Raw genomic sequence first — 56107 nt, forward strand, 5'->3', positions numbered from 1 at the left:
GTATATTTGCACTCGCAATCACAAACGATAGCAACCTAGTAAAATAGGGCGATTAGCTCAGCTGGTTCAGAGCACCTCGTTTACACCGAGGGGGTCGGGGGTTCGAACCCCTCATCGCCCACAAAAATATCCTTAAGAAATTAAGGATTTTTTTTTGAATTTCCTGAATGCAATAAATTGTAATTAGCAATCAGATTTTGGGGAGATACTCAAGCGGCCAACGAGGGCAGACTGTAAATCTGCTGTGTGAACTTCGCAGGTTCGAATCCTGCTCTCCCCACAAAGAAACAAAAATCCTGTAAATCTTTTGATTTACAGGATTTTTCTTTTTTAGCAGCTTACTTTATTTCTATATTTCCGCACAGAATTTCTTTATCTCTTATTTTATAAAAAAGATTTTGTCCCTTTAAACTAAGTTCTGTTCGCAAGACACCATATTGATCTCCTCCAATCAAACGAAACACTACAACATAAAATGCAGTTGATTCTTTTGGTTTAATAATCCTATTTAATGAAGACGGTTTATCAATATTCTTATCAAAAAAAGGTTCTAAGTTTGTCAAACCATAATTAAAAAAAGGTATTTTCTGAATTGTCATCGTGTCAGATGGAATCAATGTTTTATAATATTTCCCTCGTAGGGTGGGAATCTCATAAGAATCTATGGGAAAGTTAATTTTCAATTCAATAGAATCATCTGTTTCATTGATAATTCGAGTCCAAAATATAGCATAAATGTATTCTTTTCCTTTAGGATCAGTATATTTTATTCCGCCTTTGGGCAGGCTATTTTGTACTATTAGACTTTTGTCTTTAGAGTTAGTATATACATATTTAGTATAAATGCTCTTATCGATATTTCTATTAGATTTTTTATCCTTTTCTGTATTTTTTACTAAATCAGTTTGTTTATCAACAGCATCAAACCTTGAATTATTATCTTTTTTACAGGAAAAAAGCACTGTTACTAGTATCAGTAGTATGGTTATTTTATTCATTTTCTGTAAATAATAAATTGATTTCTATTTCAAGCAATTTAAAAAATATTTTAGGCTAATGCATTAACCTTTTTTAAATATACAAAAGCCTCTATAGCAAGAATAGTTAGAAATGTTAGGTTTTATGATTTTGAAGAAAATTGGAATTATATAAAAAAAGACCTATTTTGATACTTTAAAGTCTTAAAAGGTAAAAAGATACATTCAATTCATCTTTAATTTTGCAACTCCAAAAATTAAAAATTTGATGTTATGACTGAATTAAATATACCTGACTCTTTATTGATAAAAAAATACGTAGAAGGTAACGAAGAAGCGCTCTCAAAATTAATTAACAGACATAAATCTAGAATATATGGTTTTATATACTCGAAGATTAAGGATACAGACATTGCAAATGATATTTTTCAAGATACGTTTGTTAAAGTAATTAAGACACTTAAAAGCAATTCTTATAAGGAAGAAGATAAATTCGTTTCTTGGGTTATGAGAATTTCTCATAATTTGATTATGGATCATTACCGTAAAATAAAACGAATGCCAATACAAAGAGATACTGATGAATTTTCCATTTTTTCTATTCTATCTGATAATTCTCCAAATATTGAAAATAGAATAATTACAAACCAGATTCAAATTGATTTAAAAAAACTCATAGAACAACTCAATGACGATCAAAAAGAAATAGTTGAAATGCGATTATATCGCAATATGAGTTTTAAAGAAATATCTGAAGAGAAAGAAATTAGTATAAATACAGCGTTAGGAAGAATGCGTTACGCAATAAACAATTTAAGAGTAATTATTACGAAAAATAAGATTACACTAACATAAAAAACTATTCTACATTAGAATAAATGGCGTTGCACTAAGATTATCGAATTAACCGAGAAAGGCAATTAAATTCTAAATTTTAGTTGTTTGTGTTTTAGTATTTGTAACAAATTATACAAAATACTACTTATACTAAATCAATATATTTTTAGTATAAAAAGACAAACAATTAAACCCTCAAAAATATGAATTTATCGCAATGGCTTATTTTTATCTTAATCGTTCAAATTATCCATGGATTATCTACTTGGAAACTTTACATAAAAGCAAGCAGAAAACCGATAGAGTCATTTATACCCATTTATAATTTAGTTGTAATGATGAAAATTATAAAACGTCCTCTTTGGTGGGTTTTATTACTTTTTATTCCGATAATTAATCTTTTGATGATTCCTGTAGTTTGGATCGGATTCATTAGAAGCTTTGGAAAAGAGTCCGCAAAAGATACGCTATTGGTTTTGGTAACATTTGGCCTCTATATTGCATTTTTAAACTACGCTTCAAAAGATGTATCCTATATCGAAAATAGAGATTTACGCCCAGAATCCAAAACGGAGGACACAATAGGATCTCTTGTATTTGCTATTATTGTCGCGACATTGGTTCACACCTATATTATTCAGCCCTTTACAATTCCGTCTTCATCTCTAGAAAAAACATTGTATACGGGGGATTTTTTGTTTGTCAGTAAAATTAATTTTGGCGCACGAGCACCAATGACTTCGGTTGCATTGCCGATGGTTCATGATTCGATTCCTATTTTGGGCTTGAAATCTTATTTATTTAATGATGATTTTACCAAAAAGGAAACCTCATTATTGAATAAGTTTCAGTTGCCGTATTTTAGATTTCCGGCATTAGAAGAAATCAAACGTAATGAAATTGTGGTTTTTAATCAACCTGCAGATACTTTGCGAAATATGGATAATTTTAATCCAGATCGAAACTATTACAAACCTATTGACAAGAAAACAAATTTAGTTAAACGATGTGTTGGAATACCTGGTGACACTCTAGAAATTCGTGACGGAGATATTTATATTGATGGAAAAATATCAGTATTGCCAAAAAGTGCAAAACCTCAATATAATTTTCTAATTGACACAAAAGGGCAAGCCATAAGCCAGGATGAGCTTATGTCTTACGGAGCAAGAGAAGGTTTAAGATATGACAACGGCTATTTTGCGTTAACCAATGCTGGAGCATATTTTTTGACTTTAACAGATAACGAAGCTAAGTTAATGGCAAGCAATCCTGTTGTAAAAAGCGTTAAAAAACAATTGGCGCCAAAAGGCGAAGATGGAAACGTATTTCCTCATATCCGATCATTGGGTTGGAATATAGATAATTATGGTCCGATTTATATTCCGAAGAAAGGAAAAACCGTAAAATTAAATAAAGAAACGTTGCCTTTTTACAAACGAATAATCGAAGAGTACGAACACAATAGTTTAAATATTAAAGGCAACCAGATTGTAATAAACGGAAAACCAAGCGATACTTATACTTTTAAACAAGATTACTATTGGATGATGGGAGATAATCGCCAAAATTCTCTAGATGCAAGATTCTGGGGTTTTGTTCCTTTTGATCACGTAATTGGAAAACCTGTTTTTATTTGGTTTAGCTGGGAGAAAAATGCCTCTGGTATAAATAAAATAAGATGGAATCGTGTTTTTTCTGTAACAAATGGAAACGATGAGCCTAAATCTTATTTAATTCATTTTTTAGTCGTTCTAGGTCTTTTTATGATAGGAAACAAATTGATAAAAAGTAGAAAAAAGCAATAGGTTTAAAACATAAAAAGAAACTCCTTAAGAAATTAAGGAGTTTCTTTTTATGCTAAATTTTTAAGCTTTATACTTCTATTTGTTTTGAAAAGAAATCATCTATCGTTACTTTATGTTTTGGCAAAGCATAATCGATTATTTCTCCTCTAATCTTATTATATTTTTCAATATGATTTCTCAATATTTCCTCGTCATCATACATTTTTGAATACTTCTGTTTTGCCATTTGCGTAATTTTAGAAATATCGTTTAGCTTTAAATAAATGATTTCAGAAAGTGTATAGTTATTAATCTCTAGGCACTCTTCAAATTCTTTAAATTGATTAAGATCTCCTATTCCTGCTATAAAAACATTCATTTTCCCCTTATAAATCATAGATAACCAAAATGGTTGCCATAATGCTGTCGGAATCAATTCTCCGTTGTCTAATATAGCTATTAATTTTAGTTGCGATAGCATGATCACTCTTTAAGAAATCATTTTTAATTCGGTCTACTGAAATAATATTTAACTCTTTTTCAGAATGTAGGATTTTGTCAACTGGAGGACATACAACTTCAGATATATTAAAACGAAAAATTATTTTTATTTCGGTCATTTTACTTTTGCTTTCATCTTAGCGAAAATAGGGATTAAAAAGTTCATTTGCGCAAATTGTCCGTTATAGAATAGTTCCTATATTAGCAATAAAATGATTTACATTTATCTCACTTTTCAACTTAAATCTCAGATATAAATTTTACACTTAAAAATTGGCGAAAAAATCAAACCGAAATTGGTATTTTATATTTATAGGAATTCTGATGTTGTATTTTGGGTTATCTAATAATGTGACATCCAAAAGAACAGAATTGCAAAAAATTACGGTAGAACTGGAAAACGACATCGCCAGTGCAAAGGGTAGAAGCACTGCCGATTATAAATTTTGGACAAAAACCTTTAAGAACCGATTTAATATTTTGAATGCAAGTGTTTCCAAAGACAAACAGGATGCTGTAGCAAATTTAAAAAAGGGCCAAAAGGTCGATTTATTAATCAAATCATCAGATTTTCAAAGTCTCTCTGAAGGCAAGAATGAAATTACGGTAATCGGTCTTAGTTTAAACGGAAATTCTTTAATGACACCAGATGAATTTTACCATAATCGAGAGTGGTATAAAATTCGACAAGGCCTATTTGCGCTCTTTTTAGGTTTTATGCTACTATTAAATGGTTTGGCAAAAATTCCGCAGAAGATCAATTATATTCTTATTGGAATTTTTATTGCAGCCATAGCCATTATGCGATTTTTTGAGATAGGTTTATATTAATTTTATTTTAGTTTAAAGAGAATAATAGTGCTTTGTTAGAGTTTCGTTATTTAAAAAACGCATCAAAACTTTCTTTTTTAGATTTTTGATACTTTTCGATATAAGTATCTAGAAAACCGCTTTGCTGCAAGAATAGCAATGGATCTTTTATATTCAGAATTTCGTCAATTGCTTTCTGCTTGTCTTTTTGTTTATTGAAATAAGATTCTATTATTTTATAGCCCATCCAATATCCTAAATCATTTGGTCTATCATCTTTTTTGGTAGTTCCGTACAGCCAATCTAGATAGTCTGATTTTTTTAACCTTGATACAAATTCTTCACACAATTTATCTTTATGCTGCGCTCCATATTTATAAGAAAACGAATTAATTGATTCTCCTGAAATAAGTTCACCAATAAAATCTGCGCCACCTTCCATCAGGCACCATTTCAAAAGCATATCTTTACCGGTTATATTTTGCTGATAATGTATGAGTTCGTGAGCAATTAAGCCAGAAATTCCATCTAGATTTTGAAGCATTTCGGTTCCAACAATAACTCCCTCTGGAGCAGAAGTTCCACCTGAATTAAATCTTCCATACACAAAATAAATAGGAGGGAATTTTGCCTTTGGATACCAATATTTTAATGCGCTATAAATGGCTCTTACGCGCTTTTCTTTAGAAGCAAGATCATTTAAAACATTTCTTGTGAGTATATAATCTGCTTTCCTTTTTTTAACCACTCTAAAAAGAGAATCGGCATTAATTATTCTATTTTCAGTAAAAGCTTTAACACCATGAGAACCTTTCTCTATATATTCAATAAATGGATTTTCTTTTGATTTGTTCATTTTATCGAAAGCGATCCAGAAATTTTCTGAATCTCTTGTTTCAAAAACAGCATCTAAAGGATTGTCTGAAAAGTTATTTTGTCCAAAAACGGGATTTTGGATATAAATCAAAGCAAATAGAAGAATAAACTTTAGTTTCATATGTTTCTTTAAGGTTGGTTTATATTTTTCTAAAATTAAACACGTTAGAATAATATTCTTTCTTTTTATCTTCTACAATCAGCAAGCTATTAAAATATGTTATTTCAAATCGGCTGCTTTCTAAAAATAAATGCTTAAGTCTATAATTGTAGTTCAGTTCTTTTTTAATGACATTAATTATATTCAGAAATTCTTCTTTTTCAATTTTAAAGCATTCGTCAATATCAATTGGTTTTACAATGCTATAAATCACTTCAATACTATCATTTTGTCTTTTGAACAAATCCAAACAAAAGTGATAAACAGCTTCTTTTGGTATTAAAATCGTTTTTTCGTTGAAACGAAGATTATAAGTAATTCTAAAATTGGCTTCATCTTCAGGCTGAACTTTAATTTTATTCATTTCATTTACCAAAATGACTGAGTTTGTAAAAGTGTCAAATTTGTGTTTGAAATTCTCCGATAAAATTTTTAAGTTTTCTATAATAGTTTCGGCCATTAAAACAGATTTAATTTCTCTTAATTTTCAATGCTAATATATAAATAAAACCTCGTTAATTTAATTTTTACACTTTAAACGATTGCAGATCTTTAGAAAAAGCAATACATTACATCAATATAAAAACCTACAATAGACAATACAAATGAAAGAGCAAAAAGACTGGTCAATAGATGAAATTCAGAATGTTTGGAAGCTGGTTTCAAAACTTCATAACGGACAAAAGTATGGCGGATTTAATGAGGACGAACAAGTTGAATATCTCAATCATATCGGAGGTGTTGTTTTTGAGATTATAAATGCTGCGCGATTCACAGAAAACATGAATGTTGATCTGGCAATCAAATGCGCTATGCTTCATGATACTATAGAAGATACCGAAATGAAATATGAAAAAGTGATTGACTTATTTGGCGCTCAGGTCGCATCTGGAGTTCTTGCTTTAACTAAAGATGATAAAATCGAAGATTCTTCAGAAAAAATGATTGACAGCTTAAGAAGAATCAAACAACAGCCTATAGAAGTTTGGGCAGTTAAAATGGCCGACAGAATTTCAAATCTATACGAACCTCCTTTTTATTGGAATGATGATAAAAAGCTAAAATACATTGCCGAAGCCGAAATTTTGCACCATGAGCTAAAAGACGGAAACGAATATTTGGCAAACCGATTGAAAATTAAAATAAATGAATATCATCGGTTTCTGAGTTCAAATCAATTCGTATAATAAAAAAAACTCCTCAATTTCTTGAGGAGTTTTTTATTATTCCTTACTCAATCTATCCAATTCTTTCAGCAAAGTTGGAAATCTATATTCTCCTGCCATACTTTCCACTTTTTTGTAGGCTTCATCCAAATCAATTCCGATAGAAGTTATGTATAGTGGTTTCTTGCTTTCGCCTCTATATAGTGCTTTTTTATTCTTTTCTATAGAAGCAAAATTCGTTTTGGCAACACCAATAATCGGAATTTGTTTATTCAGTTTCTCGTATAAATAACCGCCTAGACCGTATTTGTTTTCATCGTTTAAATAAACAAAACCATCAACTACTATAACATCAATAGTCGACAAATCTATTTGTTTTAATAAGCTCAGGATACAAGGTAATTCTCTTTTGTAGAATTCTCCGGGTATATATTCTTCTACGTTATCTATTATTTCTGAGTGAACTTTGAAGTTCTTATCTTCATTCCATTCTGCGAATTCCAGGCAGATTGTTTTTGCTTTTTGGTCAAAATAATAGGTGTCAAAGGCTAAGATCATATGGGTATGGTATGTTTATTTTGAATTAATTTTCTGCAATTCGGCGTACATTTCATTTAAAAAAGACTGCTGTCTGGAATTGTCTTTAAAATAACGCTGATAAATGACACTGCAACTTTGTACATCAGCTATATTTTCTTTATTAAAAGACCAATCATCAGTGTTTTTAATTGTTATTCCTAAACCGTCATTGCAGCTTTGCCAAAGTTCTGAGAATTTAGTTTTTTAATCCTCACTCAATTTACTGAAATCGGCAGTAACAGTGTAACCATGCATTTCTGAATTAAAGAACTTATAAATCGATTTTATAGGAACACCGCCCCAAATTAGTTCTTTTCCTTCAGGGAATTCTATCGTAGTCAGTTTGTCCTCTTTGAGTTTATGATCTTGCTTCCCTTCTTTAAAAAACTGCTCTTCGTAAACCAACTTTGATCCTATTGGAACTGGAACTTTTTTTACAATTAAAGGTTCAGTAGTAATGAAATAGGGATAGTTTGGAGTTGAATTTCCGCCTGTCGGATTCATGTTTCCAACGCATCCTGTAATTATCAAAGCAAATAATGAGCTAAATGGTCTTAAGAGTTTCATATTCAATAATTTTACTAGTGCCCTAAGTAAGGAGCTGCCATCATTTCTGTCTTAATATACTTTTCAGAAACAGTATCTGTATCTATAGGTTTCATTTCACTTTTAACCTCTCTTAACCAGCCTTTTTTATCTGGAACATAACTTTCAATTACTGCGCCACCATGATAGGGATCGTAATAGTTAACCGTAAGAATTAAAGTATCTCCTTTTACTTTATAAAATCCCTCTCTGGCAATCTTACCTTTTATGGTCGCATATTTTTGAATATTTGCTACAGTAGATTTAGTATTCCCGAATGTAAAATCGTATTCAATCAATACATCATTTGGAGTTTGTTCGGACATTAAAGTATTCATGTTATTTTGGTAAACATCATAGACATGCCCTTTCAGTTTTATTTTTGCTATTCGCTGGCTTTCTTTAGCGGTATTACTATAAGAAACAGGAACTGCTACCGTTTTTTTAATTTTCTTTTGTTGAGAATGTCCACTAAAAGCACCTAAAATAAAGGCAAATACAATAAATATACTTTTCATGTTTTATAATAAATCGATTAACTAAAATCCTTCCTCTTTAGGTTAAAAAAGAATTCTTTTGAAGCTAATATAGGAAAAATCATCACTTACGAAGTGAAATAAATTAATTAACTTAAATAAACGATCTATTAAATTTAAAATCAGGTTTTTGAAAAATCCTAAAATATAATGTAGTTTAGCTAAAATTTAAAGAACATTCTTCAAATAGTATTTCAAAATGAAATGGATTACCAGAGAAAGGCCCAAAATAGATCGAATTGCCTGTCCGTGGCTGATTCGAAAATTTGTCGATCTTGAATCTGAATTTATTTATGTTCCTTTTAATGACGTTATAACCAAGGCAAAGGAACTTGGCGCCATTCCGTTTGATATTCCAGATGTTGAGTTTACTCATTATAATGAAGAAAGCACTTTTGACTATATAGTCAAAAAATATGAAATTAAAGATCCAGCAATTAAGATTATTGCAGGAATTGTACGCGGAGCTGATACCGATAGACATGAAATTGCTAAAGAATCTGCGGGACTTTGGGCCATTTCTGCTGGATTGGCTTATAATATTACCGATGATTACGAGCTATTAGAAAAAGGAATGCTTTTGTATGATGCCTTATACAGTTGGGCAACACATTTACATCAGCAAAATCATTTGCAGAATAGTCCATTTGAAAAACTATTGCATGAAGTGTATAATAAGTTTTTAAATGACAAAAAAACATCGGGCAAGACGCCATCTTGGGTAAAGGATTTAAAAAATATAATTCAAGACCAAATTGATACTCAGTTTACCTTTGATTTAAAGAAAATATCGAGTGAATTAGATTTGAATCCTTCGTATTTGTCTCGAGAATTTTCAAAGCATTTTGAAGATTTGAATTTTGGCGAATACGTTAGAAAACTTCGTATTGAAAAAGCAATTCATCTCATCGAAAATTCCTCGAGTACTTTAACAGAAATTGCTTATATAACGGGCTTTTCAGATCAAAGTCATTTTACGAGAATTTTCAAACTTCACACAGGTAAAAATCCTTCTTCTTATAGAAAAAAAACAAAAAAGTAAACCAGATACAAAAGGTAAATTGAGTTCTATTTTTTGAAAACGAATGCTTATAGCTTTGTTTATCCAATCAAAAACTAGAAACAATGTCATTTAAAAGGATTTTATTTTTTACAGCACTACTTATTGGTTTTACGTCTTTTTCTCAAACTACATATCCTAAAATAGTGGGATATTTTGGTATTATGCATCCAATAGTTACTATTAACGAAGATGAAACTACTGTAAATTTTAGGGATTATTATGCTGTTGGTTTTCCTAGTGGAATTAATATCTGGAAAAACGAAAAAATCGGATTCTCATTTGAAATCGTTCCCAACATAAAAGAGGATCAAGGAACGAGCAAAGTAACCAATTTGCTATTCCATCCAGGTGTTTTGGTCGCTTTAGGAAAAGGCTACACATTTGCCGGAAGAGCAGCATTCGAAAGTGGCGGCAGATATGGTTTTACTCCAGTTTTTAATAAAACAATTATAAAAAATACAAGCTACAGTTACTATGTTGCTGTGCCATTGCCCGTTCGTTTTGGAAATGATCATCCTGCTAGTTTTACCGTAGGTTTTCAGTTTGGAATTGCTTTTTAAGGTTTTTAAGTAAAATTAAAACAAGTGTTTGCCAAATTAATTGATTAATTTAGTTATCAATAAAAACTTAAGTATATGAAAAGTAAAATGATATGGGCCAACTTGGTTTCGAGCGATATACAGAAAACAATTCAATTTTATACTGCTCTTGGTTTTAAGCAAAACGGAGAAGAGACAAAAGAATTAGTTAGTTTTGTTTTTGGAGAAAATGATTTTGTAATTAATTTTTTCGCGCCAAAAAGACTAGAAAATGCTATAAGAGGAAAACTATCCAACACGGCTGTAGATAACGAAATTATATTTTCTTTGTCTGCAAATAGTGTAGAAGAAGTGGATCTTTGGCATCAGAAAATAAAAGAAATAAAAGGAACTATTTTTTCTGAGCCTGAAAATTTCGAGGTCGGTTATACTTTTGGTTTTTCAGATCCAGACGGACATAAATTTAATTTTCTATATTGGCCAGGAATGTAATGTTTGAAATTAAATTATAAATCTTAATTAAACCCGTATTTTCACTGTATAAACTAATTAATAAGTTTTATTAAATTCGTCGTTTTTAAAAAAATAATGAATGAAAAATAAAATGATTAGATTACGTGATTTTTTAACAAGAAACAAAATTTTCTTTGAAGTCATAACCGCTACCGCTCTGACAATTACAGGTATTATTGTTTCTATTACAGCTAATAATATTGCTAAACAAGCTAATATAATAGCTAATAATGCTAACAAAATTTCTGAAGTCCAGACTAAAATTATGGAGAATGAAAATACTCCTAAAATTGAAATTCAGCGAAAAGATATTTATGTAGATCCTACTATGAATACTTACATTACAGAATGGTATATTTATAATAACAACAGTAAAATATCAAAGTTTGAATTTGAAAAGGAGATATCATATCTTGTTTACGAAAAAACAAATAATGAAGTACTAAATGTTCCCATAGTCAAATATTTTATTGATCAAGGAAAATCGATTTCTCAGAATGAAGGACTTATATACAAATTTGACAATAAACATAGTTATCAGCAAGAATCGCTTTTACGTCAGCAAATATCAAATAATGCAAATGTTTCAATAAAAAGTTATATTGAGATATCATATGAAAATATTTCTGGAAAAAAAGAAATAGGATATTTTCAAATTCTTCCATTAATTCAGCGTATTGATGAGAGAGAATGGAAATCAATAGAAAAAAATTGGAGAGATCATAGTGATGATGCTATTGACATTCTAAAGGTTGAAAAAAACATTAATTTTTTAGAAAAACACAAATAACTGACAATCATTTTTAAATAAGTTTATTATTATCTATAATTAATCCTTTTTGCCATATGGCAAATTCTCAATAAAAACTTATACTTAACTTTCGTGCATGAAAGAATTAGTTAATTATATATTGCAGTTTGGCAATTTGAATCAGCAGCAGATGGATCTGATTTTAACGAAAGCCAAAGAAAAAGAAATCAAAAAAGAGGAATATTTTTCTGAAGCTGGAAAAATAGCCGCAGAAGTTGGATTTATCGTTGACGGAATAATGCGTGTTTGTTACTACAACAACAAAGGTGAGGAGATTACTAAATATTTTATCGACGAAAATAACCTGGTTGTAGAATTAGAAAGTTTTGACAATAATATTTGCTCGTCTGCTTATGTCCAAGCGGTTACAGATTGCAAAATCATCGTATTTTCTAAAGCCGAATGGCAAGAATTACTAGATACCATTGTAGGTTGGGACACGATCGTACATAAAATCATTTCGAAAGCATTAATTCAAAAAGTGGCTAGAAGAAGTCCGCTCGTTTCAGAAGATGCTACAACTCGTTATTTGTCATTTATGGAAATGTTTCCAAAAGTAATTAATAGAGTTCCGCTTTCGTATCTCGCTTCTTATCTCGGAATAACACAATCTTCTTTGAGCAGGATTAGAAAAAACATCCGTTAAAATCGTTTTTTGCCATATGGCAAATGTTTTTATTTTTTATCCATGCAACTTTGCTTCAGATAATTTTAAAACATAAAAAATGAAAATAGTATTAATTACAGGCGCAAATAGAAGCATTGGTTTAGAAACAGCTAAACAGCTTTCAGAAAAAGGATTATTTGTTTATTTAGGAACGCGTGATCTTACAAAAGGAGAAGAAGTAGTAAAAGAATTGCATGAAAAAGGATTTCAAAACATTCAAGCTATTCAAATTGATGTCACAAAATCAGAAAGTGTTTTAGCAGCAAAAAACAGCATTGAAAAAGAAAAAGGCAAATTGGACATTCTGATAAATAATGCTGGAATTCTAGGCGATGTTCCGCAAGATCCTTCTACGACTTCTATAGAAAACATTCAGAAGGTTTTTGATACGAATTTCTTCGGAGTAATAACCGTTACACAGACTTTTCTTGAATTATTGAAAAAATCAGACAGTCCGAGAATCAGTAACATTACCTCAGGACTTGGTTCTCTGACTTTGCACAGCGATCCAACTTGGAAATATTATGCAATAAAGGCAATTTCATACGTTTCTTCCAAAACAGCTTTAAATGCCTTTACAGTTACTTTGGCTCATGAATTAAAAGAACTGCCATTCAAAATAAACTCAATTGATCCAGGTTATACCGCAACCGATTTTAACCATCATAGCGGACCAGGAAGTGTAGAAAGCGCAGCTAGTTTTATAATAAAATACACTTTGTTAGATGAAAATGGACCAACTGGAAAATTCTTCAGTAATGATATTGAAGACGAAAGCGATGAAAGTCCTTGGTAAAAGAAGAAAACCTTCCAAAGTCATTGATTTTGGAAGGTTTTAGCATTATAATAACGATCCGTTCTGCAGAAAAGTAGTAAATTTAACCCGTTATTAATTTTTAAGACACAAAACAATGTCCATTACAACTGAAGCAGAATTAGCAGGAATGAAAAAAATAAGTGAGGCTGTAGCTTTTACTTTAAAAGAAATGAGAAAATTTGCCAGACCTGGAATATCTACAAAAGAATTAGACGATTACGGCGGACAAATTTTAAATGATTTAGGAGCGAAATCTGCGCCTTATCTAACGTATGGATTCCCTGGTTGGACTTGTATTAGTGTTGATAATGAATTTTGCCATGGAATTCCGTCTGAAAAAAGAATTTTACAAGAAGGCGATTTAATCAATATCGATGTTTCTGCAGAATTAGACGGATTTTGGTCAGATAATGGAGGTTCTTTTGTAATTGGTTCAGATGTAAACGAACATCAAAAACTTGTCGATGCTTCTAAAGATATTTTACATAAAGCGATTCACAATATAAAAGGCGGCGTTCGTATTTCTGATATTGGTTTTTTAATTGAAACCGAAGCCAAAAAACGCGGTTACAAAGTAATTAAAAACCTAACGGGACACGGAGTAGGGAGAAGTCTTCATGAAGCGCCACATGAAATTGCGAATTACAGAGATCGTTTTAATCAAACAAGATTTAAGAAGAATTCTGTTGTAGCAATTGAAACGTTCATTTCTACCGCTTCTACATATGCTGAAACCCTAAAAGATGGTTGGACAATGGTTGGAAATAAAGGCGGATTCATGGCACAGCACGAACACACCATTGTGGTAACAGAAGGAAAGCCCATTATCTTGACAGAAATGAATGAGATTTGGAATTAATGTTAATACTTAAAAGTAGGTTTTTTCTTTATTTATCTATATTTGCATTTCAATCTAAAATACTTAATTAAATGGGAATGATAGGAAACTTACTTCGAGTAAGTAATGCAAAACTTGAAACGTACATCAATGATAGTTCTAATTTAGAAGATGATATCTATAATGAAAATGAATCTTTAGATGTAACAATTATTGATATTGATAAAGCTTGGGATGGAATTGTTTTTTTACTAACTGGAGAAAGTGCTTTAAATTTTCCAAAACATCCTCTTTATAAAATTTTGTTTAGTGGCCAAATAATTGACAACGATCAAGATTTAGGATATGGCCCGGCTCATTATTTAACACCGGAACAAGTCTTAGAATTTAACAACAAAATTTCTGAAATCACAACTGATGATTTAAGACAAAAATATGATCCCCAGAAAATGCAAAAATTGGAGGTTTATCCAGAAATTTGGGATCGTGATGGAGATGAAGCTTTTGATTACTTAAATGTGTATTTTAAAGATGTACAACAGCTTTACTCCGATGCAGCAAAAAATAAAGAAGCAATTATAACTTATATTAGCTAAAATTAACTACTCTTTTAAATAATACAACAAAGCTCCTTTAGAAATTAGGGAGCTTTTGTGTTTTTAAACAGATTTATTCTGTTTATTAAATTCGTTAACTAAATTTTTATTCGCTTCAATTATCTTACTTGGATGTATCATATTTGGGTTGAATATAAAATCGTAATTCACGTCTTTTGGTTTAAATTTATTTACTCCAAAAGCTACACTATTGGGCGGAATATTTTTTGTAATAATAGAACCAGCACCGATAACAGAATTTTCTCCAATTACTACTGGACCCAAAATTTTAGCTCCATCGGCAATTATAACATTTTTAGCAATAATTGGGTTTCCAACATTTTCCCACTCTTTACTAATTTTATTATACTTCAAATTGGCTCCGATAGAAACGTTTTGAAAAATTACTACATTTTCGCAAATTTTAGAAGCAACAATTGTACACCCGCGTCCGTGATGCGCAAACAAAACACTCTTGTCCATTTCAGCGCAATTGATTTCACAGCAATATAATTTCTCTAATAAATTGCCAGCAATCAGTTTTAAAAACCTATTTTTTGAATGACAGTTTATTTTAACTAATGTATTAAACATATTATTTTCCAGCTTTGGGAATAACTTCTAACTCATAATTCATAACTCACAACTCAATTAAGGCTCCCAAAGTTCAATTTTATTGCCTTCTGTATCCATTATATGAACAAATTTTCCGTAATCATACGTTTCAATGTCATCAAGAACAGTCACACCGTTTGCTTTTAATTGCGTTACAAGCCCTTCAATATTTTGAACACGGTAATTGACCATAAAATCTTTCTTAGACGGAGAAAAATAGGCATCACCTTTCTTAAAAGGGCACCATTGCGTTGATTCGATTTGCTCTGGATTTTCAAGATTTCGAGATTCAAAACTTGCAGAACCCCAATCGTTTATTTCCAATCCTAAATTTTTAGCATACCAATCTTTTGTTTCTTTCGGATTGTCAAGAAAAAAGAAAATTCCGCCAATTCCAGTGACCTTTGGCGTAATTTCATTTGAATTATTTTCCATATAATTAGTTATTTAAGATTGTTTAATCAATGTCATTTTTAAGTCTAAGGTATTAAAAATATTCATTGCGTTTTCCTTTTTTATTCTTTTGATTTATCTTTACATCAAAGCTTTTGTACTAAAACATAGCATTTATGAAAACAGAAAGAATTTACAAAATACTATTTTCTAGCGTATATCCTTTATACATTCAAAAAGTCGAAAAAAAGGGGAGAACCAAAGAAGAGTTAGATATCGTAATCAAATGGCTTACAGGATATAGCGACGAGCAAATTAAAGTACAAATTGAAAAGAAAGTAGATTTTCAAACCTTCTTTGCTGAAGCTCCAGAAATCAATCCGAATGCATCTAAAATTACTGGAGTCATCTGTGGATATCGAGTAGAGGAGATTGAAGATCCATTAATTCAAAAAATGCGATATCTAGACAAATTGATTGATGAAATTGCCAAAGGCAAAAAAATGGAAAAGATTTTAAGAGAATAAAAAAGACCTTCAAAAGTACTTGAAGGTCTTTAATTTTTTAAACTCTCAACAAACCGCGAAAACCTCTCGCGGCATAATAAGAATCGGCTCCATTATGATATACAAAAACAGTATTATATCTGAAATCGGAGAATATTGCACCTCCCAATTTTCGTATTTCTGGCGGAGTTAAAATCCAGCTCGAAGTTTTAGCATCAAATTTTCCTAGCTTTTGCAGTTCTTTATATTGTTCTTCGCTTAAAATTTCAATTCCCATTTCTTGTGCCATATTGATAGCGCTGTTGGCGGGTTTGTGTTCTTTTCTTTTTTCTAGCGCCTCATGATCGTAACAAATGCTTCTGCGACCTTTAGGACTCTCAGCCGAACAGTCTACAAAAAGATATTCATCTGTTTTTTTATCATAACCCATAACATCCGGTTCGCCTTCAGTTCTTTCCATTTCGTCAAGAGACCACAATTTTAATGGACTAGCTTTTAATTTTGCTTCTATTTTTGCCCAATCCAGATTTTCATGTCGGCTTTTATTCTTCTCAAAACGTTTTTCAAGAATGCTTAAAAGTTCTTCTTGCTCGTTTGCTGTCAATTGCTTTTTCATGATTTGAGTTTTTTAGTTAGAACTGCATTTTCTGTTTTCTGGTCTGAAATACCAAGAAACTACAGTTAAAACAATTAATAATATAGGTCCAAAAAGTGTTGAAGCCTCATCTTTTATAGCCAAATGCGACACTACAGCCCCAGACATTGCAAAAAAGAAGCCTGCATATGCCCATTCTTTCAATAAGCCAAATTTAGGAATCAAAATTGCGATAACGCCTAAGAGTTTCCAAACCCCTAAAAGCGTTAAAAAGTATAGAGGATAGCCTAAACGCTGTATCATTTCTTCCTCTTCTTTCATTGGTATAAGTTGTACAATACCGGTAGCCGTCATTCCTAAAGCCAGCCAAAGTGTAGCAATCCAATAAATAATTCTATTACGTTTTGTCATGATTATTTTATTTTAGTTACAATTTCTTCTAGTCTATTATGTGCCATGTTCAAACCTTGAGCAAAAGGCAGTTTCAATTGTGCCGCTCTATGTTCGATTGATTTGTAAATAATCTGCATCGTTAATTTACTCGTGTCATCTGTTAGTTTTTCGAATTCAAGAAACTCCAACTGAGGCGCAAAATTGATATTTTCCATTTCAAAAGTGCGTATTATCTTTTGATTTGGAACAAAATCATGAATAACACCATTGGCTTTAAAAACTACATTTCCATTAGCATCGCTTGTCTCAAACTCCCAGCCACCATATTTTTTATTTTCGAGTCTCAAAACTTTTGTTCCCATCCATTGTGCTACAATTTCAGGATCTTCATAAGCTTTAAATAATAATTCTACAGGCAAATCAAATTCCCTTGAAATTACAAGATCGTGCCTGTCATCTTCAGCATGAATTTTAGTTTTCTTTTCCATGGTTTTATTTTTTGTAGTTTTTCATAATTGATTCTAACTTATTAAAACGATCATCCCACATTTTTCTAAAAGGTTCGATGAATTTGTCAATTTCTTTCATTTTTTCAGGATTTAAATGATAATAAATTTCTCTTCCGTTTTGTGTCTGATGCAATAATTCACATTCGTTTAGAATTTGAATATGCTTTGAAATCGTCTGTCTTGACGAATTAAAGTTCTCGGCAATTGCCCCAGGAGTCATAGCCTGAATGGCAACTAAACTTAAAATAGCTCTTCGAGTAGGATCGGCTATTGCTTGAAAAACGTCTCTTCTAATTTCCATTACGCAGTTATTTGACTGCAAATATAATGAAGTCATTTGACTGCGCAATATTTTTTTTTAGTTTTTTTTCAAAAAGAAAACCTTCAAACTTATCAATTTGAAGGTTTTACGTATGCTTTTCATTAAGATTAATCTAAACCAGCAAACTGAAAAGGTTTTGTTTCTTTGAAGTTTAGAAGAGAATCGCCCGCATAGTTTTCATTATTGGCGAGACTCAATTTCTTAATTTTTCCTTTTTCGCTAAAATCAATTTTACTGAATTCGACCCAAATAACATTCGGATTTAAAACGTTGTCAAAATAATAAACCAAGTTTTTCTGGTCAGCAACTGTTCTCCAACGCGTAGAGGAAATGTTAGGCTCCGTTTCTGACGAAATTCCAAGAGGAACCGAACAATTTCGAATTACACCAAAAACACTAGCCAAGGCCGTTCTTGTATTATCAGTCTTTGGGATTGCATCAATATAATAAGAAGCTCGTACAAAGCGATCTGCAGCGCGATTCGTTCCAGGAAGCATAATCGTACCGGGAATTCCTTTCCAATACGCATTGATAGCCAATTGCTGGTCAAAAATCGGAGAATTGGTCATTGTCACATATTTTCTATCATGATGAATAACCAGTTTGCCGTTTATATATTCAAAAATGGCATTGTCTCCACTAGAATCGGAAATAGATAAGTGGACCGTAGCAAAAATATTGGTTCCTGGAATATGTGAAGAGGTAATTACAAAATCGTTTTTTTCTAATGCTGACACCGTTTCTTCAACAGTCGAAAAATTATCCAAAACATATTGAAGCCATAAAGAAACCGCCAAACCTTTTACTTTTCCATTTTTCTCAAATGCAGGGTATTGCGATTCTACCAGCCATAAAAGATTGCCTACAAGTCCTTTTTCGTTCATTCCATCAGAAGAAGCAATATCCCAAGAGCTCGTAATAACGCTTCCGTATTTGGATTTCCATTTAATAGAACTCGTTCCAGCTTCTCCAGCTCTTTCAATTCCGCGAGGGAAAATCCATAAATTGGCAGGAATTTCTCCGCGCCAATCCATTGAACGTGCTGTAATAATTGTCCCGTTCAAACCTTCGTAAACAACTCTTGTACAGGGAAGAACAGTTTCGGTTATTAATAAGGTAAATGCAAGTAGGACGGGAAAAATTCTGTTTTTTGGCTTCATAAAATTTTTAATTTGAATTAAACGTTCAATTTGAATTTCATCAGTTTTTACTGCAATTTACGGAAATTTTAATTTAATATTTTGAATATCAAATTAATACTAAAAGAAAAGCGCCAAGAGAATTCTTAGCGCTAATTGTTTTCATTTTAAAGTGAAATACTTTTTCCGATATTAATCTGTTCCAAAAACGACTGATCGTGCGAAATCACAATTAAAGTGCCTTGGTATTCATTGATGGCCGCAGTAAGGATTTCGATATTTTGAATGTCCAAATTATTTGTTGGCTCATCTAGAATGATAATTTCTGATGCTTCGTCGCTAATCGTTAGACAACACAGCATTAAACGCATTCTTTCACCACCGCTTAACGCATTACAAGGCTTGTCCCAATCGTTTCTAGAAAATAAAAAACGATTTAATCTCATTTTGATATCATGTTCTTCTAAACCAGAATCGTTAAAAATCTCAGCTTGCTCATAAATTTTCAGATTTTGGTTTAATAAAGAATAATCCTGATCAATATAGATTGCTTTTTTGGCTAAAGAAGTAATTTGCCCTTTTGTTGGATTCAGCTCGCCCAGAATAATTTTAATTAAAGTAGTTTTTCCCGAACCATTTAATCCCTTTATTACCAAGCGATCACCAGACAGAATTTCAAAACTGAGACTTTCATTCCAAAGATCTTTCTCGCCATAACTATAATTGATTTCTGAAGCTTTAAAAAGCGTTTTTCCCTTAAGAAAAGAAGTGTTATTAAAACCAAATTTCATTTGATCAATAGCGGGAAGCGACGAACGCAGTTGCCTCAAATCTTCAGAAATACCGCTTATTTTTTCAGCATGGACATCCTTAATCTTCGAACTGCTGTTTTCGGCTTTATTTCGGAGCGTATTCATCATAATTCTAGCAACACCCGATTTTTCCTGTTTCTTTTTTCCTCTCGAATCTAATTTGTTTTGGCGTTCGATACTTTCTCGTTCTTTTTCTTTGGCTTTTTTCAATGCCTTTTCTTTGCTCTGAACGTCTTGTTCTAAAGCATTATTTTCTACTTTTTTCTGTTCGCTGTAAAAATCATAACCGCCACCATAGACCGAAATTTCATTTTTTGTCATTTCCAGAGTCTTATTCAGAATATTAAGTAAAGTTCTGTCGTGGCTTACAATTAGTAGTGTAATTGATGTTGATTTGATAAAATCGTACAATAATGTTCTTCCCGCAAAATCCAAATGATTACTAGGTTCGTCCAATAAAACCAAATCCGGTTCATGAATCATAATTCCTGCCAGAAATACTTTTGTTTTTTGTCCGCCGCTTAAGGTTTCCATTTTCTGGTTCAAATCCAGATCATGCAATTGCCAATAGGAGAGAGCTTCATTACAGCGTTCTTCAATTGTCCAATCATCATCCAATAATTGAAGATTTTCTTCGGTTACTACACCTTCAAGTATTTCTTTAAGTGAAGCTGTTTTTTCCTTTATTTGCAAAGCTTCAGCAATCGTCAAGTCATTAAACTGACCGAATAATTGCGGAACAAAATAAGGCTTAGCATTCTGAATGATTTGCCCTGAAAAAGGTTGCAATTCGCCAGCAATAATTTTTAATAAGGTTGATTTTCCGACACCATTATTTCCAACCAAAGCGGTTTTGTCGTGATTATTTAGCGTAAAGCCAATGTTTTGAAACAGCATGTCTTTATTCTCATGCTGATAAGAGATATTTTGAAGAATAAGCATAATTCCTTTCTTTTATAGATAAATATTCTAGCTATCACAAAATTGTGATCGCTTACTCAATTTTCCTGAAAGAAATTATTTTTCACATATAGCAATGCTTATTTAAGTAGTGCAAAGATATTTATTTTAGTTTTAAAAATCAAAAAACCATTCTTTACAATTGTAGCGAATGGTTTTTTGTATCAAATTACAATGTAATTTGTATTCTAAATTTTATCAAATGTTAGTTTGGCTTCTTTGGTGTCTAAAATTAATTTATCATCTGTGATCGTGCTTTCACAAACATATGGTGTTCCAACTTCGTCTTTAATAACAAGTTTTTTACCTTTTTGGCTTAACGCGTAAGTTCCGTCTGTAATTTCACGAAGCAAATATCCAGTAACATGCCCATCTTCAGTAAAAGTAAGCATCCCATTGGTTAAAATTGCATTTTTTGTAGAATCAGAAACGGTTTCTTTTGGTTCTACGGCACTAACTTTCCATGAATTCACAAGCTTGTCTCTTTTACGATGACATGAAACAATTAATACAACGACAGCAATGGCAATTACGAGGGTAAATAATTTTGAGTTTTTCATGATTTTGTGATTAAAAGTTAAACAGGAAAAAGTTACAAAAAAAAATAACATTAAAATATTCGTAATCAAATATTTATAAAGATTTTTTTTACTTCTAAAAATGAATTGCTTTTAATACAGAAAGTCTTTGTTTTCGGGACTTTTACTGATAACCAGTCTTTTACAAATTAACGATTAAAATCGTCTTAATTGGACAAATTGCCTTTTAGAGACCGTTAATTTAGAGTCAAAGCTCCTAAAATTTCCTCGTACATAAACGGACCTCCAGGATAAGTTGCGGTATAATCCAGATTCATCCAGACTTGTCCACGCTCATCTATATGGTAGTGTAGTTTTTTGCCGTAGCTTTCTTTCACAAAAAGAACATTTTTGATAAGATAATTGACTTTTTCCAAATCGATCATCGAACCAATTAAAATTTCAGGATAAATGTGCCCTTTGGTATGAATAAGGCGAGGAGTTCCACCAATAGAACGCACAGCAGCCGCCATCAAAATAGAGTGATCATCGCAATCGCCTGAGAAATACTCAAGTGATTCGCTGGCGGTTGCGATATAATCACCGTCTTTGGGATCGTTTACATAATTCCATCTGCCGTTTATTTCCTTAAAAACAGCAAAACACTGAATTATGGTACGATAATCTGAATAGCCTCTAATGCCTTTAAAATGCTTTGAAGTTGCCATAATAGCAAAGTTTCGCACTTTAGGGTTTTGATATTCAATAGCATTTATAATCTTTGATTTATTAGGAAATGGAAGCAGTTTTGCCACAATAATATCCTGCGGATATGGATTATCTGACATGGTGTAAATCATAGAATTGTAATCTTCTGAGATTTCGTTAAAACCATAATTTCCAATTACCGATCCGTAAAATAAAATCAACAAATAAACTGCAACGCACAGAATAATAATTGTTCTGAGATACATCAGAAGAAAAAACACAGTTGCAAAAACAAAAATAAAGATAAATATACGATCTAGATTGAATGCCCATTCTAAATCGATCAAATTTTGATGCAGTATGATGAAAATCGGTATTGTGATCAAAAGACTCAACAGCGAAATAATAATCCTATCCCACGGCGATTTCACCTGTAGTTTGGATTTTAAATGCGGTAAGTCAATTTTAGGGAATTTCATCATACGAATCAAAAAGCAGTATTTACAAAGCTTTTACTGTTTCTACAAAAATACTTTTTTTATCAATAATTCCCAGATCAAATAATTGATTTTGAATTTTATTAAAAGATTTTTCTGTCAAATTTTTCTGTGACCACTGAGTCAGTTTCAACCATTCTTTAATATCTTCTGCTTTTTGATTAAACAGTTCAGATAATTTTTTGTCAATTTCTGGGATTTCTTTAAAATCAACCGTTGTTTTGTTGATGATTTTAAGAATCGTTTCTACCGTTTTGGCATTCTTTTTTAAAAACTCATCACGTCCTACAATAATAAATGAAGGCCAAGGAGTAGGGCAGTCGTCAATTCTTCTAAAAACACCTTTATCTACAAGCGGTTTAGTCATAAAACGTTCCCACATAAAATAATCGGCTTTTTTATTGGTCAAAGCATCAACAGCGCCATCTATAGTGTTTACGATTTCAAATTCGAGATCATCCATTTCCCAGCCTTGCTCATTTGCATTTACATAAGCCATTAATTGCGATCCCGATCCTAATCTCGAAATAGCTGCTTTTTTGTTTTTAAGATCTTTCAACGTCTGAAAATCAGATTTTGCATCAACGTGAATTCCCCAAATTAAAGGAGATTGCACATAAACCTGAACAATTTTGCTCGGATTTCCAGCAGCAATATCTTTTAGAATTCCTTCGGTTAAAATAACAGCAAGATCTGTTTCTCCGTCTCGAAGCATTTGGCACATTTTCCCGGTTCCCTCGGGTACATTTGTCCATTGTAAATCGATGTTCTCTTCCTCAAATTCGCCGTTTTCAATACATAGATGCCACGGCAAATTGAAGTGTTCCGGAACACCCGCAATTTTGACAGTTTTCATTTATTTTAAGTTTAAGTTAAGTTTAAGTTAAGTTGCTTGGTATGCGTATGCGTAATCTTATGGTTAGTTTTTTATTCGTCAAAATTGTTTCGACACATAAAAACACAGCTACTTTATAACATTTACTTTTCCTACAAAATTAAAAGGATATAATAAAAAGCAGTGTTTTTTATGTATTCAAATTTTTAATTTTTTAATAAATCTGCTCGGTGCTTTTCTGAAAGACAAGGTTCTGCAAATTCGATAATGTCTTGTGATTCGTATTCGTTCAGAAGGCTTCTTACCAAAGAATAATCAATATCTTTGGTAATTTCTGCCGCAAAAAAAGTTTCATTTAATCCTTCAGACAGACAATTTAACGCTTTTAATTTCTCCCGAATGATTTCTTTATCAAAACCTTTTTCTAAAACCGCAACCTGAATAATCGAGTTTCCAGAATTTTGGATCGTTTTTCTATGCATAAAACGTTCTTCTGTTTCGTCATATTCTGCATAAAAAATGTCATCCGTAGCAATTAAAGGCCCAAAGAACGGAATATTATCCAATTTAAAAAGTCCTTTTTCCAGATCTATAATTTCTGCCCACATGGTTTCAGACACTACTTCATCTAGATAATCACTATAATATTTAAATAATATTTTTTTATGAGTTTCCTGTTCCATTATTCAATTTCGCTAATTACAGCTTTTAAAGGTGATATTACAATTCTATAACCATCTGGATCCTGAATCATTTTTCCATTTTCATTCCAAAACGGATTCAGCGAAGGTATAACTGCAATATCAAGTTGCGTTAATTTATTTAATATTTTATCATAATCTGCAATAGTTTTAGGATATAATACCATTGCGTCATCTTCATCAAATGTATGCTTGGCCGTGGCTTTAGATTTCGTAAACTCAAAATGCCAGTCTAAGCCTGGTTTTCCAATAAAGACGCCATCATAATTATTATGATTTTCAAATCCGCCCAATCGTTCAAACCCGAGTATCTCTACATAAAAATTCTCTATTTTCTCTAAATCATTTGTATGTCGTGCCACTCGTAAAAACATAAATGCTATGATTTTATTTGATTAATATGATGTTCTAAATGCTCTACATAATCGGTCATTAAAAACCTTAAATCAATTACAGATTCATCGCTTAAAATAATTTTATAATCTAAAGCATTTTCATCAACAGATTTCATGATTCTAACAATCTGGTTGTTTATTAAAAACCACAACTGAGTTAGCTCCTTAATATCTGTTTTCTGATACTGATTTAAATTTACTAAATCGATCTGATTATACGGTCTATGACGATATGGTTTTTCCGAATAATTAATCTCTGTAAAACGTACCAGATTATGGATTGCAGAATCTATCAAATGACCTAAAATCTCTTTCTTAGACCATTTGCCAGGATTTTTTACTTCTAAAATTTCATTGTTAATTGTCGGAATGTAATTGACATTTTCGTTCAATAACTGTTCAAATTTGAGAATAACACTCTCCATCAAGTTCTAATTAATTAGTTTCCTGCCAATTTATTTAATGTATATGCAATAAGCTCATCTACTGCTTTATACGGATCTTCACTGAAAGTTCCGCTAGCACGATTTGCAATAATAGCATTCAGCGATAAAGCATTATGACCTAACAGAGCCGAAAGCCCGTAGATTGCCGCTGTTTCCATTTCTAAATTAGTGATTTTAGTTTCATTAAAACTAAAATTATCCATTTTGTTATTCAATTCTTCATCTTGAATATTCAAACGTAAAACTCTTCCTTGTGGACCATAAAATCCTCCAGCAGTTGCCGTAATTCCTTTAAAAATTTTATCTGATTCTATTAGTTTTTCTAATTTTTCAGAACATTGCGTTACGTAAGGTTTTCCTTTTTTTGGATCCCAGTTTGTATGTTCTACAAATGCATCTTCAATTTCTGTAATCGAAACGTCGTCAATTAAGTAGGAGCGAAGCATATTGTCTAATCCCAATCCGAATTTTGACATCACAAAGCTATCAACTGGAATATCTTCCTGCAAAGAACCCGAAGTCCCAATTCTGATAATGTTTAAAGAAGTCAATTTTTCTTTTGGCTGACGCGTTTTTAAATCAATATTTACTAACGCATCCAATTCGTTTAGCACAATATCAATGTTATCAGGGCCAATTCCTGTAGAAACTACCGAAATCCTCTTTCCTTTATAAATACCGGTTTGGGTTTTAAATTCTCTCTTTTGAGCAGAATGTTCGATTGAATCGAAAAATTGAGTGATTTTTTCTACTCTATTTTGGTCACCAACAAAAATAATGTCGTGTGCTATATGTTCAGGACGAAGGTTTAAGTGGTAAACGCTTCCGTCAGGATTTAGTATTAATTCTGATGATTGAATCATTTTTTTTTTAAGTTGCTAAGTTTCTAAGATGCTAAGATGCTAAGATGCTAAGTTTCTGAGTTTTTTTTTGTTTCAGGTTTCAGGCTAGTCAAATAACTTGAAACTTTTAACGTTAAACTTGAAACTTTTTATCCTCCTACACGTTTGGTTTTGAATCCTTTTTCTTTTAGGATTGCCATAATTTTATCTCTATAATCGCCTTGAATTATAATCGAATCGTCTTTAAAAGTTCCTCCAACGCTCAATTTGGTTTTAATTTCTTTGGCCAAGATTTTAAAATCTTCATCAGAGCCTTCATAACCTTCAATTATAGTAGTTGGTTTTCCTTTTCTTTTTTCAAATTTACAAATCATTGGTTCTTTCTGAACATAAAGAACGTGTTCCTGTTCTTCAACTTGCTCAGGTTCATTCGATTCTACGTGATCTGGAAATAAGTTTTTTAATTGATCTTTAAAGTCCATATTTTTTTATTCTAAAAATAAATTTCAAGCATAAAGATATTTAAAAATTAAATTCCAAACCCCAAGAAAAACTTGGAATTTGGAATTTTTAATTTAAAATTTATGTAAGTTTATTTTTTAATTAAACCTAATTCTACTAAACGTTCGTATAAGAACTCTCCAGCAGTAATATCTTCATATTTCTTCGGGTTTTCTGCATCAATACAATTTTCAAGGCAATCCAAACGCATATCGCTTACTGGATGCATAAAAAATGGAATCGAATAACGTGAAGTTCCCCACAATTCTCTTGGCGGATTTACAACTTGATGAATTGTAGATTTTAATTTGTTGTTGGTATGTCTAGATAGCATATCTCCAACATTAATCACCAATTCATCATCTTCAGCAATGGCATCAATCCAATCGCCATTGTGGTTCTGAACTTGTAATCCTTTACCTTGAGCTCCCATTAATAAGGTAATCAAGTTAATATCACCGTGAGCAGCTGCACGAATTGCGTTTTCTGGCTCAGAAGTAATAGGTGGGTAGTGGATTGGTCTTAAGATTGAGTTTCCTTCTTTTGCATAATTGTCAAAATAAAACTCATCTAAACCTAAATGTAAAGCCAAAGCTCTTAAAACATAAACTCCAGTTTTTTCTAGTTTCTGATACGCTTCTTTACCCACAACATTAAAACGTGGTAATTCGGTAACTTCAACATTGTCTGGGTATTCTGAAGCCCATCTTGAATCTTTGTCAACGTATTGACCAAAATGCCAAAACTCTTTTAAATCTCCTTCTTTGCGTCCTTTAGCATGTTCTTTTCCAAAAGAAACATAACCTCTTTGTCCGCCGATTCCAGGAATTTCATATTTATGCTTAGTCTCTATTGGCAAGGCGAAAAAATTTCTAATTTCACCATAAAGTTCGTTTACCAACTGATCATCAAGGAAATGACCTTTTAAGGCAACGAAGCCAATGTTTTCAAATGCACTGCCGATTTCATTTACAAATTTTTGTTTACGTTTCGGGTCGTCCGAAAGGAAATCACGTAAGTCTACACTAGGAATGTTTTGCATACTTTACATTTTTTATTTTAAAAGATAAAAGGTGTCATAAGCACCTTTCGCTAACAAAGGTAGATAATATTTTAGAAAATAATCTTAAGCTCAGGCATTAAAAGCAGATTTCTTATTAAAATTTTGTATCATAATCCAATAAAATTGGCGCAAATTGTTATATTTGAAACACTAAAAAACAAAAATTTTCATGATTTTTTACCGACAAAACCTTACTGACACAGAGTTATTAGATTTATATAAAAAGATATTAAAGCCAAGATTGATTGAGGAGAAGATGCTGATCCTGATACGACAAGGAAAAGTCACTAAATGGTTTTCTGGAATAGGACAAGAAGCCATTGCCGTTGGAGTAACTGCCGTTTTAGATCAGTCCGAATACATTCTTCCAATGCACCGAAATCTTGGTGTTTTTACAACAAGAGAGATTCCACTTCATCGTTTATTCTCGCAATGGCAAGGAAAAGCAAATGGTTTTACCAAAGGACGTGACAGAAGTTTTCACTTTGGAACGCAAGAGTACAATATTATCGGAATGATTTCGCATTTAGGTCCGCAGTTAGGAATTGCTGACGGAATCGCGCTTGCGAATAGACTTCAAGACAATAAAAAAATCACCGCAGTTTTTACCGGAGAAGGCGCTACAAGTGAAGGAGATTTTCACGAAGCTTTAAATATTGCCGCGGTTTGGAAATTGCCTGTAATGTTTATCATTGAAAATAATGGCTACGGACTTTCAACTCCAACCAACGAGCAATATGCTTGCGAAAACCTTGCTGATAAAGGAATTGGTTACGGAATTGAAAGCTGGATTATTGACGGAAATAATATAGTTGAAGTTTATAATAAATTGTCGCAGCTAAAAAAGGAAATGCAAGAAGATCCGCGTCCTATTTTATTAGAATTTAAAACATTCAGAATGCGCGGGCACGAAGAGGCGAGTGGTACAAAATACGTTCCTCAGGATTTAATGGATCAATGGGAACTGAGAGATCCTGTTACCAATTACAGAAAATATCTAACGGATAACGGAATTTTAACGGCAGAACAAGACGAACAATTTCACGCTGATATAAAAAAAGAAATTGATGAAAATTGGGCAATGGCAAATGCAGAACCTGAAATCGAGCCAACTTACAGTGGAGAATTAGATGATGTTTACAAACCATTTCAATATGAAGAATATACACATAATTCTGATTCAACAAATATTCGTTTTATAGATGCCATACGAAACAGTTTGGAGCAATCTATGTGGCGCCATAAAAACTTAGTTCTTATGGGGCAAGATATCGCCGAATACGGTGGAGCCTTTAAAATTACAGATGGTTTTGTTGATGCTTTTGGAAAAGATAGAGTACGAAATACGCCAATTTGCGAAAGTGCCATTGTTTCGACAGGAATGGGATTGTCAATCAACGGATATAAAGCAATTGTAGAAATGCAGTTTGCAGATTTTGTTTCAACTGGATTTAATCCAATTGTAAATTTATTGGCTAAATCTCATTATCGCTGGGGCGAAAATGCTGATGTTGTCGTTCGTATGCCTTGCGGCGGAGGAACTCAGGCAGGACCTTTTCATTCGCAGACCAATGAAGCTTGGTTTACTAAAACTCCAGGTTTAAAAGTCGTTTATCCTGCATTTCCTTATGATGCAAAAGGGCTTCTAAACACTTCTATTAATGATCCGAATCCCGTTTTATTCTTCGAACATAAATTATTATACAGAAGTATTTATCAAGATGTTCCAACAGACTACTACACTATTCCTTTAGGTAAAGCAGCATTGGTTAAAGAAGGAAATTCTGTCACCATTATTTCGTTTGGCGCACCTGTTCATTGGGCTTTAGACACTTTGGCTAAGCATCCAGAAATTGATGCCGATTTAATTGACTTAAGAACTTTACAGCCTTTAGACACTGAAACCATTTTTGCTTCTGTAAAAAAGACAGGAAAAGCTATAATCTACCAAGAAGACACTATGTTTGGCGGAATCGCAAGCGATATTTCGGCTTTAATTATGGAAAATTGCTTCGAATATCTTGACGCTCCTGTAAAACGTGTAGCGAGTTTAGATTCTCCAATTCCGTTTACAAAAGCACTTGAAGATCAGTTTTTACCAAAAAATCGTTTTGAGGAAGTTCTCCTTGAGTTACTAAGATACTAAGTCTCTGAGATGCTGAGTTGCTAGGACGCTAAGAAAAAAACTTAGAATCTTAGCAACTTAGAAGCTTAGAAGCTTTAAATAAGAACTACCCAGCGTTTCCCATCAGAAAGTTCTGCATTCCACATTTTCTCAATATCCGATAAATGAACGGTTTCAATATTTACTTTTAGTATATTTTTTGAAGCCAAAAGAAACATTTCGGGAAGTATTTCAGAAAACAGTAATTTGACTTCTTCTTTTGTCCAGCTTCCTAAGCCTGAACCGGATAACTGAAGATCAACGCTTCGTAAAATCTGCGCAGATAACTGAATAGTATCTCCAGACATTGAGCCTACAGAAACATATCTCGTTTTAGGTGTAAAGTTTCCATTTCCTTTTAAAACAGAAAGAATAAGTTCTGCCGAATGTCCCCATAAATAATCTATTACAATATCTATTGGAGTGTTTTTATGGATTTCTTTTAACTGAGAAACAAAAGATTCGTCTTCTTGTTTTAAGGAAACAATTTGATCTGCACCAATTTCTAAAAGATTTTTAAGGGCTTTTTCGTTTCTTCCCGTAACAATAATATTCTTAGCTCCGTAATGTTTTGCAATTTGAACTGCCATTTGTCCTGTAAAACCAGTTGCTCCATTTATTAAAACGGTTTCACCAGGCTTTATTCCAGCTCTAAAACGAAGCGCCATTGCCGAACCTGCAACTGCATTTGGCATTGCTGCGGCCGTTGCATCGTCTATTCCTTCTGGTAAAACCACCATTCGGTTTTTATCCACTAAAGCTTTTTCGGCGATTGTTCCTGAGATTCCGCGGGCATAAACTCTTGTTCCGCTTTCTAGAATTCCAATTCCGTCACTTCCGACTATAAATCCGTTTTGATTTTCTTTTTCCGAAGAATAATGATCTCCGCTTGCAATGCCTTTATCTAGATTTGTAATGGCTACGGCTTTTATCGAAACCAAAATTTCATTTTCATTTGATGCAATTGGTTCCGGAAATTCTGCATATTTTGGCGATTCGCCTTTTGTATAAACTACTGCTGCTTTCATAATTATTAAGTTTTATGAAGCAAAATTATAAAGCCGTTTACGGGCAGACGATAACATTTGTTATCAAATTTTTCTTTAAACCATATAAGTTATACAAGGTGGTTTAAGTTTGACTTATATTAAAATGTCAATTCCTTTTATTTGCTAATTTACTTTTTAATCTGCTTAAATGTACAGTTGTTATACCTAAATATGAAGCGATGTAATGTTGCGGAACACGCAATATAATTTGAGGCCTTTCTTTAATTAAATTAGCATATCGCTCTACAGGAGAATCTTTTATAAACGACACAAAATATTTCATATAATCGAATGTGCGTTCAAAAAGCATACTGATGAGTTTATCTCTCAATACTGGAATTTCTTTTATTTCTTCGAGAATTTTATCCAAATCATTTTTATGAATCCGCCATAAAACTGAAGGCTCAATCGTTTCTATATTTGTCGGACTTGGAAGTTTCTTCATAAAACTTTCAATAGAAGCGACGCTCTGATTTTCAAAAAAGAATTGCGTAGTCAGATCTTTTCCGTTATTGTTAAACCAAACCCGAATACAGCCTTTTTCGATGATATAAAGTTTTTTGGAAACTTCGCCCTCTTCTAAAAGAGTGGTTTTCGCAGGAACTTCAATACGATTGAAATAACCGATATATTCGTTCCATTTTTCATCGGTTAAAGGAAATTTGTTTCGGAATTGGTTGAACATTTTTTGATTCTAATTTGATTCCACTTCAAACAATTGTACCTGATTTTTCAATCGGTCAATCAATAAATTCATCATTCGTTTATTCAAGTCAGAAGAGTTTTGAATGTAAGTATTGTATTCCTCTACAGTAAAAAGTGCCATTACAATTCCTTTTAGCGAATTTCTAAATTTAATGTCTTTCTGAATAGAGTTTTCGATGGTCTGAAGTTTCTTTTCAACCGAGTAAGAATAAAAATCTGGTTTGTTTTTGTTTACATAATTGATAAAAACCGCGATGAATAAGTCGTTTTGAAGTTTTAAAATAGGCCTGATAGTCTGGTTTTGAAAGATCTCATCTGCTGAAGATTGAGCACTTACGGTTCCTAAAGTTTCGCCTCTGAATTCTTTTAAAAAAGTGTCTCTATCTTCCATGTTTTTTCTTTTTAGTTTTATTTAAAGTTAAAGAAATAATCCCATAGTAAAAACCTATTTTTGTTTTTATAAAAATAAATTATGCGATTATTTCTGTTTCTCTGCTTATTACTAGCTTCTTGCAATTCTAAAGAAGATAAAGAAAAATACAATCATCAATTATATCGTGCTGTAAACAATAAAGACACAGCAGTCTTGGATATTCATATAAATGACAAACGTTTTTACGGACGCTATGAAATTAATCATTACGGAACTGGAAAAGATTCTGGCGATGTGCGAGGAGATTTAAGAGGCGATACGCTTCGTGGCGATTATCATTACATTTCGTTTGGCGGTGCCTGGAAAAGAGTTCCGTTGGCTCTTTTAAAGAAAGACGAAAAGCTTTATCTAGGAAAAGGAGTAATCGGAACTTATTTTAATCTTCCGTGTTACGTTCCTGAAGTTCCAATTGAGTATCATAATCCTGAATTTCTGTTTGAAAGGATAGAGGAGAAGTAGTTTTTTTTTTGTTTCAGGTTTCAAGTTTCAAGTTTCAAGTTGAATGGCTTGTGTGTTTTACCGCAAAGCACGCAAAGTTTTTTTGTATTGGAGTTTAATAAAAACGCAAAGTTCGCAAAGCTTTATCAAAAAACTTTGCGAACCTTGCGTAAGCCTTTGCGCTCTTTGCGGTTAAATATGCGCAATCTAAGTCAACTTGAAACCTGAAACTTGAAACAAAATCTAACTCAACGTAGAAGGCAATTCAAAAATTTCAAGATCAAAATAGCGTACCGAAGCCATAACATGATCGAAGATATCCGCCATGATGTATTCGTAATTGGCCCAGCGTTTATCACTAGAAAAAACATAAATTTCCAACGGAACTCCATGCGCAGTTGATTGTAGTTGTCGGCACATGATATGCATATTTTTGTTCAATCCTGGATGATCGTTTAAATATTGCATGATGTATTTTCTAAACAAACCTAAATTGGTCATATTTCGTCCATTTAGCGAAAGTGTTTTATCAATTCCTCTAAGATCATTGTATCTGTCAATTTCCGCTTGACGGCTATCTATATAAGAGGTTATCAGTTGTACTTTTTTTAGTTGATGCAAATCTTCATCATTCAAAAAACGGATCGTACTGCTTTTTATTAAAACATGTCTCTTGATACGTCTCCCGTCAGATTTCTGCATTCCGCGCCAGTTCTGAAACGAATCTGAACTTAATGCATACGTTGGAATTGTGGTGATGGTATTGTCGAAATTTCGAACTTTTACCGTTGTCAGATTGATTTCGATTACATCTCCATCAGCACCGAATTTATCCATTGTAATCCAGTCGCCAATACGAACCATGTCGTTTATCGCAACCTGAACACTCGAAACAAATCCTAGAATTGTATCTCTGAAGATTAAGATGATAATGGCTGAAAGTGTTCCTAAAATGGTTAATAATTCGCCTTTTTTAATTCCGAACAAAGTCGAAATGATCATGGCAACCCCAAAAATCCAGAGCACAATCATAATAACCTGAACAAAGCTGTCAATTGGCTTGTCGCTATATTCAGGCTTTTGTTTTAAGTAATCTCGTAACGAATTAAAAACCGTTCGAACAATCCATAATCCAAGCAATACAATATAAATACCCACAATTTTTCCGAAAATCGATTCCCAATATTCATATTTGTCCAAAATAACGGGAACGGCTTTATAGATAAAGAAAAACGGAATTAAATAAGCGGTATATCTTGTTGTTTTGTTTTGGATTAAATAATCGTCAAACTTGGTTTTGGTACGTTGCGCAAAAACAGCGGTTAAAGTAACCAAAAGAAATTTGGCTGCGTAATAAATTACGTAAGCCAGTGCTATTAAAATAGCGATGTTAAAGATCAAACTGGTATAAGACGCAACATTACGGCTCATTCCCCAATCTCTAAAAACAGGATATAAAAAATTAAATATTTTCTCCAAAAGCTTATGCATTTGCTTTAGTTTCTAAATATTTTTTCTCGATGTAAAAAGTTCCAAACGGAATAAGAGAAGCAACTAGAATGATTGCAAATGTTTTTAAATCCCAATTCATTGATTTTTTCAATAAAAAGGCTAAAAGAATGTATCCGATAAATAGAACACCGTGTGTCATTCCTAACGGACGTAATAATGTATGGTAAAGTTCAGGATTATTGTTCTTGATAATCAACATATTAGCAAATAATACTAAATAAGAGATTCCCTCTAAAATGGCAGTAATTTTGAAAATCTTGAGCATGTATATATTTTTTAAGTTTTATGCCAGCAAAATTAAGGATTCTGGATTGATTTTAGAATTTAAAAATTCAAAATTAAATAAGTTCAATTGGCTTAAAATTCGAATTTGGAATTTAAGAATTTGGAAATTATCTTTACTGTATGAGTAAAAGAGATTTAAAAAAATATTTAGGCGAATTAACGAAAGAACAACTCGAAGAACAATTGATAGAATTGTACGAGAAATTTGCTCCTGTAAAAGTGTATTATGACTTTGTTTTCAACCCGAAAGAAGACAAATTACTACAGGAGGCTAAAATCAAAATCTCGCACGAATATTTCCCTATTAAAAAGCCTGGAGCAAAATGGCGTCCAAAAGCTAAAATGCGAAGATCGGTTGCTCAAAAATTAATTAAGCATTTTATGATGCTTGGAGTAGATTCTTATATTGTTGCAGATATTATGCTTTACAATATCGAAATTGCGCAAACGTTTTCTTCGCAAAATTTCATTAAGCAGGAATTGTTTTACAAAAGCATCCTTAATTCTTTCGAGCAAGCGGTAAATTTTATTGTCTCAAACGGAATTTTTAACGATTTTAAATTGCGAATTAATGCAATTCAGAACGAAACTTCCGAGCAAAAATGGAAAAATAAGTACGATTTTGAGACAATTTTGGAAAAAATCGACTATTAAAACCCTTTCTCATAAAAAATCTTTATTTAAAAAAAACATTTATTTTAAGTTAAAAGAAGATGAATAACTGTTTTTTCGATGTATTTTTGCAAAAATCCAAAAATAAACAATGTCTCAAAACACTTTAGAAATACAAAGAGAAGAGAAGAAAGAACTGTATGCATACCAAAAAGGCGATATTGATGCCATTTTTGACCGTTTAGACAATGCTCCTCCAAAACACCACTTACTGTATCAGCTTCCAACAGGAGGAGGAAAAACAGTAATATTTTCTGAAATCGTTCGCCGCTATTTATCTCATAATGATAAAAAAGTGGTGGTTTTAACGCACCGTATCGAACTTTGTAAACAAACTTCAAAAATGTTAACTGGTTTTGGTGTAACAAACAAAATAATCAATAGTAAAGTAAAAGAATTGCCCGATCAGAATGATTTTTCTTGTTTCGTGGCGATGGTTGAAACTTTAAAAAACCGTATTAACGATGAAAAGCTTCATCTAGATAATATCGGTTTGGTTATTATTGATGAGGCGCACTACAACTCATTTAGAAAACTATTAAACTCATTTAAAAATGCTTTTATTCTTGGAGTAACAGCAACACCTTTGAGTTCGAACATAAAATTGCCAATGCACCAAAGTTACAACGAACTTATTGTGGGTGATACTATTGGTTCTTTGATTGAAAAAGGTTTCTTGGCAAAAGCTACAACTTACAGCTATGATGTTGGTTTGACTTCACTAAAAGTGGGTATCAATGGAGATTATACTGTAAAATCTTCAGATGATTTATATACCAATACTTTGATGCAGGAAAAACTGCTTCATGCCTATACAGAACGTTCTTTAGGAAAGAAAACATTAATTTTCAATAACGGTATTCATACTTCATTATACGTATATGAAACGTTTAGAGAAGCGGGTTACGATATTCGTCACTTAGACAATACAAGCAGTTCTGAAGAGCGTAAAGATATTCTGCAATGGTTTAAAAAGACTCCAGATGCTATTTTGACTTCTGTCGGAATTTTGACTACTGGTTTTGACGAACCAACTGTAGAAACTATTATTTTGAATAGAGCAACAAAATCATTGACGTTATATTTCCAAATGATTGGTCGTGGTTCTCGTAAATTACCTGGAAAAGATGAATTTACAGTTATCGATTTAGGAAACAACGCCGCTCGTTTTGGTTTATGGAGCGATCCTGTAAATTGGCAGCATATTTTTAAATCGCCAGAGTTTTATTTGGAGAATCTCCGTGATGATCATGAAATCGAGATGTTCTTTAAATACAGTATGCCACCAGAATTGCGTGCCAAATTTAGCAAAACGGCAGACGTTAGTTTTGATGTTGATGAAGAACACAAATTAATCATTAAGCAAAATCTTCGTTCAAAAGTAGTTTTAGACAAATCTTTAGATCAGCATGCCGGAATGTGTGTAGACAATACAGAAACACTTCAGGAAGCAAAAATGCTAGCTAAAGAATTAGAAGATGATATCGAAGACCGTATCAAACGTTATTCTAAATGTTTGAGCCAATGTAGTAAAAACTACCGCGAATGGTTGGTTGACGATTACAAACAAAGATTGACTTTATTGATCGGGAAAAAATATCGTGAGAAAATCATGAACGAACCAGATTGATAATTTAAAAGTTTAATTGTTTTAGGTTTCATGTTTCAAGTTATTGGAATCTAAAACATTATTTATAATACAAAAGGAGAAATAGCATTTCAAAGTAAATGTAATTTCTCCTTTCAACTTATTAAGTTTTTGGTGTAACTTGAAACCTGAAACTTTAAACAAAATTAAAAAACATGTCTAAACCATTCTCAACATTAGGAATTTCAGCTCCAATTTTAAAAGCTTTAAGCGAATTAAATATTGTTGAACCAACAGAAATTCAACAAAAAACAATTCCGTTATTTTTGAGCGAAACCCATGATATTGTTGGTTTAGCAAAAACAGGAACCGGAAAAACCGCTGCTTTTGGATTGCCTTTATTACAATTGGTAAATGCAGAATCAACAATAGTTCAAGCCGTAATTTTAGTTCCAACGAGAGAACTGGGACAACAGATTTTTAGAAACTTAGAAAGTTTTTCAAAATATATTCCTAATATATCTATTGCTTCAATTTGCGGAGGAACTCCAATAAAACCACAAATCGAAAGATTAAAAGAAGGTGCTCAAATCGTAGTGGCAACTCCAGGGCGTTTAATCGATTTGATTCAGCGTAAAGCAATCGATTTAAAGCAAACCGAATATTTGGTTTTGGATGAAGCCGACGAAATGGTGGCTATTCTTAAAGAAAGCTTAGACGAAATTGTTGCGGAACTGCCTAAAAAGCACCGTACTTTATTATTTTCTGCCACACTTCCTGGAACCATAAAACAGCTGATTCAGAATTATTTGAACAAAAATGTAGTTCAGATAAGCGCCAATATGGAAACTGTTGGAAATGAAGGAATAGACCATGAATATATTGTGGTAGATCCGATTGAAAAATTAGAAGTTTTAATGCATTTCTTAAATTCTAGAGACGGCGAAAGAGGAATTATTTTCTGTAAAACTAAAGCTGCTGTTAATAAATTAGCTAAAAACCTAGCGATCAACAAATTTTCTTCGGGAGCACTTCACGGAAGTTTGACACAGGGAATTCGTGATCGAATTATGGAACAGTTTCGTGAAGGGCATATCAATATTTTGGTTGCAACCGATTTGGCTGCGAGAGGAATCGATGTAAAAGAAATCTCGTATGTCATTAATTATCACTTGCCTGATACTTACGAAAACTACGTTCACCGAAGCGGAAGAACAGCAAGGGCAGGAGCAAAAGGACTTTCTTTGACGGTTTTACAACAAGAAGAAGTTTTTGAAATCGCTGATTTTGAAAGAGAATTAGGGATTAAATTCTCTGAATTTAAAAAACCTTCAGCAGCAAGTCTTGAAGAAAACAATATGCTTTTGTGGGCAAAACAAATCTTCAAAACAAAGCCTAATCATGAGCTTTCGCAAGATTTAAAAACCAAAGTAAAAACCGTTTTCCATCATTTGACAAAAGATGAACTAATCGAGAAAGTAATGGCAAGTTATGTCTTACAGAACAAAATCGATGTAGTTGAAAAAACAGTTAAAAAATTCAAAAAGTAATAAATATGACAATTGTCATTGCATATTAAAGTTGTATATTTATAAGGAATTATTTTATAATCCTACTTAATACAACATATATGAGAATAGTCATTATTGGAGGGGGATTTGCAGGAATTAACCTAGCAAAAGAACTTGTAAATCAGCCTCAAATACAAGTAACACTTGTAGACAAGAATAATTATAACTTTTTCCCACCACTTATATATCAAGTTGCTACGGCGTTTTTAGAACCTTCGAGCATTAGTTATCCTTTTAGAAAATTTTTTGCAGGTAAAAAAAATCTAAGTTTTCGTCTAGGCGAATTATTATCTGTTTCTCCTGCCGAAAAGAAAATCACTTTAAGCAACGGAGAACTTGAATACGATTATCTTGTTTTTGCTACTGGTGCAGAAACGAGTTATTTTGGTATGGAAAACGTAATGAAAAATGCCATTCCGATGAAAACCTTAAATGATGCCATCGTAATGCGTAACACATTGCTTAAAAACCTTGAAAAAGCAGCCATTTGTAAGGATATGCGCAAAAGACGTAAATTACTTACAATCGTAGTAGCAGGAGGGGGGCCAACAGGAGTGGAGGTTTCTGGAATGTTTGCTGAAATGAGAAAAAGTATTCTCCTTAAAGAATATCCAGAATTGGATACTTCTGCAAGCAATGTTTATTTGGTTGATGGTGGAGACGCACTTTTGGCACCAATGAGCAAAGATTCACAAAAAGATACTCTGGAGGCATTGACAAAACTTGGGGTTGTTGTAAAATTGAACACTAAAGTTGTTGATTATGTTGATGATACGGTAGTTTTTGAAAATCGAGAAACAATTAAAACCAAAAACTTAATCTGGGCTGCTGGTGTTTCTGCAAAAATCTTTGAAGGAATTCCGAAAGAAAGTTACGGACGCGGCCGACGCATGGCAACTGACGAATACAATAAAGTAAACGGTGTAGATAATATCTATGCCATTGGTGATACAGCAATTGCGGCAGGAGATAAAAATTTCCCTGACGGACATCCGCAGGTTGCTCAGGTTGCCATTCAGCAAGGTTTAAATCTGGCTAAAAATTTCAAAGCCATGGTGGTCAATAAGCCTCTTAAACCATTTGCCTACAAAGACAAAGGATCTATGGCTATTATAGGAAAAGCAAAAGCTGTTGTAGATTTACCTAGTCCAAAATGGCATTTTAAAGGTTTCTTTGCTTGGATTATCTGGCTGTTTATACACTTAATTTCTTTGATCACTTACAGAAACAGATTAAATACATTCTGGAATTGGATGGTTGCTTATTTCGCAAAAGATCAATCGCTTAGAATGATTATTCGACCAGATAAAAAGACACAAAATTAGGTTTTGTAAAATTCCAATAAATTTTAAAAATTCCAATTTTTTGAAATTCCAAATTCCAATTTATAGAAAAGCCAAAATCTTTTGATTTTGGCTTTTTATATTTAAACTATTGAAGTTTTAGTTTTGGAATTTGGAATTTCTTTTTTTGGAATTTAAAACTTTTAATGTCCTATCATTATATCGTCGCTATCTGACAATTCAACTTTTTCTTTTATAAATCGTTTTCCAATATTTAAAATAATAAATGCTGTAATAGTAGTAGTGGTCATAATGGCAACCATAGGTATTACAGAACTTTTTACAAAAACACCAACAGCAAACGAGGCCAAAGCTCCAATTCCTAGCTGAATTGCGCCCATTAATGCAGAAGCACTTCCGGTATTTTTAGCAAAAGGAGCAAGCGTTAAGCCAGCCGTATTTGGATTTGAGATTCCTAAACAGGCTAGAAACAAGAACAACATTCCGATCGTTTCGTATAATCCAAGAAGATCATTTAATGCCAAAATCAAGAATACGATACTAATAACAGATTGCGAAATTAAAGCTCCAAAAATCATTTGTTCGCTAGAAAATCGCTTTAGCAACATCGAATTTAACTGACTAGAACCAATAAAACTAACAGACATTAGCGCAAAAATCCATCCGTACGTTTTAGCGTCAACCTTATAAATATCCATAAAAACTAGAGGCGAAGCCGCTACATAAGAAAATAATCCCGAAAATGCGACTGCTCCAGTAAAGGCATAAGTATAAAATTGAGGCTCTTTTAAAACTAACAGAAAATTAGATATAATCGGTTTTGGTTTTAAAGAAATTGAAGTATCTGGAAGTCCGAATTGAGAAGCTGCTAAAATTACAATTCCCATGCACATCAAAATAAAAAATACAGCGTGCCAGCCTAAATCTTCTGTAACATAACCGCCAACAGTTGGTGCCAGCATTGGAGAAAGTCCAACAACCAACATTAAAAGCGAAAACACTTTCGGAATATCTTTTACAGGAAATAAATCACGAACCATTGCTACAGAAGCAACTGTGGCAGCACAGCTTCCAATAGCCTGAATAAAGCGCAGCAATATAAATGAATCTATATCAGCAACATAAATGCATCCTAAAGAAGCGAGAATGTATACCAAAAGTCCAATAAATAACGGTTTTTTACGTCCGAAACGGTCCAATAAAGGCCCATAAAGCAATTGTCCAGCCGAAATTCCGATGAAATAACTGGATAAACTCATAGAAACTTTAGCAACAGTAGTATTTAAATCTTTCGCAATTCCTGAGAAACCAGGCAGATACATATCTATTGAAAAAGGACCTAGAGCGGTTAAAGAACCTAATATGAGGATGAGCTGAATATATTTTTTTGTTGTCATTATATTAAAAAAGGGCTTATAATTTTTTGCAAAGGTAAAGATTTCATACCTTGTTATAGAACTTGAAGAAGTTTATAATATTAAATTAAAGTAATCGCGAAAATTATTGAGCGTAACTATCTATTAATCTTTAAATTAAGAAAGTATGAAAAAGTACCTTTTGTTATTAGCAGTTTTATTTACATCAATTTCATTTGCTCAAACTATTACGTCAAAACAAGAAGAAGCCAGCGTTGAGCAGTACGAGCTTCTTAAAAAAGTGAATCAATATTATCCAGACATTACATTAAGTAAATCGGTTACCAATTTTTACGCTGATGGAAAAATTATCGATTCGCAGCAAGATTTCGATTTAAGAGGAACAAAATTTTCTAGTTACAAATTAGGTATTGAACCAGGAAACAAAAAAGTAAAATTTGATTATACTTCTAGTGAAGCGGGTCATGTGTATGGCGACGTTACTATTTTTAACGGAAATGCTTTACGAACAACTTTTAACGAAAAAAACAATCAAATTGATGTTTCGTTAAACGGAAAATCGGTTTACTTGAAAAAACTATAAAATTTAAGAAAACTTTAGAAAAAGCATCGCAAATATGTGATGCTTTTTTGATTTATATTTGGTTCAGATTCTAATAAAACAAATTACAATGAAAAAATTTCTTTTCCTGGCATTTTTAATTTCCTTGCAAGCATTCTCACAGCAAAATAAATTCTCAGGAACTTGGGGAAACCAAAAATGCAAAGACTGCAAGAAAGAGTATATTTTTACGATTACAATTTCACAATCTAATTATAAGATTTTTGGAACCGCCGAAGTTACAAGCGATCATAAAGAATTAAACTCAGGAATTTTGGAAGTTTCCGGACATGTATATCCGCATGGCGATAAAGCTCAAATAAAATTGAAAGATAAAAACGGAGTTACATCTAGCGCAGTTTTATTTGTAAAAGATGAAGTATTGCAATTTAATAAAAATGGCGGAGGTGATATTGTACCAAAAGATATGATATTGAATAAATTATATGAATAAAAGCTCTCTTTATTCTTTATTTATAAGCTTTTCCAATTTCTCAATCATTTCTTTTTGTTGTTCAAGCATACGCTCATATAGTTCTACCATTTTATCTAAAGGATTGAATGTAGGTTGATTGTTAAAAAAAGCAGGTTGTTGACAATTATCAAAAGAAGCATTATTTGAAATAATATTTATTGCTTGTTCTTCATCAAAATTCTCGATAGCTTGAACAGGTACTTTTAGAATTTTAGCTACTTGATTTAGAATATCATTTTCAATCAATTCTTTTTGCTCTAAAATAGAGATTTTCTTTTGACTCCAATCTTCACCTAATTCAAAGGCAAGGGCTTCTTGTTTAATGCCCAACATTTCACGGAAACGCTTTATATTTCTACCTTGATGTACTTTTTTCTCTGTCATATTGATATGTATCGTAAATGTCAAATATAGGATTTTTACTTTAAATATAAATGGTAACAAAACGAAATTAAAATCGTTGGAATTGAAAAATTCATTAAAGACAGGCCTTTAATATTAATTTACAATGGTTTTATTTTGCACTTTTACAAGCTGCAAAAATAAATAACCCTCTTTACTATGAGATGATCTATCATCTTTTAAATGATGTCTATCATTAGATAAAATATCTAATTTATCTAAAAACTTATTTATTAAAGATATTGCCTCATGTTTATCTTGAACTTTGATACAATTTTGTTTATCGCTATCAATTTCTGAATCATTGTATACAATATCTATAGGTACTGAACGCAAACTAAATCTTAATTCTGTTTCTGGATTTTTTAGTACGTTTTTAAAAGATTCTTTATTTGCAATATCTTTAATATTTACATTATTGCATAGTGTTTCAATGCTTACAAGTTCTACAAAAAAGTTTATTTTATTGCTTGTATAGGGAGTTCTAGTATCTTTAAAATGATAATTGTAGCTTATAAAATCACAATCATTCCTAATCAATTTAATAATTTGCATTGCCTCAGTATGAGAGTCAACATCTATCGAATATTCATTTGCTGAGGGGGATAAGTTAAATCTCAATTCCCTAAATTGATTAAATGCTTCGATGTAATAATTTTTATCATAATTTAGGCTAAGGATAATTTTTTTTGCTGTTTCTGCTAATTTCATAATTGATTATTTAATAGTTAATTATGCAAATTTAATATGCATTTTTTGTAGTAACAAATTTGTTAAATTCATTGTCAAAAATATAAGCAATGGAGTGTAATTGAGTTGATCTTTTAAAAAGCATGAGATCACTAATAAATTTAATTACTAATTTAAAAGACATATTAGCCTTAGATAACTCAGCAATTTTAAGAGATAGAGTTAATCAAATAATAGAAAAGCTTAGTTGAGAAACTTTTAGAAAATTCAAAGCCTTACTCTACAAGCGACGTTATTTCATTTTGACCTATAATTTATATTATGTAAAATAGAATATTTTAAAAACTGCCCTACAAATACGCTGTACAACTTTTAGTTTAAAATGTTTTCATTTAGCGGAAATTTATCATCCTTGCTTCTAGAGTTATATTTTTCTTGAGAGTTTTACTTTTTATTTCTAAAATTAAAATCTCTGAGAATGCGTTGTATGATTTTATTTTCCAAAAATTCTTAAATATTGAAAATTTGAATTGCTAGATTATACAGTTTGTATTCTAAATTAAAATCGCTCATAAATACGCTGTATGATTTTTATTTTCAAAAATTCTTAAATATTAAAAATTTAGCGAGCTGGATTACCAGTTTATTTTCTAATCAAAACATTTTTATTAAATTCAATTGTTCATAAATGCGCTGTATGATTTTGGATCTAAAATAATTTTAAATATCGCAGTATTATCAATCCGGTTAATTACTGTTGCTCAGAATAAATCATCTCTTTGCCAATCCTAAATATTCAAAATTTCAAAACCTAAAAGTTTTTGCAAGTCTTATTGTCATTATCTTTTAACATTTCTTTAAAATAATTAGTTTCTACTAAAGAACTTTCATTGTAAGAGTTTATTTTACTATTTTTACATTCGATACTTTAAAAATAAATTATCACATATATGAATACAGTTGCTGAACATATTGCAGATTTTTTAAAAGAATACAAACCGTTTGATAATTTAACTTTTCAGGAATTATCAGATATTGCTACGAATATTCGTGTCATTAATTTAGAAAAGCATGCGGTATTATTTCAAAATAACGATCCGCTTCATGAGAACTTTTATGTTGTAGCTTCTGGTGTCATTAATCTTACGACTATTGCTGATGCCGAGGAAACTATTATAAATAAGTGTCATGAAGGCGATATTTTTGGTTTACGTCCGTTTTTTGCCAAAAATAACTACATGATGACGGCTAAAGCGCGTGAAGAAAGTATTGTATATGCTATTCCAATTGCTGTTTTTAGACCTTTTGTAGCCAATAATTCTGATGTATTAAACTTTCTTCTAGAGAGTTTCGCCGTTAATTCACGCCACACCAAAGACAGCATGAGTTCTAACGGCAAGTTAGTTTCAGATTCTGATTATATAGATCAGCAGACAGAAATGCAATACATTCAGTCACTTAACTACAATAATTCGCCATTAACGACCAAAGCAGATTCTATAATTAAAGACGTTGCCATTTTAATGACAGATTCTATGTTGGATAACATTATAATCTGTGGCGAAAAAAATCACCCAATTGGTATTGTGACCAATGCCGATTTATCGTCTAAAATTGCAACAGGACGCTTTCCTATTACTGAAACTATCGATAAAATTATGTCGTCGCCAGTTGTTACAGTTTTAGAAAATGTCTCTTTGGCAGAAGCACAATTATTAATGCTGAAGCACAATGTAACGCACTTATGTGTTACTAAAGATGGCACAAGCAAATCTGTAGTTAAAGGAATTATTTCTGAGCACGATCTTATTGTAGCACAAGCTAGTAACCCTGGCGTGTTAATTAAAGAGATTAAACGTTCTCAACTTCCAAAAGATTTAAAACAAATACGTGATCGTCTATCAGATTTGATTCAGAATTCGATCCAAAAAAATATTCCAATCTCGCACGTTAGTAATATTGCAAGCGAGATTAACCTAGCTATCATTAAGAGAGCAGTCGAGTTATCTATTTTGGATTTAGGCTCCCCTCCTGCACGTTTCGCTTGGTTAAGTATTGGTAGTCAAGGGCGTAAGGAGCAATTATTGCTTACAGATCAAGATAGCATCTTAATTTTTGAAGATGTTACGCCAGAAAAATACAGAGAAGTAAAAGATTATTTCTTAAGATTGGCAAAACGCACTACTTCTATATTAGAAAAAGTGGGCTACGATTATTGCCCAAACGGACATATGGGTAGCAATATGCTTTGGTGCAAATCATTGAGCGACTGGACAAAACAATACAACAGCTGGATGAATACTCCGGGTGAAAATAGTAATGATTTGAGCAGTATTTTCTTTGATTACGAAATTGTTTTTGGAGAACCAAAAATTGAAGAAGCTATTGAAAACGTGATTTTTAAGAATGCCGTTAACAACACTTTATTCTTTGACTTTTTAGGGAACGATGCTTTGAAGAGAAATTCTCCTTTAAGCTTTTTCAAGAAATTCATTGTTGAAGAAGATGGGCCTAACAAAGATAAATTTGATATTAAGACAAGAGCTTTGATGCCATTAATTGATGGAGCACGTTTATTGATATTAAATGCAAATATTAAAGGAATTCAAAATACTTACTTAAGGTTCAAACAGTTGGCAATTACAGATTCTAAAAATGCTGAAATTTATTTAAGCTGTGCAGAAGCTTTCTTAACGCTTTCTAAATTTAGAACTGTTGAAGGATTAAAAAATGACGACTCGGGCCAATATATTAATTTAAGAGAAATGTCAAAAACTGACAAAGAGAAATTAAAAAATGCACTGTCCCCAATGAAAGACCTGGAGGAACTGATTAAGAGTAAATTTCAATTGACACAATTCTCATAAAATATGCTAGACTGGCTAAAAAACATTAACAAAGACTATCCAGAGTTCTGGAAAGACTATTTGACTAAATTCGAAACCAAACCTAATAAGTTTGTTGTTTTGTCTACTGAAACTTCTGGTTTAAATCCGGATAAAGATGTTGTTTTGTCTCTTGGAGCCTTCTCAGTTATTGACGACAGCATTGTTATTAAAGAAAGTTTCGAAACAGTCTTATTACAATATAAATATCTTCAGGATAACGGGCTTTCTAATGAATTTATCATCGAAAGCAAAATGATGAAAATGCCTGAACCTGATGCTCTTGAAGCTTTTGTAAAATTTATCGGAAATTCAATTTTAGTTGGACATCATATCAATTTCGATATTGAAATGCTGAATGCTGCCCTAGAACGCTTGAATTGTGGCCGATTAAAAAATGAAGCACTAGACGTTGATGTGATGTACAGAAAATTGACTGATATAAACGACAAACAGTTTTCGCTTGACGATTTATGCGAAATTTATAAAATTCCAAAAAGTGATCGTAATTCTTCTTCTGAAGATGCATACCGAATTGGACTTTTATTCTTAAAACTAAAATCTAGATTAGGAATCAAATAAATTAAAAAAGAATTAATTACTAAAACTACAAAAAAGCCCCACGTACTTTGGTAGAAATTATCTCTGCATTACAAACAAAAAATCTACTTTAAATTTAAATTCTATGAAAAAACTATTATTTATTTTACCCATGCTGTTTTTTGCAACAATAATTTTTGCACAAAAACAAGATCCCTCGTCTAAGCGTATCTTAGGAAGCTGGTATTCTAAAACAAATGTGAATACTAAATGGGTTTTTAATCAAGATGGGAATGTTTACAATTATGACAACAACCAAATGAAAGTGATGTACAAATATACTGTCTCACGCAGCTGTCAGAATTATTCGGATAACAATACTGAATATGTAACTTTACGAGATAAAGATCGTAATGAATTTTGTTTTAAAATAAATGGAGTTAATGAGAAAAAAAATGGAATTTTATCTCTTACTAACTTAAGTAATTCGGAAACTCTTGTTTTTGTAAACGATGTAAACATAAAAATTGCAGAATAATAAAAAACCTACATTTTTAAATTAACAAATTAGAATCGATTTATAAGAAAAATGCCTCTTAAATTTAAGAGGCATTTTTTTATATTTTACTTAAGAAATTCTTTCTTTCATAATTTGCTCAACTACTTCAGGGTTTAATAAAGTTGAAGTGTCTCCGAAATTAGAAAAATCTCCTTCGGCGATTTTACGTAAAATTCTACGCATAATTTTTCCAGAACGCGTTTTAGGCAAACCAGAAACGAACTGGATTTTATCTAATTTAGCGATCGGCCCAATGTGGTCTGCAATATATTGGTTGATCTCTTTAGAAAGGTTTTCTTTATTTCTAACTTCTCCAGTTTCTTTCAAGATTACATAACCGTATAAAGCATTTCCTTTAATATCATGAGGGAATCCAACAATAGCAGATTCTGCAACAGCTGGGTGCTCGTTGATTGCATCTTCAATTGGCGCAGTTCCTAAATTATGTCCAGAAACAATCACAACATCATCTACTCTACCCGTAATTCTGTAGTATCCAACTTCGTCTCTCAAAGCGCCGTCTCCTGTAAAATATTTTCCAGGAAAAGCAGAGAAATAAGTTTCTTTATAACGATCGTGATCTCCCCAAATAGTTCTAGCAATTCCTGGCCATGGGAATTTAATACATAAACTTCCAACTACTTGATTTCCTTCAATTTCATTACGTTTTTCATCCATTAAAACAGGCTGAATTCCAGGTAACGGCAAAGTTGCATAAGTTGGTTTTGTTGGTGTTACAAAAGCAATTGGCGAAAGCATGATTCCTCCAGTTTCTGTCTGCCACCAAGTATCTACAACCGGACATCTCTTATCTCCAACGTGGTCATTAAACCAGTGCCAAGCCTCTTCGTTAATTGGCTCTCCAACAGATCCAATAACTTTAAGAGATTTTAGAGGATATTTTTGAATGTAATCTAAACTTTCTTTTGCTAACGAACGAATTGCAGTTGGTGCCGTATAGAATTGTGTAATTTTATGTTTTTCGATAATGTCCCAAAAACGGCTAAAATCTGGATAAGAAGGAACTCCTTCAAAAATTACAGTTGTAGCTCCGTTTAATAATGGACCATACAATATATAAGAGTGACCAGTGATCCATCCAATATCTGCTGTACACCAGAAAATATCATTGTCTTCGTAATTGAAAACATTTTTGAAAGTATACGCAGTATAAACCATATAACCGGCAGTAGTATGAACCATACCTTTTGGTTTTCCTGTTGATCCTGAAGTATATAAAATAAATAACGGATCTTCGGCATCCATAATTTCCGCAACGCTGTTGTCTAAAGCAGCATCTAAAAGCGGCTGCAACCAAACATCGCGGCCCTCTTTCATTTTTACATCAGTATTAGTTCTTTTTGCAACTAACACTTTTGTAACAGAAGGACAAGTATCTAAAGCTTCATCTACAATTCCTTTTAAGTCAATTGTTTTGTTTCCTCTATAACCTCCGTCTGATGTAATTACCATTTTACACTCACAATCGTTGATTCTCGCAGAAACTGCAGAAGCAGAAAATCCAGCGAAAACAACAGAGTGAATAGCTCCAATTCTAGCACAAGCCAAAACAGAAACTGCCAATTCTGGAATCATTGGCAAATAAATACAAACTCTGTCTCCTTTACGAACACCTTGCTCGCGAAGAACGTTTGCCATTTTTGAAACTCTTTCGTATAATTCATTATACGTTATATGTAAAGCTTCTTCAGAAGGATCGTTCGGTTCAAAAATAATTGCCGTCTTCTCTCCTCTTTTGCTTAAATGTCTATCAATACAGTTTTTGGTAATGTTAACTTTAGCGTCTGTAAACCATTTTACTTCTGCTTCGGCCATATTAAAATCAACAACCTTTTCCCATTGCTGGTACCATGTGAAATTCTCTTCAGCTATTTTTCCCCAAAACTTTCTTGGCTCTCTTATTGATTTATTGTAATGTTTAAAGTATTGTTCTAAATTTTCAATTTTGTAATAGCTCATCGTTTGTTGAATTTTTTTATAAATGTATTAAATCTGAACGTATCCGTGAAATAATTTAATTCATAAATTTTATTAAAAAAAAACATTTATTTAATAAAATATGACAATTATCTGAAATTATTTTAAATCCTTTATTTTTTATTGGCACTTAAGGCAAAAAAGGCATAATAAATAGATATTATGCCTTTTTTAATTTAACAAATTTCAATAACAATTAATTTTTTGCAAACCGCACTGCGAGACTTTTCTCTATTTTGAAAATAGCAGCATCATTATTAATTAAAACAGAAATTTCAACAAGTATATCTTATAAATATACCCCATTATTAGGGATCCGCTTCACTTAACTCTCTTATCGAAGTTAAGTGAATGCAATATGCATCTATATCTTTTATCTTAATAAGTGCTTACTAATTCAAAATATTACAAATCATTGATACAGTGCAAATCCCGCAAAATCGAATTCTGCGGGAATTCCCTTTTTTTTTATTATCCAATTTTTTTCATTGCTGTCATAGACTCTCTCAACCAAGCTCCTACTTCTTCGATAGGGTGTTGACGAATTTCTTTGTTTACAGCGATCAATACTGCATTATCAACTCCGTTTGATGTTGAAAATGGTTTACCAATAATATTAGTTTCTACTTTTTTCATGAATTCAGTCAATAATGGCTTACATGCATGATCAAATAAGTAACATCCGTACTCAGCAGTATCAGAAATTACACGGTTCATTTCGAATAATTTCTTTCTTGCGATTGTGTTTGCAATTAATGGCAATTCGTGTAATGACTCATAGTAAGCAGATTCTTCGATGATTCCAGCCTCAGTCATTGTTTCAAAAGCTAATTCAACACCAGCTTTTACCATCGCAATCATTAATACTCCATTATCAAAATATTCTTGCTCTGAAATTGGAGCTTCTTGTGGAGCTGTCTTTTCGAAGTTAGTTTCTCCTGTTGCAGCTCTCCATTTCAATAAGTTAACATCATCATTAGCCCAGTCAGCCATCATCGTTCTAGAGAATTCTCCAGAAATGATATCGTCTTGGTGTTTTTGGAATAATGGACGCATGATATCTTTCAATTCTTCAGCCAATTCGTAAGCTTCAATTTTTGAAGGATTATTTAAACGATCCATCATATTGGTGATACCACCGTGTTTTAAAGCTTCAGTGATAGTTTCCCATCCGTATTGGATTAATTTAGAAGCATAAGCAGCATCAATTCCTTTTTCAACCATTTTGTCGAAACATAAAATAGATCCTGTTTGCAATAAACCACAAAGAATAGTTTGCTCACCCATTAAATCTGATTTTACTTCAGCTACGAAAGATGATCTTAAAACTCCAGCTCTGTGTCCTCCAGTTGCTACAGCGTAAGCTTTTGCTTGATCTAAACCAAATCCGTTTGGATCGTTTTCTGGGTGAACAGCGATAAGAGTTGGAACTCCAAATCCTCTTTTGTACTCTTCACGTACCTCAGAACCTGGACATTTAGGAGCACACATAATAACAGTGATGTCTTTACGAATCTGCATTCCTTCTTCTACAATGTTGAATCCGTGAGAGTAAGACAAAGTAGATCCCTGTTTCATTAATGGCATAATAGCAGTTACCACAGCAGTGTGCTGTTTGTCTGGTGTAAGGTTACAAACTAAATCTGCAGTTGGAATCAATTCTTCATAAGTTCCTACCGTAAAACCATTTTCAGTTGCATTTTTATAAGAAGCTCTTTTTTCTGCAATTGCATCTGCACGCAATGCATAAGAAATGTCTAAACCAGAATCTCTCATGTTTAAACCTTGATTCAAACCTTGTGCTCCACAACCAACAATTACAACTTTTTTTCCAGCCAATGCTGCAATTCCGTCTGCAAATTCAGATTGCTCCATAAATTCGCAAACTCCTAATTGTTCTAATTGTAATCTAAGTGGTAATGTATTGAAATAATTTGCCATTTTTGTTTTAATATTTAATGAAATGAAATTTTAATATTGATTATATATAACTAAGATTTTATTATTTAAAGGTTTCTAATAAAGCAGAAATCTCCATTTTTTGTTTAGAAACTGATATTCTTCCCGAACGCACAAACTGCATAATTCCGTATGGTTTGAACTTTTCGTATAATTCTTCAATTTCAGAACGCCTTCCTGATTTTGAAATCACGAAGAAATCACGAGAAACCGTTACAATTGTAGACTGGCTTTCTTTGATGATATTCTGAATTTGCTTCTCGTCAAACAACAAACTTGAAGCGATTTTAAACAAAGCATTTTCTAAGAAAATAGTCTCTTCATCTGTATGATAAAATGCTTTTATAACTTCAATTTGTTTTTCAATCTGGCCTACAATATTCTGAACCCATTTTTCTGTAGTATTTACTACGATGATAAATCTTGAAACATTCTCTATTTCTGATTCTGAAACATTTAGACTTAATATATTAATGTGACGCTTTAAGAATATTCCAGATATTCTATTTAACAAACCCACATTATTTTCTGAGTATACCGATATGGTAAATGTTTTATCTTCCATTTGTTTTTTTAGTTTTATTTGTTTCAAGTTTCAGGTTTCAAGTTGTTGAACTTGGAACATGAAACTTGAAACCTGAAACCTTTTTCTTAACTTAATCTAATTTCTGATACACAAGCTCCTGTTGGAATCATTGGGAAAACGTTGTTTTCTTTTTCGACTACAACTTCTAAGAAGTATGAGTCTTTTGAAGCCAGCATCTCTGCGACCGCTGCATCTAGATCTTCACGCTGTGTAACTTTTTTAGATTTGATATGATATCCTTCAGCAATTGCAACAAAATTTGGATTAATCATTTTTGTTGAAGCATATCTGTTATCAAAGAATAATTCCTGCCATTGGCGAACCATTCCTAAGAATTCATTATTTAAAATAACAATCTTTACCGGAACTTGAGTTTGGAAAATAGTTCCAAGTTCTTGAATTGTCATTTGGAAGCCTCCATCACCAATAACCGCCACTACTTCACGCTCTGGTTTTCCCATTTTTGCTCCAATCGCAGCAGGCAATGCAAATCCCATAGTTCCTAAACCTCCAGAAGTAATGTTACTTTTAGTTGAATTGAATTTAGCATAACGGCAAGCAAACATTTGGTGCTGACCCACATCTGAAACGATAATGGCATCTCCTTTTGAGTGTTTATTGATCATTTCGATAGTTTCTCCCATCGAAATTCCTTTACCATTTGTTGGATTTAATTCTTCTTTTATTACTGAATCGTACTCAATTTTATTCAATTCTTTGAATTCATTGTGCCATAAATCATGAGATTTTGCATCAAGAAGAGGCAGTAAAGCAGCTAAAGATTCTTTTACATCTCCTAAAACTGCGATTTCTGTTTTCACATTTTTATCAACCTCTGCAGGATCGATTTCGAAATGAATTACTTTTGCTTGTTTTGCATAAGTGCTTAATTTACCCGTAACACGATCGTCGAAACGCATACCGAAAGCAATTAAAACATCACATTCGTTTGTTAGTAAATTGGGCGCATAATTTCCATGCATTCCTAACATACCAACATTTAAAGGATGCTCTGTCGGTAAAGCTGATAATCCTAAAATTGTCCAAGCTGCTGGAATCCCAGCTTTTTCAACCACTGCTTTAAACTCAGCTTCTGCCTGACCCAAAATAATTCCTTGTCCAAAAACAATAAAAGGTTTTTTGGCACTATTGATTAAAGCTGCTGCTTCAGCAACTTTATCTAAGTTTAATTTTGGAACCGGAACATAACTTCTAATTCCTGTACATTTTTCATAACTAAATTCGAACTCATCAAACTGAGCGTTTTTAGTAATATCTACCAATACAGGCCCTGGACGACCAGAACGAGCAATGTAAAATGCTTTTGCAATAATTTCAGGAATTTGAGAAGCTTCAGTTACCTGAAAATTCCATTTTGTAACCGGAGTCGAAATTCCGATAATATCTGTTTCCTGAAATGCATCAGATCCTAATAAATGTCTTCCAACCTGACCTGTAATACATACTAACGGAGTGGAATCGATTTGAGCATCTGCAATACCAGTCACTAAATTTGTAGCACCTGGTCCAGAAGTAGCAATTGCCACCCCTACTTTTCCCGTAGCTCTTGCATAACCTTGAGCTGCATGTGTTGCACCTTGTTCGTGACGTACTAAAACGTGGTGTAACTGATCTTGAAATTTATATAATTCGTCGTAAACTGGCATTATAGCACCTCCTGGATAACCATAAATTAAATCTACTCCTTCTGCTAATAAACATCTTATAACGGCTTCTGCCCCTGATATTTTCATAGTATATTGTTTTTTCAATGTCAATTTCAATATCAAAATTCAATGGCAATGGCAAAAATCAATTTTAAATTAATCTTTTATATTTTTTATTGTAATTGCTATTGACTTTTGATATTGTAATTGTTATTGCTTTTTGAAATTGTTATTGTAATTAATTATCGGTTACGCATCCTGTTGATGCACTCGAAACCGATTTAGCGTATTTAAGTAAAACCCCTCTGTCAACTTTTAATTTCGGCTGAACCCAAGCCGCTTTTCTTGCTGCAAATTCTTCGTCAGATATCTTCAGGTCGATTGTATTTTTCACAGCGTCGATAGCAATTAAATCTCCATCTTTTACTAGTGCAATACCACCACCGTCATATGCTTCTGGTGTAACGTGACCTACCACGAAACCGTGCGAACCGCCCGAGAATCTACCGTCTGTGATTAGTGCACAACTGCTTCCTAATCCAGCTCCAATAATCGCAGATGTAGGCTTCAGCATCTCAGGCATTCCCGGACCACCTTTTGGCCCACAACCTCTGATGACGACTACATTACCTGGTTTAATTTTTCCGGCTTGAAGACCTGGAATTACTTCAAATTCACCTTCAAATACAACAGCTGGTCCTTCGAAATATTCTCCTTCTTTACCGCTGATTTTTGCCACAGCACCTTCAGAAGCAAGATTTCCGTATAATACCTGAATATTTCCTGTTGGTTTTAATGCTTTTTGAATTTCATGAATAACTTCTTGTCCGTCTTGTAAATCTGGAGTTGAAGCTAAGTTTTCTGCCACTGTTTTTCCTGTTACGGTCAAACAGTCTCCGTGAATAAGTCCTACTTTCAGCAAGTATTTCATTACTGCAGGAATACCTCCAACTTCGTGAATATCTTCCATCATATACTTACCGCTTGGCTTCATGTCTGCCAATACTGGTGTTCTATCATTAATCGCTTGAAAATCATCTAAAGTGATTGTAATTCCAACTGAGTGAGCCATTGCGATTAAGTGCATAACAGCATTTGTAGAACCACCTAAAACAGCTACGATTGTAATAGCATTTTCAAAAGCCTTACGAGTCATAATGTCTCTTGGCTTGATATCTTTTTCTAATAATATTTTGATTGCTTTTCCAGCTTCCAAACATTCGTCTCTTTTCTCTTGACTCAAAGCAGGATTAGAAGAACTGTAAGGCAAACTCATTCCTAATGCTTCAATAGCAGAAGACATAGTATTTGCAGTATACATACCGCCACAAGCACCAGCCCCTGGACAAGCATTCTGAATAACACCTTTAAAATCTTCTGGAGTGATTTCGCCTTTTACTTTTTTTCCTAAAGCTTCAAAAGCAGAAACGATATTAAGAGATTCACCTTTCCATTTTCCAGAGTGAATAGAGCCACCGTAGATCATCATTGACGGACGGTTCAATCTCCCCATTGCGATTAACGCTCCTGGCATATTTTTATCGCAACCAGGAATTGCAATAATACTATCGTACCATTGCGCTCCGGCAACAGTTTCGATAGAATCTGCAATTACATCTCTAGAAACCAGTGAGTAACGCATACCTTCAGTTCCGTTAGAAATACCGTCACTGACACCAATGGTATTAAAAATAAGTCCGACAAGATCCGCATCCCAAACCCCTTTCTTAACATCTTTTGCTAAATCATTAAGGTGCATGTTGCAAGTGTTACCATCGTAACCCATGCTCACAATACCAACTTGTGCTTTCTTTAAATCTTCTTCAGTTAAACCAATTCCGTACAACATCGCTTGTGCCGCTGGCTGTGTTTGATCTTGTGTGATGGTCTTGCTGTACTTATTTAATTCCATTATTGCTTTTATTAATTTTTAATTTTTTATTCAAAAAAAAACCTTCCAGTATTTGGAAGGTTTGTAATATAGTCTTTCAATTATATTTATAACATTCCCGATGCAGATGTGTGAATCACATTGACAACAACGACAGAAGTAATAATAATTGAGATTTGCATCATTTATTTTTTTAGTGTCACAAAAGTAAGCAAACTTCTGGAAGTAAAAAAATAAAATCTCAACATTTCAAAGACTTCTTGTTATTATCTTCACATTTTAACAAAAAATATTAAACAATTGTAGATTGTCCAATACTTACATTATCATTATTGAAATACAGCAAATCGTCTTTGCTGAAAATAAAATTAGAAACGAACTCTCCTACTTCGTTTGTTCCAAATTTTGAATCTGGTTTCAAATCAACGGTAACCACTTTGTATTCAATTGCTTTCTCTACTGCTTTGTAGATTACATGGGCTTCTTTAGTTAATCCAAAATGTTCTAACAAAAGTGCTGCCGCTAAAATCGAAGCAATAGGATTGGCGATGTTTTTTCCTTTTGCCTGCGGATATGATCCGTGAATTGGCTCAAACAAAGCATTTTTTTCTCCTAGAGATACTGATGGCAATAAACCGATAGATCCTGTAATTACGCTTGCTTCGTCTGATAAAATATCTCCGAACAAGTTCTCAGTCAAAATCACATCAAATTGTTTCGGATTTAAAATCAGCTGCATCGCTGCATTATCCACAAATAAGAAATCAAGTTTAACGTCTGGATAATTTTCGCTCACTTTCTGAACAACTTTTCTCCACAATCTTGAAGTCTCCAAAACATTTGCCTTATCTACCATTGTTAGCTTTTTGCGTCGTTTTTGTGCCGACTTAAAAGCTAAATGTGCAATTCTAGTAATTTCTTCTTCTGAATATTCACATAAATCAGAAGCGTGTGTTCCTTCTTCATTAAGTGTTTTTTCTCCAAAATAAGCTCCACCAGTTAATTCTCTAAAAATGGTAAAATCAGCTCCTTCAATAATTTCTCTCTTTAAAGGAGAAGCTTCAATTAAGGCTTTATAAGGTTTTATAGGACGAATATTAGCAAACAATCCTAATTCTTTTCGCAGTTTTAATAATCCTTGCTCCGGACGAACCTTTGCATTTGGGTTGTTATCGTATTTTGGATCTCCAATCGCACCAAGCAAAACTGCATCTGTATTTAAACAGAGATTCAGCGTTTGTTCCGGCAAAGGACTTCCCGTTTTATCAATAGCAACCGCTCCCATCAGCGCTTCCTCAAAAACAAATTCATGATTATACACTTCGCCAATGGCGTACAAAGCTTTCTTA

The 56107-nt window shown here is 32.5% G+C and carries 62 protein-coding genes and 2 tRNA genes (1 of these 64 cut by a window edge); 26 read left to right on the top strand and 38 right to left on the bottom strand.

The genetic code is table 11. The annotated features are described in order from the left end of the window. Nucleotides 1–46 precede the first annotated feature (46 nt). Nucleotides 47–121: transfer RNA gene (locus ACFO3N_RS23655), tRNA-Val, on the top strand. A 78-nt stretch (nucleotides 122–199) separates the two neighbouring features. Next, nucleotides 200–280: transfer RNA gene (locus ACFO3N_RS23660), tRNA-Tyr, on the top strand. A 58-nt stretch (nucleotides 281–338) separates the two neighbouring features. On the opposite strand, the gene ACFO3N_RS23665 is transcribed toward ACFO3N_RS23660, so the two are convergent. Continuing rightward, complete coding sequence (locus ACFO3N_RS23665) at nucleotides 339–998, bottom strand: hypothetical protein (RefSeq protein WP_379801331.1); 660 nt, start codon at nucleotides 996–998, stop codon at nucleotides 339–341. Between the two features lie 252 nt (nucleotides 999–1250). On the opposite strand from ACFO3N_RS23665, the gene ACFO3N_RS23670 reads away from it, so the two are divergent. Together ACFO3N_RS23670 and lepB are read left to right on the top strand one after the other, a co-directional pair. Next, nucleotides 1251–1832, top strand: coding sequence for an RNA polymerase sigma factor (locus ACFO3N_RS23670; protein ID WP_379801332.1), 582 nt, complete (start codon nucleotides 1251–1253; stop codon nucleotides 1830–1832). A 185-nt stretch (nucleotides 1833–2017) separates the two neighbouring features. Beyond that, on the top strand, nucleotides 2018–3622 hold the full coding sequence (gene lepB, locus ACFO3N_RS23675; RefSeq protein WP_379801333.1) for a signal peptidase I: 1605 nt from the start codon (nucleotides 2018–2020) through the stop codon (nucleotides 3620–3622). Between the two features lie 67 nt (nucleotides 3623–3689). Here lepB and ACFO3N_RS23680 read toward each other — a convergent pair whose 3' ends face one another. Further along, the gene (locus ACFO3N_RS23680) at nucleotides 3690–4082 is read right to left on the bottom strand and encodes a hypothetical protein (RefSeq protein WP_379801334.1); all 393 of its coding nucleotides are present in this window, start codon (nucleotides 4080–4082) and stop codon (nucleotides 3690–3692) included. Nucleotides 4083–4375: 293 nt separating this feature from the next. Here ACFO3N_RS23680 and ACFO3N_RS23685 point away from each other — a divergent pair, with 293 nt between their 5' ends. Then, nucleotides 4376–4933 carry a hypothetical protein gene (locus ACFO3N_RS23685; RefSeq protein ID WP_379801335.1) on the top strand — a complete coding sequence of 186 codons (558 nt, stop codon included), beginning with the start codon at nucleotides 4376–4378 and terminating at the stop codon, nucleotides 4931–4933. Between the two features lie 46 nt (nucleotides 4934–4979). Here the strand turns inward: ACFO3N_RS23685 and ACFO3N_RS23690 are convergent, their stop codons facing one another. Next, a complete protein-coding gene (locus ACFO3N_RS23690; protein ID WP_379801336.1) occupies nucleotides 4980–5909 on the bottom strand; it encodes a DUF2268 domain-containing putative Zn-dependent protease in 930 nt (309 codons plus the stop codon). A gap of 19 nt (nucleotides 5910–5928) precedes the next feature. Further along, on the bottom strand, nucleotides 5929–6408 hold the full coding sequence (locus ACFO3N_RS23695) for a hypothetical protein (RefSeq protein WP_379801337.1): 480 nt from the start codon (nucleotides 6406–6408) through the stop codon (nucleotides 5929–5931). 145 nt (nucleotides 6409–6553) lie between these two features. Between ACFO3N_RS23695 and ACFO3N_RS23700 the strand changes: the two genes are divergently transcribed. Next, nucleotides 6554–7135, top strand: coding sequence for an HD domain-containing protein (locus tag ACFO3N_RS23700; protein WP_379801338.1), 582 nt, complete (start codon nucleotides 6554–6556; stop codon nucleotides 7133–7135). A gap of 36 nt (nucleotides 7136–7171) precedes the next feature. Here the strand turns inward: ACFO3N_RS23700 and ACFO3N_RS23705 are convergent, their stop codons facing one another. From ACFO3N_RS23705 to ACFO3N_RS23715, 3 genes are all read right to left on the bottom strand, one after another. Then, nucleotides 7172–7672 (bottom strand): endonuclease V, encoded by a 501-nt coding sequence (locus tag ACFO3N_RS23705; protein WP_379801339.1) that lies wholly within the window; start codon nucleotides 7670–7672, stop codon nucleotides 7172–7174. A 225-nt stretch (nucleotides 7673–7897) separates the two neighbouring features. Continuing rightward, the gene (locus ACFO3N_RS23710; RefSeq protein ID WP_379801340.1) at nucleotides 7898–8260 is read right to left on the bottom strand and encodes a hypothetical protein; all 363 of its coding nucleotides are present in this window, start codon (nucleotides 8258–8260) and stop codon (nucleotides 7898–7900) included. Between the two features lie 14 nt (nucleotides 8261–8274). Continuing rightward, a complete protein-coding gene (locus ACFO3N_RS23715; protein WP_379801341.1) occupies nucleotides 8275–8796 on the bottom strand; it encodes a hypothetical protein in 522 nt (173 codons plus the stop codon). 217 nt (nucleotides 8797–9013) lie between these two features. Here ACFO3N_RS23715 and ACFO3N_RS23720 point away from each other — a divergent pair, with 217 nt between their 5' ends. From ACFO3N_RS23720 to ACFO3N_RS23755, 8 genes are all read left to right on the top strand, one after another. Next, a complete protein-coding gene (locus ACFO3N_RS23720; RefSeq protein ID WP_379801342.1) occupies nucleotides 9014–9856 on the top strand; it encodes a chromate resistance protein ChrB domain-containing protein in 843 nt (280 codons plus the stop codon). An 83-nt stretch (nucleotides 9857–9939) separates the two neighbouring features. Beyond that, nucleotides 9940–10437 (top strand): hypothetical protein, encoded by a 498-nt coding sequence (locus ACFO3N_RS23725; protein WP_379801343.1) that lies wholly within the window; start codon nucleotides 9940–9942, stop codon nucleotides 10435–10437. 75 nt (nucleotides 10438–10512) lie between these two features. Next, nucleotides 10513–10908: a VOC family protein gene (locus ACFO3N_RS23730; protein ID WP_379801344.1), complete on the top strand. Its 396-nt coding sequence runs from the start codon at nucleotides 10513–10515 to the stop codon at nucleotides 10906–10908. Between the two features lie 100 nt (nucleotides 10909–11008). Then, entirely contained in the window at nucleotides 11009–11719 is a 711-nt protein-coding gene (locus ACFO3N_RS23735; protein ID WP_379801345.1) for a hypothetical protein, read from the top strand. Nucleotides 11720–11816: 97 nt separating this feature from the next. Then, nucleotides 11817–12386, top strand: coding sequence for a Crp/Fnr family transcriptional regulator (locus ACFO3N_RS23740; protein ID WP_379801346.1), 570 nt, complete (start codon nucleotides 11817–11819; stop codon nucleotides 12384–12386). 79 nt (nucleotides 12387–12465) lie between these two features. Beyond that, complete coding sequence (locus ACFO3N_RS23745; protein ID WP_379801347.1) at nucleotides 12466–13203, top strand: SDR family oxidoreductase; 738 nt, start codon at nucleotides 12466–12468, stop codon at nucleotides 13201–13203. 115 nt (nucleotides 13204–13318) lie between these two features. Beyond that, nucleotides 13319–14083, top strand: coding sequence for a type I methionyl aminopeptidase (map, locus tag ACFO3N_RS23750; protein WP_379801348.1), 765 nt, complete (start codon nucleotides 13319–13321; stop codon nucleotides 14081–14083). A gap of 71 nt (nucleotides 14084–14154) precedes the next feature. Further along, complete coding sequence (locus ACFO3N_RS23755; RefSeq protein WP_379801349.1) at nucleotides 14155–14658, top strand: YfbM family protein; 504 nt, start codon at nucleotides 14155–14157, stop codon at nucleotides 14656–14658. Nucleotides 14659–14721: 63 nt separating this feature from the next. On the opposite strand, the gene ACFO3N_RS23760 is transcribed toward ACFO3N_RS23755, so the two are convergent. Next, nucleotides 14722–15141 carry a serine O-acetyltransferase gene (locus ACFO3N_RS23760; RefSeq protein ID WP_379801350.1) on the bottom strand — a complete coding sequence of 140 codons (420 nt, stop codon included), beginning with the start codon at nucleotides 15139–15141 and terminating at the stop codon, nucleotides 14722–14724. 168 nt (nucleotides 15142–15309) lie between these two features. Continuing rightward, nucleotides 15310–15708 carry a VOC family protein gene (locus ACFO3N_RS23765; RefSeq protein ID WP_379801351.1) on the bottom strand — a complete coding sequence of 133 codons (399 nt, stop codon included), beginning with the start codon at nucleotides 15706–15708 and terminating at the stop codon, nucleotides 15310–15312. Nucleotides 15709–15842: 134 nt separating this feature from the next. Between ACFO3N_RS23765 and ACFO3N_RS23770 the strand changes: the two genes are divergently transcribed. After that, the gene (locus ACFO3N_RS23770; RefSeq protein WP_379801352.1) at nucleotides 15843–16193 is read left to right on the top strand and encodes a DUF2200 domain-containing protein; all 351 of its coding nucleotides are present in this window, start codon (nucleotides 15843–15845) and stop codon (nucleotides 16191–16193) included. A 37-nt stretch (nucleotides 16194–16230) separates the two neighbouring features. Here the strand turns inward: ACFO3N_RS23770 and ACFO3N_RS23775 are convergent, their stop codons facing one another. The 15 genes from ACFO3N_RS23775 to ACFO3N_RS23845 all read right to left on the bottom strand — a co-directional run bounded on the left by ACFO3N_RS23775 (nucleotide 16231) and on the right by ACFO3N_RS23845 (nucleotide 27387). Then, a complete protein-coding gene (locus ACFO3N_RS23775) occupies nucleotides 16231–16788 on the bottom strand; it encodes a DUF4256 domain-containing protein (RefSeq protein WP_379801353.1) in 558 nt (185 codons plus the stop codon). Nucleotides 16789–16800: 12 nt separating this feature from the next. After that, entirely contained in the window at nucleotides 16801–17178 is a 378-nt protein-coding gene (locus ACFO3N_RS23780) for a DoxX family protein (protein WP_379801354.1), read from the bottom strand. A 2-nt stretch (nucleotides 17179–17180) separates the two neighbouring features. Beyond that, nucleotides 17181–17648: an SRPBCC domain-containing protein gene (locus tag ACFO3N_RS23785; protein WP_379801355.1), complete on the bottom strand. Its 468-nt coding sequence runs from the start codon at nucleotides 17646–17648 to the stop codon at nucleotides 17181–17183. A 4-nt stretch (nucleotides 17649–17652) separates the two neighbouring features. After that, on the bottom strand, nucleotides 17653–17970 hold the full coding sequence (locus tag ACFO3N_RS23790) for an ArsR/SmtB family transcription factor (RefSeq protein ID WP_008464153.1): 318 nt from the start codon (nucleotides 17968–17970) through the stop codon (nucleotides 17653–17655). 128 nt (nucleotides 17971–18098) lie between these two features. Then, nucleotides 18099–19151 (bottom strand): linear amide C-N hydrolase, encoded by a 1053-nt coding sequence (locus ACFO3N_RS23795; RefSeq protein WP_379801356.1) that lies wholly within the window; start codon nucleotides 19149–19151, stop codon nucleotides 18099–18101. Between the two features lie 146 nt (nucleotides 19152–19297). Continuing rightward, entirely contained in the window at nucleotides 19298–20884 is a 1587-nt protein-coding gene (gene abc-f, locus ACFO3N_RS23800; RefSeq protein ID WP_379801357.1) for a ribosomal protection-like ABC-F family protein, read from the bottom strand. A 206-nt stretch (nucleotides 20885–21090) separates the two neighbouring features. Continuing rightward, a complete protein-coding gene (locus ACFO3N_RS23805) occupies nucleotides 21091–21462 on the bottom strand; it encodes a hypothetical protein (RefSeq protein ID WP_250836136.1) in 372 nt (123 codons plus the stop codon). Between the two features lie 215 nt (nucleotides 21463–21677). After that, on the bottom strand, nucleotides 21678–22610 hold the full coding sequence (locus ACFO3N_RS23810; protein WP_379801358.1) for a transglutaminase-like domain-containing protein: 933 nt from the start codon (nucleotides 22608–22610) through the stop codon (nucleotides 21678–21680). 19 nt (nucleotides 22611–22629) lie between these two features. Next, a complete protein-coding gene (locus ACFO3N_RS23815) occupies nucleotides 22630–23481 on the bottom strand; it encodes a substrate-binding domain-containing protein (protein ID WP_250836134.1) in 852 nt (283 codons plus the stop codon). Between the two features lie 185 nt (nucleotides 23482–23666). Continuing rightward, nucleotides 23667–24143: a DUF4265 domain-containing protein gene (locus tag ACFO3N_RS23820; RefSeq protein ID WP_379801359.1), complete on the bottom strand. Its 477-nt coding sequence runs from the start codon at nucleotides 24141–24143 to the stop codon at nucleotides 23667–23669. After that, nucleotides 24143–24535: a VOC family protein gene (locus ACFO3N_RS23825; protein WP_379801360.1), complete on the bottom strand. Its 393-nt coding sequence runs from the start codon at nucleotides 24533–24535 to the stop codon at nucleotides 24143–24145. The genes ACFO3N_RS23820 and ACFO3N_RS23825 overlap by 1 nt, the downstream gene beginning before the upstream one ends. Nucleotides 24536–24540: 5 nt before the next feature. Beyond that, nucleotides 24541–24981: a DinB family protein gene (locus ACFO3N_RS23830; RefSeq protein ID WP_379801361.1), complete on the bottom strand. Its 441-nt coding sequence runs from the start codon at nucleotides 24979–24981 to the stop codon at nucleotides 24541–24543. 14 nt (nucleotides 24982–24995) lie between these two features. Further along, nucleotides 24996–25865, bottom strand: coding sequence for a nucleoside phosphorylase (locus tag ACFO3N_RS23835; RefSeq protein ID WP_379801362.1), 870 nt, complete (start codon nucleotides 25863–25865; stop codon nucleotides 24996–24998). A 128-nt stretch (nucleotides 25866–25993) separates the two neighbouring features. Then, the gene (locus tag ACFO3N_RS23840) at nucleotides 25994–26326 is read right to left on the bottom strand and encodes a translation initiation factor (protein ID WP_057117964.1); all 333 of its coding nucleotides are present in this window, start codon (nucleotides 26324–26326) and stop codon (nucleotides 25994–25996) included. Nucleotides 26327–26436: 110 nt separating this feature from the next. Then, complete coding sequence (locus tag ACFO3N_RS23845) at nucleotides 26437–27387, bottom strand: isopenicillin N synthase family dioxygenase (RefSeq protein ID WP_198855658.1); 951 nt, start codon at nucleotides 27385–27387, stop codon at nucleotides 26437–26439. Between the two features lie 190 nt (nucleotides 27388–27577). Between ACFO3N_RS23845 and ACFO3N_RS23850 the strand changes: the two genes are divergently transcribed. Beyond that, complete coding sequence (locus ACFO3N_RS23850) at nucleotides 27578–29554, top strand: alpha-ketoacid dehydrogenase subunit alpha/beta (RefSeq protein ID WP_379801363.1); 1977 nt, start codon at nucleotides 27578–27580, stop codon at nucleotides 29552–29554. 74 nt (nucleotides 29555–29628) lie between these two features. On the opposite strand, the gene ACFO3N_RS23855 is transcribed toward ACFO3N_RS23850, so the two are convergent. The 3 genes from ACFO3N_RS23855 to ACFO3N_RS23865 all read right to left on the bottom strand — a co-directional run bounded on the left by ACFO3N_RS23855 (nucleotide 29629) and on the right by ACFO3N_RS23865 (nucleotide 31717). After that, a complete protein-coding gene (locus ACFO3N_RS23855) occupies nucleotides 29629–30600 on the bottom strand; it encodes a quinone oxidoreductase family protein (RefSeq protein WP_379801364.1) in 972 nt (323 codons plus the stop codon). Nucleotides 30601–30727: 127 nt separating this feature from the next. Beyond that, nucleotides 30728–31306 carry a Crp/Fnr family transcriptional regulator gene (locus ACFO3N_RS23860; protein ID WP_379801365.1) on the bottom strand — a complete coding sequence of 193 codons (579 nt, stop codon included), beginning with the start codon at nucleotides 31304–31306 and terminating at the stop codon, nucleotides 30728–30730. A gap of 9 nt (nucleotides 31307–31315) precedes the next feature. Beyond that, nucleotides 31316–31717, bottom strand: a complete 402-nt coding sequence (locus ACFO3N_RS23865; protein WP_379801366.1) for a glyoxalase — start codon at nucleotides 31715–31717, stop codon at nucleotides 31316–31318. Nucleotides 31718–31798: 81 nt separating this feature from the next. Between ACFO3N_RS23865 and ACFO3N_RS23870 the strand changes: the two genes are divergently transcribed. Continuing rightward, nucleotides 31799–32218 (top strand): hypothetical protein, encoded by a 420-nt coding sequence (locus tag ACFO3N_RS23870; protein ID WP_202002733.1) that lies wholly within the window; start codon nucleotides 31799–31801, stop codon nucleotides 32216–32218. A 222-nt stretch (nucleotides 32219–32440) separates the two neighbouring features. Here ACFO3N_RS23870 and ACFO3N_RS23875 read toward each other — a convergent pair whose 3' ends face one another. Both ACFO3N_RS23875 and ACFO3N_RS23880 read right to left on the bottom strand, forming a co-directional pair. Continuing rightward, complete coding sequence (locus ACFO3N_RS23875) at nucleotides 32441–33688, bottom strand: mechanosensitive ion channel family protein (RefSeq protein WP_379801367.1); 1248 nt, start codon at nucleotides 33686–33688, stop codon at nucleotides 32441–32443. Further along, complete coding sequence (locus tag ACFO3N_RS23880) at nucleotides 33681–33974, bottom strand: DUF3817 domain-containing protein (protein ID WP_095929318.1); 294 nt, start codon at nucleotides 33972–33974, stop codon at nucleotides 33681–33683. The genes ACFO3N_RS23875 and ACFO3N_RS23880 overlap by 8 nt, the downstream gene beginning before the upstream one ends. A 140-nt stretch (nucleotides 33975–34114) precedes the next feature. Between ACFO3N_RS23880 and ACFO3N_RS23885 the strand changes: the two genes are divergently transcribed. The 4 genes from ACFO3N_RS23885 (at nucleotide 34115) to ACFO3N_RS23900 (ending at nucleotide 39150) form a co-directional block, all read left to right on the top strand. Continuing rightward, a complete protein-coding gene (locus ACFO3N_RS23885) occupies nucleotides 34115–34648 on the top strand; it encodes a DUF6155 family protein (RefSeq protein ID WP_379801368.1) in 534 nt (177 codons plus the stop codon). A gap of 109 nt (nucleotides 34649–34757) precedes the next feature. Next, entirely contained in the window at nucleotides 34758–36296 is a 1539-nt protein-coding gene (locus ACFO3N_RS23890) for a DEAD/DEAH box helicase (RefSeq protein WP_095929316.1), read from the top strand. 173 nt (nucleotides 36297–36469) lie between these two features. Further along, entirely contained in the window at nucleotides 36470–37804 is a 1335-nt protein-coding gene (locus ACFO3N_RS23895) for a DEAD/DEAH box helicase (RefSeq protein WP_379801369.1), read from the top strand. 80 nt (nucleotides 37805–37884) lie between these two features. Beyond that, nucleotides 37885–39150, top strand: a complete 1266-nt coding sequence (locus ACFO3N_RS23900; RefSeq protein WP_379801370.1) for an NAD(P)/FAD-dependent oxidoreductase — start codon at nucleotides 37885–37887, stop codon at nucleotides 39148–39150. A gap of 161 nt (nucleotides 39151–39311) precedes the next feature. Here ACFO3N_RS23900 and ACFO3N_RS23905 read toward each other — a convergent pair whose 3' ends face one another. Continuing rightward, nucleotides 39312–40526, bottom strand: coding sequence for a multidrug effflux MFS transporter (locus ACFO3N_RS23905; protein ID WP_379801371.1), 1215 nt, complete (start codon nucleotides 40524–40526; stop codon nucleotides 39312–39314). 145 nt (nucleotides 40527–40671) lie between these two features. Between ACFO3N_RS23905 and ACFO3N_RS23910 the strand changes: the two genes are divergently transcribed. Continuing rightward, a complete protein-coding gene (locus tag ACFO3N_RS23910; protein WP_250836118.1) occupies nucleotides 40672–41088 on the top strand; it encodes a hypothetical protein in 417 nt (138 codons plus the stop codon). An 88-nt stretch (nucleotides 41089–41176) separates the two neighbouring features. After that, nucleotides 41177–41560, top strand: a complete 384-nt coding sequence (locus ACFO3N_RS23915) for a hypothetical protein (protein WP_379801372.1) — start codon at nucleotides 41177–41179, stop codon at nucleotides 41558–41560. Nucleotides 41561–41569: 9 nt separating this feature from the next. Here ACFO3N_RS23915 and ACFO3N_RS23920 read toward each other — a convergent pair whose 3' ends face one another. Together ACFO3N_RS23920 and ACFO3N_RS23925 are read right to left on the bottom strand one after the other, a co-directional pair. After that, nucleotides 41570–41965, bottom strand: a complete 396-nt coding sequence (locus ACFO3N_RS23920) for a helix-turn-helix domain-containing protein (protein WP_379801373.1) — start codon at nucleotides 41963–41965, stop codon at nucleotides 41570–41572. Between the two features lie 114 nt (nucleotides 41966–42079). After that, nucleotides 42080–42694: a hypothetical protein gene (locus tag ACFO3N_RS23925; RefSeq protein ID WP_379801374.1), complete on the bottom strand. Its 615-nt coding sequence runs from the start codon at nucleotides 42692–42694 to the stop codon at nucleotides 42080–42082. A gap of 929 nt (nucleotides 42695–43623) precedes the next feature. Between ACFO3N_RS23925 and ACFO3N_RS23930 the strand changes: the two genes are divergently transcribed. From ACFO3N_RS23930 to ACFO3N_RS23940, 3 genes are all read left to right on the top strand, one after another. After that, complete coding sequence (locus ACFO3N_RS23930) at nucleotides 43624–45540, top strand: DUF294 nucleotidyltransferase-like domain-containing protein (protein WP_095929312.1); 1917 nt, start codon at nucleotides 43624–43626, stop codon at nucleotides 45538–45540. A gap of 3 nt (nucleotides 45541–45543) precedes the next feature. Then, nucleotides 45544–46140, top strand: coding sequence for a 3'-5' exonuclease (locus tag ACFO3N_RS23935; RefSeq protein WP_095929311.1), 597 nt, complete (start codon nucleotides 45544–45546; stop codon nucleotides 46138–46140). A gap of 103 nt (nucleotides 46141–46243) precedes the next feature. Further along, nucleotides 46244–46636: a hypothetical protein gene (locus tag ACFO3N_RS23940; RefSeq protein ID WP_379801375.1), complete on the top strand. Its 393-nt coding sequence runs from the start codon at nucleotides 46244–46246 to the stop codon at nucleotides 46634–46636. A gap of 90 nt (nucleotides 46637–46726) precedes the next feature. Here ACFO3N_RS23940 and acs read toward each other — a convergent pair whose 3' ends face one another. The 6 genes from acs to leuB all read right to left on the bottom strand — a co-directional run. Further along, nucleotides 46727–48637 carry an acetate--CoA ligase gene (gene acs / locus ACFO3N_RS23945; RefSeq protein ID WP_250836115.1) on the bottom strand — a complete coding sequence of 637 codons (1911 nt, stop codon included), beginning with the start codon at nucleotides 48635–48637 and terminating at the stop codon, nucleotides 46727–46729. Nucleotides 48638–49126: 489 nt separating this feature from the next. Further along, nucleotides 49127–50596 carry a ketol-acid reductoisomerase gene (gene ilvC, locus ACFO3N_RS23950; protein WP_095929308.1) on the bottom strand — a complete coding sequence of 490 codons (1470 nt, stop codon included), beginning with the start codon at nucleotides 50594–50596 and terminating at the stop codon, nucleotides 49127–49129. 61 nt (nucleotides 50597–50657) lie between these two features. Continuing rightward, nucleotides 50658–51179, bottom strand: coding sequence for an acetolactate synthase small subunit (gene ilvN, locus ACFO3N_RS23955; protein WP_144212769.1), 522 nt, complete (start codon nucleotides 51177–51179; stop codon nucleotides 50658–50660). Nucleotides 51180–51265: 86 nt separating this feature from the next. Next, on the bottom strand, nucleotides 51266–52954 hold the full coding sequence (gene ilvB, locus ACFO3N_RS23960; RefSeq protein WP_379801376.1) for a biosynthetic-type acetolactate synthase large subunit: 1689 nt from the start codon (nucleotides 52952–52954) through the stop codon (nucleotides 51266–51268). A gap of 151 nt (nucleotides 52955–53105) precedes the next feature. Continuing rightward, nucleotides 53106–54779 carry a dihydroxy-acid dehydratase gene (gene ilvD / locus ACFO3N_RS23965; RefSeq protein WP_286968265.1) on the bottom strand — a complete coding sequence of 558 codons (1674 nt, stop codon included), beginning with the start codon at nucleotides 54777–54779 and terminating at the stop codon, nucleotides 53106–53108. Between the two features lie 271 nt (nucleotides 54780–55050). After that, nucleotides 55051–56107, bottom strand: the 3' portion of a protein-coding gene (leuB, locus tag ACFO3N_RS23970; protein ID WP_379801377.1) for a 3-isopropylmalate dehydrogenase. Its footprint extends 62 nt past the window's final position; only the last 1057 of its 1119 coding nucleotides appear in the window; its start codon lies beyond the right edge, outside the window — the gene reads right to left on this strand; its stop codon occupies nucleotides 55051–55053.

It is taken from the genome of Flavobacterium chungangensis, from assembly GCF_042654045.1.
Taxonomy (GTDB): domain Bacteria; phylum Bacteroidota; class Bacteroidia; order Flavobacteriales; family Flavobacteriaceae; genus Flavobacterium; species Flavobacterium chungangensis.

Bases quoted from the DNA above. Each gene is read 5' to 3' on its own strand.
- ACFO3N_RS23665 (WP_379801331.1), bottom strand. From the start codon at position 998: ATGAATAAAATAACCATACTACTGATACTAGTAACAGTGCTTTTTTCC.
- ACFO3N_RS23670 (WP_379801332.1), top strand. From the start codon at position 1,251: ATGACTGAATTAAATATACCTGACTCTTTATTGATAAAAAAATACGTA.
- lepB (WP_379801333.1), top strand. From the start codon at position 2,018: ATGAATTTATCGCAATGGCTTATTTTTATCTTAATCGTTCAAATTATC.
- ACFO3N_RS23680 (WP_379801334.1), bottom strand. From the start codon at position 4,082: ATGCTATCGCAACTAAAATTAATAGCTATATTAGACAACGGAGAATTG.
- ACFO3N_RS23690 (WP_379801336.1), bottom strand. From the start codon at position 5,909: ATGAAACTAAAGTTTATTCTTCTATTTGCTTTGATTTATATCCAAAAT.
- ACFO3N_RS23695 (WP_379801337.1), bottom strand. From the start codon at position 6,408: ATGGCCGAAACTATTATAGAAAACTTAAAAATTTTATCGGAGAATTTC.
- ACFO3N_RS23700 (WP_379801338.1), top strand. From the start codon at position 6,554: ATGAAAGAGCAAAAAGACTGGTCAATAGATGAAATTCAGAATGTTTGG.
- ACFO3N_RS23705 (WP_379801339.1), bottom strand. From the start codon at position 7,672: ATGATCTTAGCCTTTGACACCTATTATTTTGACCAAAAAGCAAAAACA.
- ACFO3N_RS23710 (WP_379801340.1), bottom strand. From the start codon at position 8,260: ATGAAACTCTTAAGACCATTTAGCTCATTATTTGCTTTGATAATTACA.
- ACFO3N_RS23715 (WP_379801341.1), bottom strand. From the start codon at position 8,796: ATGAAAAGTATATTTATTGTATTTGCCTTTATTTTAGGTGCTTTTAGT.
- ACFO3N_RS23720 (WP_379801342.1), top strand. From the start codon at position 9,014: ATGAAATGGATTACCAGAGAAAGGCCCAAAATAGATCGAATTGCCTGT.
- ACFO3N_RS23725 (WP_379801343.1), top strand. From the start codon at position 9,940: ATGTCATTTAAAAGGATTTTATTTTTTACAGCACTACTTATTGGTTTT.
- ACFO3N_RS23730 (WP_379801344.1), top strand. From the start codon at position 10,513: ATGAAAAGTAAAATGATATGGGCCAACTTGGTTTCGAGCGATATACAG.
- ACFO3N_RS23735 (WP_379801345.1), top strand. From the start codon at position 11,009: ATGAAAAATAAAATGATTAGATTACGTGATTTTTTAACAAGAAACAAA.
- ACFO3N_RS23740 (WP_379801346.1), top strand. From the start codon at position 11,817: ATGAAAGAATTAGTTAATTATATATTGCAGTTTGGCAATTTGAATCAG.
- ACFO3N_RS23745 (WP_379801347.1), top strand. From the start codon at position 12,466: ATGAAAATAGTATTAATTACAGGCGCAAATAGAAGCATTGGTTTAGAA.
- map (WP_379801348.1), top strand. From the start codon at position 13,319: ATGTCCATTACAACTGAAGCAGAATTAGCAGGAATGAAAAAAATAAGT.
- ACFO3N_RS23755 (WP_379801349.1), top strand. From the start codon at position 14,155: ATGGGAATGATAGGAAACTTACTTCGAGTAAGTAATGCAAAACTTGAA.
- ACFO3N_RS23760 (WP_379801350.1), bottom strand. From the start codon at position 15,141: ATGGACAAGAGTGTTTTGTTTGCGCATCACGGACGCGGGTGTACAATT.
- ACFO3N_RS23765 (WP_379801351.1), bottom strand. From the start codon at position 15,708: ATGGAAAATAATTCAAATGAAATTACGCCAAAGGTCACTGGAATTGGC.
- ACFO3N_RS23770 (WP_379801352.1), top strand. From the start codon at position 15,843: ATGAAAACAGAAAGAATTTACAAAATACTATTTTCTAGCGTATATCCT.
- ACFO3N_RS23775 (WP_379801353.1), bottom strand. From the start codon at position 16,788: ATGAAAAAGCAATTGACAGCAAACGAGCAAGAAGAACTTTTAAGCATT.
- ACFO3N_RS23780 (WP_379801354.1), bottom strand. From the start codon at position 17,178: ATGACAAAACGTAATAGAATTATTTATTGGATTGCTACACTTTGGCTG.
- ACFO3N_RS23785 (WP_379801355.1), bottom strand. From the start codon at position 17,648: ATGGAAAAGAAAACTAAAATTCATGCTGAAGATGACAGGCACGATCTT.
- ACFO3N_RS23790 (WP_008464153.1), bottom strand. From the start codon at position 17,970: ATGGAAATTAGAAGAGACGTTTTTCAAGCAATAGCCGATCCTACTCGA.
- ACFO3N_RS23795 (WP_379801356.1), bottom strand. From the start codon at position 19,151: ATGAAGCCAAAAAACAGAATTTTTCCCGTCCTACTTGCATTTACCTTA.
- abc-f (WP_379801357.1), bottom strand. From the start codon at position 20,884: ATGCTTATTCTTCAAAATATCTCTTATCAGCATGAGAATAAAGACATG.
- ACFO3N_RS23805 (WP_250836136.1), bottom strand. From the start codon at position 21,462: ATGAAAAACTCAAAATTATTTACCCTCGTAATTGCCATTGCTGTCGTT.
- ACFO3N_RS23810 (WP_379801358.1), bottom strand. From the start codon at position 22,610: ATGATGAAATTCCCTAAAATTGACTTACCGCATTTAAAATCCAAACTA.
- ACFO3N_RS23815 (WP_250836134.1), bottom strand. From the start codon at position 23,481: ATGAAAACTGTCAAAATTGCGGGTGTTCCGGAACACTTCAATTTGCCG.
- ACFO3N_RS23820 (WP_379801359.1), bottom strand. From the start codon at position 24,143: ATGGAACAGGAAACTCATAAAAAAATATTATTTAAATATTATAGTGAT.
- ACFO3N_RS23825 (WP_379801360.1), bottom strand. From the start codon at position 24,535: ATGTTTTTACGAGTGGCACGACATACAAATGATTTAGAGAAAATAGAG.
- ACFO3N_RS23830 (WP_379801361.1), bottom strand. From the start codon at position 24,981: ATGGAGAGTGTTATTCTCAAATTTGAACAGTTATTGAACGAAAATGTC.
- ACFO3N_RS23835 (WP_379801362.1), bottom strand. From the start codon at position 25,865: ATGATTCAATCATCAGAATTAATACTAAATCCTGACGGAAGCGTTTAC.
- ACFO3N_RS23840 (WP_057117964.1), bottom strand. From the start codon at position 26,326: ATGGACTTTAAAGATCAATTAAAAAACTTATTTCCAGATCACGTAGAA.
- ACFO3N_RS23845 (WP_198855658.1), bottom strand. From the start codon at position 27,387: ATGCAAAACATTCCTAGTGTAGACTTACGTGATTTCCTTTCGGACGAC.
- ACFO3N_RS23850 (WP_379801363.1), top strand. From the start codon at position 27,578: ATGATTTTTTACCGACAAAACCTTACTGACACAGAGTTATTAGATTTA.
- ACFO3N_RS23855 (WP_379801364.1), bottom strand. From the start codon at position 30,600: ATGAAAGCAGCAGTAGTTTATACAAAAGGCGAATCGCCAAAATATGCA.
- ACFO3N_RS23860 (WP_379801365.1), bottom strand. From the start codon at position 31,306: ATGTTCAACCAATTCCGAAACAAATTTCCTTTAACCGATGAAAAATGG.
- ACFO3N_RS23865 (WP_379801366.1), bottom strand. From the start codon at position 31,717: ATGGAAGATAGAGACACTTTTTTAAAAGAATTCAGAGGCGAAACTTTA.
- ACFO3N_RS23870 (WP_202002733.1), top strand. From the start codon at position 31,799: ATGCGATTATTTCTGTTTCTCTGCTTATTACTAGCTTCTTGCAATTCT.
- ACFO3N_RS23875 (WP_379801367.1), bottom strand. From the start codon at position 33,688: ATGCATAAGCTTTTGGAGAAAATATTTAATTTTTTATATCCTGTTTTT.
- ACFO3N_RS23880 (WP_095929318.1), bottom strand. From the start codon at position 33,974: ATGCTCAAGATTTTCAAAATTACTGCCATTTTAGAGGGAATCTCTTAT.
- ACFO3N_RS23885 (WP_379801368.1), top strand. From the start codon at position 34,115: ATGAGTAAAAGAGATTTAAAAAAATATTTAGGCGAATTAACGAAAGAA.
- ACFO3N_RS23890 (WP_095929316.1), top strand. From the start codon at position 34,758: ATGTCTCAAAACACTTTAGAAATACAAAGAGAAGAGAAGAAAGAACTG.
- ACFO3N_RS23895 (WP_379801369.1), top strand. From the start codon at position 36,470: ATGTCTAAACCATTCTCAACATTAGGAATTTCAGCTCCAATTTTAAAA.
- ACFO3N_RS23900 (WP_379801370.1), top strand. From the start codon at position 37,885: ATGAGAATAGTCATTATTGGAGGGGGATTTGCAGGAATTAACCTAGCA.
- ACFO3N_RS23905 (WP_379801371.1), bottom strand. From the start codon at position 40,526: ATGACAACAAAAAAATATATTCAGCTCATCCTCATATTAGGTTCTTTA.
- ACFO3N_RS23910 (WP_250836118.1), top strand. From the start codon at position 40,672: ATGAAAAAGTACCTTTTGTTATTAGCAGTTTTATTTACATCAATTTCA.
- ACFO3N_RS23915 (WP_379801372.1), top strand. From the start codon at position 41,177: ATGAAAAAATTTCTTTTCCTGGCATTTTTAATTTCCTTGCAAGCATTC.
- ACFO3N_RS23920 (WP_379801373.1), bottom strand. From the start codon at position 41,965: ATGACAGAGAAAAAAGTACATCAAGGTAGAAATATAAAGCGTTTCCGT.
- ACFO3N_RS23925 (WP_379801374.1), bottom strand. From the start codon at position 42,694: ATGAAATTAGCAGAAACAGCAAAAAAAATTATCCTTAGCCTAAATTAT.
- ACFO3N_RS23930 (WP_095929312.1), top strand. From the start codon at position 43,624: ATGAATACAGTTGCTGAACATATTGCAGATTTTTTAAAAGAATACAAA.
- ACFO3N_RS23935 (WP_095929311.1), top strand. From the start codon at position 45,544: ATGCTAGACTGGCTAAAAAACATTAACAAAGACTATCCAGAGTTCTGG.
- ACFO3N_RS23940 (WP_379801375.1), top strand. From the start codon at position 46,244: ATGAAAAAACTATTATTTATTTTACCCATGCTGTTTTTTGCAACAATA.
- acs (WP_250836115.1), bottom strand. From the start codon at position 48,637: ATGAGCTATTACAAAATTGAAAATTTAGAACAATACTTTAAACATTAC.
- ilvC (WP_095929308.1), bottom strand. From the start codon at position 50,596: ATGGCAAATTATTTCAATACATTACCACTTAGATTACAATTAGAACAA.
- ilvN (WP_144212769.1), bottom strand. From the start codon at position 51,179: ATGGAAGATAAAACATTTACCATATCGGTATACTCAGAAAATAATGTG.
- ilvB (WP_379801376.1), bottom strand. From the start codon at position 52,954: ATGAAAATATCAGGGGCAGAAGCCGTTATAAGATGTTTATTAGCAGAA.
- ilvD (WP_286968265.1), bottom strand. From the start codon at position 54,779: ATGGAATTAAATAAGTACAGCAAGACCATCACACAAGATCAAACACAG.